Origin of the sequence: Photorhabdus sp. RW14-46 (assembly GCF_963887965.1) — a bacterium.
GTDB lineage: Bacteria > Pseudomonadota > Gammaproteobacteria > Enterobacterales > Enterobacteriaceae > Photorhabdus > Photorhabdus laumondii.
In genome coordinates this window covers 56,947-114,617 of record NZ_CAWPHH010000008.1, presented here as the reverse complement: position 1 = coordinate 114,617, position 57,671 = coordinate 56,947, and the positions used below count along the sequence as shown (strand labels likewise).

The window sequence follows — 57,671 nt, the reverse complement described above, 5'->3', positions numbered from 1 at the left end:
GCGGATCGCTTCCAGCGCGTTAACGCTCATCAGGCACAGGTACAGTTGCTTTTTCAGTCCACGCAGGCTAGCCGTGATAGTTTTACCGGCAATCTGATGTGTGCCTTCACCAAATAGCTGATAATGATTGGTCATCTCAATCAGATCATCGTAATAAGCGGAAATGTCTTTTGCCCGTTTCAGAATCTCTTCATTGGTGACAATATCATCAAACACAACCGCCGGATCATTAACGATATTCCGAATGATGTGAGTGTAAGAACGTGAATGAATCGTTTCAGAAAAAGACCAAGTTTCAACCCAGGTTTCCAGCTCAGGGATGGAGATCAAGGGCAGAAAAGCCACGTTCGGGCTGCGGCCCTGAATAGAGTCCAGCAGCGTTTGATATTTTAAGTTACTGATAAAAATATGCTTTTCATGGTCAGGCAGCGCATTGTAGTCAATGCGGTCGCGAGACACGTCAACTTCTTCTGGGCGCCAGAAGAAAGAGAGCTGTTTTTCGATCAATTTCTCGAAAATCGGATACTTTTGTTGGTCATAACGGGCTACATTTACTGGCTGACCAAAAAACATGGGTTCCTGTAACTGATCGTTTTTGACTTGTGAAAAAGTGGTATAGGCCATAACTTCCTCAAATTAAATCTTACACGCGCCGCCTTCACAATCGGAATCAGCAGATTCCACGACTTCTTCCAGGTCATCCTGAATGTCTTCCGCACCATCACGGGTATTGTGGTAATACAACGTCTTCACACCATATTTGTAAGCGAGCAATAAATCTTTCAGTAGCTGATTCATCGGCACTTTTCCACTTGGGAAATGTGTCGGATCGTAGTTGGTATTGGCAGAGATCGATTGATCGATAAATTTCTGCATGATACCAACCAACTGCAAATAGCCATCATTACCAGGCATTTGCCATAAGAGTTCATAAGCACCTTTCAGACGCTCATATTCCGGTACAACCTGGCGTAAAATGCCATCTTTTGATGCTTTGATGCTGACATAACCACGAGGCGGTTCAATGCCGTTGGTGGCGTTAGAGATCTGGGAAGAGGTCTCTGACGGCATCAAAGAAGATAATGTTGAATTGCGCAGACCATATTGTTTGATCTCGTTGCGCAATGCTTCCCAGTCATAGTGCAGCGGTTCATTGGTCAATGTGTCCAGCGCTTTTTTATAGGTATCGATAGGGAGGATACCTTTAGAATAGGTGGTTTCTTTAAACCACGGGCAAGCGCCTTGTTCTTTCGCCAGTTCATTAGAGGCTTTCAACAGGTAATACTGGATAGCTTCAAATGTTTTGTGGGTCAGGTTGTTAGCGCTGCCATCGGAGTAACGTACACCGTGTTTCGCCAGATAGTAAGCATAGTTGATGACACCAATGCCTAATGTACGGCGACCCATTGCCCCTTGTTTGGCGGCAAGGATAGGGTAGTCCTGATAATCGAGCAGGGCATCAAGGGCACGGACTGCCAGAGTAGCCAGTTCTTCCAGCTCATCAAGATTTTCAATTGCTCCCAGATTGAATGCGGACAAGGTACACAGCGCGATTTCACCATTTTTATCATTGATATCATTCAATGGCTTGGTTGGCAGTGCAATTTCCAGACACAGATTTGATTGGCGCACCGGGGCGACTAAAGGATCAAATGGGCTGTGGGTGTTGCAGTGATCTACGTTCTGAATATAGATACGGCCGGTAGAAGCACGCTCTTGCATCATCAGGGAGAAGAGATCAACCGCTTTCAGACGTTGCTGACGGATATTGCTGTCCTGCTCATATTTGGTGTACAAGCGCTCAAATTCATCCTGATCGGCAAAGAATGCCTCATATAGCCCTGGAACGTCGGATGGGCTGAACAGGGTAATCTCTTCACCTTTGATCAGGCGTTCGTACATCAGTTTGTTAAGTTGTACGCCATAGTCCATGTGACGAACACGGTTTCCTTCAACGCCACGGTTGTTTTTTAGTACCAGCAGGCTTTCAACTTCCAGATGCCATAATGGATAGAACAGGGTAGCGGCACCACCACGAACGCCCCCCTGAGAGCAGGATTTGACCGCGGTCTGGAAATGCTTATAAAAAGGAATACAGCCGGTATGGAAGGCTTCACCATTACGGATTGGGCTTCCCAGCGCACGAATGCGGCCTGCATTGATACCAATACCCGCACGTTGAGAAACATATTTTACAATCGCGCTGGAAGTCGCATTAATGGAATCCAGGCTATCATCACATTCAATCAATACGCATGAGCTAAATTGACGCGTCGGGGTGCGTACACCCGCCATGATCGGGGTAGGCAGAGAGATCTTAAATGTGGAAGCCGCGTCGTAAAAACGGCGAATATAGTCCAGACGTGTCTCTTTCGGATAACCGGAGAACAGGCAAGCTGCGACCAGAATATAAAGGAATTGGGCACTTTCATAAATTTCACCGGTAACGCGATTCTGAACTAGGTATTTACCTTCAAGCTGTTTGACCGCCGCGTAAGAAAAGTTCATATCACGCCAATGGTCAATAAACTCGTTCATTTGCTCGAATTCTTCTTTCGAGTAGTCTGCAAGCAAGTGCTTGTCATATTTGCCCATTTTCACCATACGGGATACATGGTCATAGAGCGAGGGTGGCTCGAATTGACCGTAAGCTTTTTTACGCAGGTTGAAAATTGCCAAGCGGGCGGCCAGATACTGATAGTCAGGTGCATCACCGGAGATAAGATCAGCGGAAGCTTTGATCATCGTCTCATGAATATCTGAGGTTTTGATGCCATCGTAAAATTGGATTTGGGAACGCAGTTCTACTTGTGATACCGAGACATTTTTCAGTCCATCGGCTGCCCAGTTAACAACCCGGTGGATTTTATCAAGGTCAATTCGTTCTTTGTGGCCATCACGCTTTGTTACTAGCAGACTATGGTTCATGGACAGGCATACCTTACATTTACTTTCAGATTCGCTCCCACCTGCTTTGTGTCTTTGACTTAGACCAAAACATAACCCCCTCAGTGGCGGAAAAACCAACGAGAGAGTAGTGGTAATGGAATGTTAAGGAACACAATATGTAGGGGGTACACTAAATAATGACAACAAGATAATGTTAAAAGCAGCTTTTATCAAGTGTACAAAAATACGGATTCTTGTGGATAACTTGAGGACTAAAATTTATTAAAAAGCCGGAAGCCTGCATCATTACTAGCGGTTGCTCTGACAAAAACACCGGCAAAAATGAGTAAAAAAATTCCTGAAAATGTGATTTATTTGCCGCTTTATTAGTCTGTCAGATGAATATGTCAGACATACTGGCTGTGTAACATATAATTGACGTCTACATTGTGACCAAGGCTAAATTTATCCGTTAGCGGGTTATAATGTAGGCCGATAATATGCTTTTCCCGCAAGGATGTTCTGTCAATCCAGCCTATCAACTCTGATGGCCGGATAAATTTCTTCGCATCATGGGTTCCCTTCGGTACCATTTTTAGGATGTATTCCGCGCCGATTACCGCCATAAGCCAGGCTTTTTTGTTGCGGTTAATGGTAGAGAAAAAGACGTGTCCGCCGGGTTTCACCAACTGAGCACAAGCGTGAACGACCGATTGTGGATCTGGGACATGTTCCAGCATTTCCATACAGGTGACGATATCATAAGCTTGTGGATATTTTTCGGCGTGGCTTTCTACTGTTTCCTGTACATAGGTCACGGGGATACCTGTTTCAAGGGCGTGCAGTCTGGCAACCTGAAGTGGTTCCGTACCCATATCCAGCCCGGTCACATCAGCCCCTTCACGGGCCATACTTTCTGACAAAATACCGCCACCACAGCCTACATCCAACACTTTTTTACCGAAAATACCGCCAGAACGCTGCAAAATATAATTCAGGCGTAGTGGGTTAATCCGGTGCAGTGGCTGAAATTCACCTTCCAAATCCCACCAGCGAGAAGCGATCGCTTCAAATTTTTCTATTTCCTGTTGATCAACATTGTTTGGGGTGGAAGGGGTTTTGATGTTCATCAGTGGTTATTGCTCCTTAAACTTTCTTTAAACAGGCGGATTCACTCAGTTCTGCCAAGGTTCATTCAGTTCTGAGTCAGTTTTGAATCAGTTTTGAATCAGTTTTGAAATAGTATACACGGCTTAATTTTTAAATACCCGTATCTGATTTTTATAAAACTGTTGGGTTGTGGTATAGTTCTAAACCTTTGAATTCGGAATGTATGAGGAATAGTGGGCTCCATGAGCGACATTGCCAGAGAAATCACCCCGGTCAATATCGAAGAAGAGCTGAAAAGCTCGTATTTGGATTATGCGATGTCTGTTATTGTTGGGCGCGCACTACCAGATGTTCGAGACGGACTAAAGCCGGTACACCGTCGCGTGCTTTATGCCATGAGTGTACTGGGAAATGATTGGAATAAACCCTACAAAAAGTCTGCCCGTGTTGTCGGGGACGTCATCGGTAAATACCACCCACATGGGGATAGTGCAGTCTACGACACGATTGTTCGTATGGCTCAGCCATTTTCCCTGCGCTATATGTTGGTTGATGGTCAGGGTAACTTTGGGTCAGTTGATGGTGACTCAGCCGCCGCTATGCGTTACACCGAAGTGCGTATGGCAAAAGTTGCCCATGAGCTGTTAGCGGATCTGGAAAAAGAGACTGTCGATTTTGTGCCAAACTATGATGGTACAGAACAGATCCCGGAAGTGATGCCAACGAAAGTACCAAACCTGCTGATCAACGGTTCTTCCGGTATCGCAGTGGGTATGGCAACTAACATTCCTCCTCATAACTTATCCGAAGTTATTGATGGTTGTCTGGCTTATATTGAAGATGAAAACATCAGCATTGAAGGGTTGATGCAGTATATTCCTGGCCCGGATTTCCCTACTGCTGCGATTATTAATGGTCGTCGCGGTATTCAGGAGGCTTATCGGACTGGTCGCGGTAAAATTTATATCCGTGCCCGTGCGGAAATTGAAGTGGATGAGAAGAATGGTCGTGAAACTATTTTAGTGCACGAGATTCCTTATCAGGTCAATAAAGCCCGTCTGATTGAAAAAATTGCCGAATTGGTGAAAGAAAAACGCATCGAAGGGGTTAGTGCACTTCGTGACGAATCTGATAAAGACGGCATGCGGATTGTGATTGAAGTGAAACGGGATGCGGTGGGAGAAGTGGTTCTGAATAACCTCTATTCTTTGACTCAACTCCAGGTTTCTTTTGGTATCAACATGGTGGCCCTGCATCAAGGGCAGCCGAAGCTGCTGAATCTGAAAGATATTATTTCGGCCTTCGTATGCCACCGCCGTGAGGTGGTCACCCGTCGTACTATCTTTGAATTACGTAAAGCCCGTGAACGAGCCCATATTCTTGAAGCATTGGCTGTGGCATTGGCGAATATCGATCCGATTATCGAACTTATCCGTTTTGCATCGACGCCAGCCGAGGCAAAAGCTGCATTAGTTGCTCAGCCGTGGGAATTAGGTAGTGTTGCCACCATGTTAGAACGTGCCGGCGATGATGCTGCCCGCCCTGAATGGCTGGAATCACAATATGGCGTGCATGAGGGTAAATATTATCTGACTGAACAACAGGCTCAGGCGATTCTGGATCTGCGTTTGCAGAAACTGACTGGTTTGGAGCATGAAAAACTGCTGGATGAATATCGTGAATTGCTGACATTAATCGGCGAATTGCTGTTCATTTTGGAAAATCCTGAGCGCTTGATGGAAGTGATCCGTGAAGAGTTGTTGGCAATTAAGGCGCAATACAGCGATGCCCGCCGTACTGAAATCACGGAAAATACGGCTGATATCAATATTGAAGATTTGATTAATCAGGAAGATGTTGTTGTTACGCTGTCACATCAAGGGTATGTCAAATATCAGCCGTTATCTGACTATGAAGCGCAGCGCCGTGGTGGTAAAGGTAAATCCGCAGCGCGTATTAAAGAAGAAGATTTTATTGACAAGTTGTTGGTTGCCAATACCCACGATACGATCCTCTGCTTCTCCAGCCGTGGCCGCTTGTACTGGATGAAGGTTTATCAATTACCGGAGGCTAGCCGTGGTGCCCGTGGTCGTCCGATTGTTAACCTGTTGCCGTTAGAGCAAAATGAGCGAATTACGGCGATTCTGCCGGTGCGTGAATATGAAGAAGGGTTATATGTCTTTATGGCTACCGCCAGTGGGACCGTGAAGAAAACCGCGTTGCAAGATTTCAGCCGTCCGCGCAGTGCGGGCATTCTCGCCGTTAATCTTAATGATGGTGATGAGCTGATCGGCGTTGACCTGACTGACGGTAGTAACGAAGTTATGTTGTTCTCCGCGGAAGGGAAGGTTGTTCGTTTTGCAGAGGAAGCGGTTCGTTCAATGGGGCGTACCGCTACCGGTGTACGTGGTATTAAACTAAATGGTGAAGATAAAGTTGTTTCTCTGATTATCCCGCGTGGAGAAGGAGAAATTCTGACGGTCACTGAAAACGGTTATGGCAAACGCACCGCTGAAAACGAATATCCGATCAAATCCCGTGCAACGCAGGGGGTTATCTCAATTAAAGTCAGTGAGCGTAATGGTAACGTGATCGGGGCAATTCAGGTTGAACCAACTGATCAAATAATGATGATTACGGATGCTGGCACATTAGTACGTACAAGGGTGTCGGAAGTCAGCGTTGTTGGCCGGAATACTCAAGGCGTAACACTTATTCGTACCGCTGAAGATGAGAAAGTTGTCGGCTTACAGCGGGTTGCTGAGCCCGAAGATGATGAAGACGATGAAGATGGGTTGGCAGCAGAAGGGGAAGAGGTGAAAAGTGATAGCACCGATTTACCTGATGCTAACAGCAGCGAGTCAGTTGATCCGGTTTAAGTGAAGATATTTTTTCACTTAATTTAAGAAACAGGTACTTCGGTGCCTGTTTTTTTACAGGGATTTTTATTAATATCGAAATATGCAACAGATGGGCCTTTTTAATCTTTAAACTCTGGTATATCTTGTCATTAATGACATTGAATAATGCTGGTTTTTATCAGGTAACCTTTTGAGATATCTTTCTTCTTTTCGTACATCGCTGAAAATATCCCGTTATCTTTTCCGGGTGCTTGGCTTAATGTTGTGGGCATTGGGCGCTTTATTAACAGCTTTTTACCTGGTTAATATCTTTAATGAAGTTAAATCAGATATTCGGCAAGAATACAATGCTAATTATGATTCCACGCTCTCTTATGTGCGTCATACAGCAAGTGTTCTGCGGGATATCCAATATATGACAGAGAAGCATTTACTGAATTCTAATGGAAAAAATGCTATTTTTGATTTTCCACATAATAACCCGGCGTTTTCTTATCATCCGTTGAACCAAAACGCTGATTGTCATACTTTTCGCAACAACACTCATAGTTATTTAAATTCATTAAATAATCTTATCTTCTATTGGAAGGATAATCTTGCTGCGCCTCAGGGGTTGAATCAGGTTTTTCTGGTGGGTACGCAAAGTATGTGTATGGTAAGTTTTTCTATCCGTAATACCACGACTGAACCCGATACGTTGAAAAAAATAGTTTATGAAAATTCACGTAGGCTTATCAGCCTGAAAGAGCAAGGTAAAGAACGAAATGTTTATTGGGTTATACCGGGTGCAAGATCTGATAGCGGCTATCTCTACGTGTTGGCTCCGGTATATGTCAATGGTCAGATGGTTGCCATGATAGGCATTGAACAATTCATCAGATTGGACTCTTTTATTCAGAGACAAGACCGCCCAATTTCAATAACGTTATTGAATAGCAGTAATCACCCGGTGTTGCATTATCCAGCAAATGATGACTATAAACTTCATTATGCTGATTATCAGTTGGAAGCGCCTTATTTTGGCTATGATGATAATTTTACTGATTTACTGCTAAAACGTCGGTTAATGCCATCTTCATTCAGTATCATTTATGCCCTGTCACTGAAAACTATTTTTGAAGGTTTTAAGCTACAGATTATTAGCAGTATTGTGCTTAATGCATTATCTGCCTTTGTCATCATTATCTTGGTGTATCTGTTTGAGCGGAAAATGTTTGTTCCGGCAGAAGAGAATGCCATCCGCTTGGAAGAGCATGAGCAATTTAATCATAAAATTGTGGCTTCAGCGCCGGTTGGGATCAGTATATTGCGGGTCAGTGATGGGAGTAATATTCTGAGTAATGAGTTGGCACATAATTATTTGAGAATGCTAACGCACGAAGATCGGGAACGGATTATTCATATTATTTGTGACAGAACCAGTAGTTATGTTGATGTTGTCACCAGTAATCATCATCATTTGCAAATCAGTTTTGTTCATTCCCGCTACAGGAATGAAGAGGTGGCAATTTGTGTCTTGGTTGATATTAGTGTCCGTGTGCGGATGGAAAAATCATTACAGGAAATGGCGTTAGCATCAGAGCAGGCTAACTATTCTAAATCTATGTTTTTAGCTACCGTCAGCCACGAGTTGAGAACGCCGCTTTACGGTATTATTGGCAACCTGGAGTTATTACAAGCACATTCATTGCCTGCTGAATCTGTCCGTTTGTTATCAACGATGAATAACTCCTCAGCGCTGTTGCTAAAAATTATCAGTGATATTCTCGACTTTTCAAAGATCGAATCTAAACAGCTTAAAATTGAATCTAGAGAATTTTCCTGTCAGGAAGTTATCTCTCATGTTATTTCTAACTATCTACCGTTAGTAGTGAAAAAGCCGTTGACCTTGTATTGCTATATTGAACCGGGTGTTCCAGATTATATTTGCAATGATCCGGTTCGATTACAACAAGTTATATCTAATCTGTTAAATAATGCGATTAAATTCACTGATACCGGATGTGTGATTATCCATGTGACAGTTGATAAAGATTACTTATACGTCAGAATAAAGGACACGGGTGTCGGTATCTCTGATAAAGCGCTTATTCAGTTGTTTGATCCCTTTTTCCAGATCATGCCAAATACGGAAAGCTCATCTCAGGGAACCGGGCTTGGTCTGGCGATTTGTGAAAAACTTATCAATCTGATGGATGGTGATATTGAAGTCATTTCCCAACCACAGATAGGGAGTATGTTTTCTATTCGGTTACCTTTATATGGTGCGAAATATAGGCCAAAAACTCAGCTAATAAATGAGTCTCAGCGGAAAATCATCTTGGCTATACGCAATCTTTATCTGGAAGAATTTTTACAGCGTTTTCTGGTTCATCATGGCTTACACACGGTTTTATACAGTGAGCAGAACACAGAGGGTAGTGAAATTATTATCAGCGATTTTCCTGATGCGGTTATTTCCCCTGTATATGCTTATATTGAATTATCGACGGACTATATTGGCTCACCGGAACAAATCAGAGAAAACTATTGGTTACATAACACTTACCATTTACATGATTTGTCGGTAATGATTGAGCGGCTGATTTCACCGAATCATCATGTGGTATTGAATACAGCCCCACCTGTTTTTCAGGCAAACACTCGGTTTAATACTATTGTGGTTCTGGTGGTAGATGATCATCCTATCAACCGCCGTTTATTGGCCGATCAGTTGAAATCCATTGGTTTTCAAACAGCGATGGCAAATGATGGATTAGATGCGTTGGAATATTTGAAGAGCGGGGGGATTGATATCATTCTGACGGATGTCAATATGCCCAATATGGATGGTTATGCGTTAACAATGTATTTACGGAATGATGGGTGTAAGCTGCCGATTATTGGTATTACGGCAAATGCACTGGCAGAAGAAAAACAACGCTGTATTGATGCAGGAATGGATGATTGTTTGTCGAAACCGGTTTCTCTGGTGACGCTCAGGCAGACACTGACGCAAATGATTTGAAACCCCGGTACAAAAAAATGCCCGGTACAAACAAATGGTTACCGGGCATCAGGACGACTTTCATATTAAAATAACGAACGGTATTTACTGAACGTGATTGCTCGTATTGATTGTGACAGAAGCAAGATAATTGAGTAATGCAATATCGTTATTTACCCCCAGTTTTACCATAGCCGATTTTTTCTGGCTGCTGATAGTCTTGACACTGCGTTTAAGTTTTTTGGCAATGTCTGTTACCAAAAAGCCTTGGGCAAATAGACGTATAACTTCACTCTCTTTTTGTGATAACGGTTTATCGCCATAGGGGGTTTTCGTCACTTTTTTCAACAGTTCAGAAACGCTGTCTGGCATAAATTTTTCCCCTTGATTCAGGGCCGTCAATACATCAGGTAAATCTGTTGGTGCTCCTTGTTTTAAGACAATGCCTTCAATATCAAGTTCGAGTACAGCACTTAAAATTGCTGGATTATTGTTCATGGTTAGAACAATGATGGATAGCTTGGGATAATGGCGTTTGATGTATTTAATCAAATTGATCCCATCGCCGTATATGTCCCCAGGCATGGACAGATCTGTGATCAGTACGTTTGCTTTAATACAGGACAGATTGTTGATCAATGTGGTCGAGTCTTCAGACTCAGCGACGACGTTGATCCATTCAAGCCGCTCAAGTGATTTGCGGATGCCAAACAGGACAATCGGATGGTCATCAGCAATAATGACGTTAAGGTTATTCATCTTATTAGTTACCCTGCTGCAATAGCCTTTTGGTGAAGGATTCAAGACGGCTAATGCTATTCTTAATCTCTATTTCGTTACTGTCTGTTATGTGTTGTTCCAGTGTTTCGCAAGAAAGTTTGAGGAGTTCTAGGTCTAACATAGCAAAGACGCCTTTCAGGCGATGTGCTGTTTGCGAAAGCGATATCAGATCATATTGTTCTATATCAGTATACAGCTTATTAATATCTATCGGTACTGTCTCGACAAATAATTGTCGGTAATCGCTATCAGTTAGCTGTTTTTGATAACTATTTATAACATTGTCAAAATCGTAATCGCTGCTTTCATCGTTAAATGCTGACATTTCTAAATTTGCCGTGAATTCGTTAAAACTGAAACTTCTCTCAATTAATAACGAAATGGCATTGATAACCGCTTCACCCAGATTGTAGTTACATCGAATATAGTCAGGTTTTATCTGCTCAAAGCCGGCCAGATTATCAACCAGTAATATAGCCGATTTTGCCGAATCGTAGGGTTTATCCGTCAACATGATATCGTATTCTCGATTCATATTTTCTGGCTTTTTATCGAAGTAAACCGCGCCATAATGATGCAGATGATTTTGTACAATCTTACGGATCTTCGTATTGCTGATATCCAACAAGGCAGTAATGTCTTCCAGTAGCGGCGGGCATTGGTCTTGGCCGATTATTAAGGGCAGACTGATAGCATAGTGCGTACCCAGGTTGGGTTTGCTGTTTATAGTAAAATGACCATTTAATTTTCTACATAATTGGTTACACAGATAAAAGGTCAGCCCTGAATTGGATTGATATTTATCGCCTGTGGCTTTGCTTAAAAATGGATAATTCAAGTTTGTTAAATCTGTTGAATTAAGTCCGGCGCCTGTATCTATAATGTCGATTTGAATGTGTTCTTTGTATTCCTGAGAATAGTTAACGATGAGAGATATTTTGCCATAAGATGTAAGCGTGATTGCATAATTGACTAACATCAGGACGATCTTACTGATGGCAGTACTATCGCCAATAAATAGTGATTCAGGATTAATATTACAATGATAATAATAATTCAATCCTTTGTTATTCATTTTAGGAAACACTTTTTTAATAATATCCTCTAAAATGACTGATAATGAAAACGATTCATTTTTTGCTTGCCATTCACCTGATTCTAATTCATTGAGTAATGAAATATTCTCAATCCAGTCGGATATATATTCAGATTTAGTCAATAAATTATCGACGATACGAACACTATTTTCTTCTATAAGAATTTGTTTCAGTTGGTAAGCGAGATGATCTAATTCTTTTATTGGTTGTTTTAATTCAGAACGAATGTTGGTCAACATAAAACGCCGAGCTTGTACACTCTTATCGTGTTCCAAATGGGCAAGTTGTAGACGCCGGCTAATTAATGCTTCCTGATCTTTATCTTGCAGTAAAAACAGATAAGTTTCTGGCAACAGGCGAAGGTTGTACATGTTAATTTCATAGACTGAATCCTCAATTGAGGTTTGGATGACACCATGATGTTGCTTGGCCATCATCTTAATTTTATTTAAATCGACATTCGGCAACAGATGGTCGGCGATGTTATTGCACATAATTATCTGATTGACTGAGAAATCATAAATCAATAAGCCAATGGGGATATTGGAGATAATATCGTGACTTAACGCATCCTTGACTTGTAGTTCGTGGCTCATCAGGGCATTTGGCGCGATATATTTTCTACGAATGTAAATAAGCCCACCTAAGGACAGGATAATAAAGACTGAATCAGCCAGTAACAACCAGATGTTTCTGTATAACAAATCGATTAGCAAATCTTTGAGTGATATCCGATACAACAGTTTGTATTGCGTACCTTTAAGTGATTGAGAAAATTCGAGCCAGAAACCATTTTGTGAAATATTGACTTTATTGATTTCATTAGGGGGTTGCTCGTCATCCGACAATAGACTGAAGTTGGCCGCTGCCATATCCATAGGAAGAAGGTGACAAATAGGCAAATCAAAAGCGATAACTGTTGCCAATTGACCCGGTGAATTGAACGTCGCCCGATAAGTATAAAAATAGATATTTTCGCCATTTAACTTATGGATTGAAGAAATATTTTCCCGTTCATCTAACGCGGTGGATTGCATCAGCATTTCTGAACGTTTTGATTCGGCAGTCAGTGTTAGATAACTTTCTTTAAATCTCAATTCTGGTTTAAGAATAGAGTGAGTGGTTATCAGAAACAGATTGTTATCTTTACCATTCAGATAGTACATGGAGTTGTATTCATTGCGGGTGCCCCACAAAATCTCCATATAATTGGAAAGGCGTTGTGCCAACTCTACACTTGCAGTGCTGTGGTGACCAAAAATAATCGTGTCGATAGTTTGATAACGATTCTCAAGCCAGTAAACATCAGGCCGTAGCTTCATTGGTGTGACGAGCTCTGGTGGTTTAAAAGATGCGCTATTGGCTTGTTTAAAGATAGAATTAGCGTGGTAACGATAATCTTCTATCTGTAATACTACTTTGGTTGCAACGCTATTTAGCGCATATTTTTTCCCCATTAGCCAGGCATTGAAGTAGTTATAGCTGTATAAAAACAGGGAAACAAAAAGCAGAATAATGAACAGACCGTAGTAACGGTTTATGGTTGATGAATTAATAGAAAATTGTTTGTTATACATTCGTTGAGTAAAAGCCTTAATAATTGCTTGGCTGTTTAGCGAGCTCGTTAAATTGGTGAATCTTATGATTCAATGTATTTAGGCTAATTTTAGCAGGATCAGGGCTGAAAAGGATATTGTAGATTGAGGATTGAGCGAATAGTAAAAAAATCACAGAATTTTTACGATAGAGACTAGACATATTATCATGTTAAGAGCATAATCCCGCGTCATGGAAGGATGGCCGAGCGGTCGAAGGCAGCGGTCTTGAAAACCGCCGATGGGAAACCATCCTAGAGTTCGAATCTCTATCCTTCCGCCAAATAGTGACCCTACGCATTTTCTGTGCGTAGGGTTTTTTTATTTCCATATGCCATTCAGATAATAATTAATCCATTTTCATAACGATAAGATGGTTATCGTCTATTGAGCGGTAAATGATGGGAATGAAAGCTCGCAGCCCGGTTGACCTGAAATCTATCAATTTCCAATGAGTAAAAGTGTGTGTAGTCGTTTCCGGGCGCGAGTTGTGTCTGTAATTTATGGTGTGTCCACGATTTATTGACAAGAATGGTTTTTCAGGACAGATTCTTGTTCAATAAAACCGTGGAAGGTGAGAAATTAAACTTTTTTAATTGGATTTGAACAGCATAGTTACAGCGGTTACGAACATAATAATAGCCGCGCCTTTAAATAAAATCCGTTGTGCCCGTTGGCTTGATAACAGATGTCGAATACTGAGAGCGCCGAGAATAAATACCGCTCCTACGCTGAATAAGACAAAAACTGTCAGTGGTACTAACATGAGCCCCCAGTTTTGCAACGAGATAGATTCCATGTTAATCACCAAAGGTAATAGTGCGAGATAGAAGGCGATCGTTTTAGGGTTACTTAATGTTAGAGTGAGACCAGATAACCAAGCCGCAGCCAACTCTTTTTTCTTAATGGGTTGGTCTTCACCAATGGGTTGATGATCGGCAAACCAGAACTGCCACGCCAGATAACCCAAATATAATGCGGCACCCCATCTCACCACAACAAATAAAGTGTCAAAACTGCTCGCGATAATGGACAAGCCAAAAACCGCAAAGGATAAATAAGTGAGATCACCAATAATCAGGCCAAACAACACACTAAATCCCGCTAATGCGCCACTACTCACACTTCTGGCAACCAATGCTGCCATTCCCGGGCCTGGTATCGCCGCAGCAACAGTCAATGCCGCTGTATAGGTTACTATTTGGGACACTTCTAGCATATCTTTCCTCTCAAAATAACACCTTGAAGTAACAGAACATAGAAATGTCACTTGCGAATGCAAGTGACAAATAACGGCTCTTTATAGACAATAACGACATTTTTCTAATGTTGAACGTCTTAAGTTTGGCCTATTTTCATCCAAAACAGTTAAGACATTTTTATTAGTTGTCGAATGACTTCCCGAGAAAATACCATATCTTGAACGGCCAAACCAACGGATTGAAAGATAGTCACACCCTGATCGCACAAATTGGAATGAGATTGAGAAACAGTACCAATTTCTATCCCAATGTCTGACCCGTTAATAATACCTTTCTCCCTTGCCTTAATAACAGATTGAGAGGCGGCAAGTACCGATTCATTGGAATCAGTAAATAGGGTTGTATTGCTATACATATCTTCGCTGAGTTCCTGAAATCCCAGTGCCGAAGCGCCAATGGCATTGACATGACATTTAACCGGTAGCGCTTTTCTATTGAGTATCGGGTCACGCGATGCCGTGGTTGTGCAAATGATGTCACTATTGAGTACCGCCTCAGCAGGTGAGGCTTTGATCGAAATGGGAAGATTGAGCGTTTTATCACACCATGCAGCAAATTCTCGGCATCTTTCTGCATTACGACCCCATAAAGTGATTTCTTTAATCGGGCGTACAGATAACATGGCTTGCAAATGTGCTTTTGCTTGTAAGCCCGTACCAAGTATCGCTAACCGGCTAGCATCCTTTGCGGCGAGAAGATGGGTTGCATAAGCAGAGGCGGCGGCGGTGCGGATTTCTGTAATAGCGCCGGCATCCACCGCGGCAATCCCGGAAACACCTGGCTCGTCGTAAACTAACACACTACCGATGTGTGAAGGTTTATCGCTATTGCTTTGAAATCTCACTACCACCGACTTTAACCCAAACCCTTTGTATGGCCCTTCCTTAATATAAATCGGCATAGTGCCCATTAAGCCGTCTTCACCTTTAACGATATTGCGCAAAGGTTGCTCTACTTTTCTTTCCGATTGCAATTTAAATGCTATTTCACTTAGCTTAAGACTAAGTTCCATCGTCAAATAACGTGCAACGGTTTCTTTATCGACATAAAGCATATTGATGCCTTTCAAGATCAGTTAAAGGTCGTCCAGTTTGAATTTATCATCAATCTCGGTTCCGGCAATACTATTGAGAATTGTCGACATATTCTTTTGAGAAACCCCTAACACAACATCCAGCATATTCTGTTTGCTGAAGCCACGACTTAGGAATAGATCAATAGCACTTCTTTTCAATTGTCCCCGGCAATAAATAACCTCGATGGTAAATTCACGTAGTGCCAATAATCGTGGGGAGAGATCGTCGGTTTTTTCAATCAATGCCTTAACTGTTTTTTTGTCCACACCATTATGAATTGCAATATAGCCGTGTGCCTGAACCGTGTAGTTACAACCATTTTCTACTCCGGTTGTAATCCACACCACCGCTTTTTCCTCTTCATTCAGTGAACTATCAATAAATAGGTCGTGTGCTCGTTGATAAGCGGCTAATAATGAAGGAGATTCTGACATATAACCACTTTGGTTAGGTATCCAGCCGAAATCATTAATAGAACTTTGAAGTAATTTTTTACTTTTTTCAGGTGTGGTAGCAATAGTGTGTAGCGTAAGTAAAGACATAATAACCTCTGTATATTGAAATTTTAAAAAGATCTATATATTTGCCTATTTTAAAGCAACATTAGCTTTTATGAGGCTGTAAATACTGACCAAAGCATTTGAATTGGTCGAATATGAGAAATAAATTTTAAATTGTGTAATTTTGCTGCTACTTCTGTCGTGAGTGCGGCATCCACCTCTGAATTAGCGACTGCTTTTGCGGCTGAACTGGTTGAGTCTTTAAAAATGATATCTGCAATTTTTAGATTATCGGGCAACAACTCTGGGATTAAAGCCTTTGGTGCCGGATGAGTTGCAATGACGATATTATCTGTAGTTAATTCATCACGAATAGCGATACCATAATTAGGTGTGTAATTTAAAAATGCGGATGACAAGTTAAACCTGTTATCCATATAAAACTCACTGATATTGTAATAAGCATTGGCTACCACCAATGCCTGACAGTTATTTAAAATAATTTGATTACTTGCTTCTTCATAAGTATTACACAAAACAATCTGGTAACTTCTGGCGACGTTATTTTTAATAGCAAATTCACCAAAACGAATAGCGGATTGCTCGCTACTTGTGCCTGACGGGCCTAAGGTAGCAATATTTAGAACATCAAATGTATCTTTGTAGAAACTAAAAAAAACACATTCCATGATGTCTCTCCTGGAATTACACTAATAAACCGGATTTAACCAATGTGAGAACTTATCTACTCTGCCTCTGATTATTTCTTGATAATCTTGGGCAATAACATTGGCTATAGAATCTTCTTTTTGTCTATATGACACATCGTCTATTTGTGAAACGATTGATATTTCAAGGCCAGTGCCTGTTAAAAAACAGCCATCTGCTTCATAGAGATCCTTTTGTTGAATTTCTGACTCAATACAAGGAATATTGCGGAATTGACAAATATCGAAAACAGATTGTCTGGTTATTCCATTAAGAATGCCAGCGCTAAGCGATGGTGTAATAACGCAATTATCTTTTACAATAAAAACATTTGATGTACTTGCTTCTGCGCACATGCCTTGTTCATTCAACATGATAGCATCATCAAATCCGTTTTCTTTGGCATCTTCATGAGCAAGTGCGGAATTAACATAAGTGCCGGTAATTTTGGCAGATGATGGAATTGCCGCATTTGATACACGTCGCCATTTTGAAATAAGACATGTAAACTCTGCTTTTTTGGCATAAGCGCCCATAGGTAAAGCGTTAATACAGAGGGTTGAATTTACACCACTTAGCTTAACGCCAAATTTCTCACCCGGCATTAACGACTTTTTAAGCACTAATGGCCTGATATAAATATCTTGCTTGAAACCATTTTTAATGATGATGTTTTTAGTAATATCGGTTAACTCCTGACTGGTATAGGGTAATTCAATTTTTAATGTTTTAGCTGATTGAATTAACCGTTCATAGTGCTCATGCACTCTAAATAGATTAAGTTGGTTATTGTCTTGATCCCAATAAGCCCGGATCCCCTCAAATGTACCGGTGCCATAATTTAAAGCTTGTGTATTGGCAAGAAAGGTCGCATTGCTAAAATTGAGATATTCCCCGTCTAGAAATACGATCCAATCTTTATTAACTGGGCTAACGATATTGTTTGTCATTTATTGGCCCTCTTGTTCATGATCTCTAAAGCCGAATTTCGCTCAATATTGTTGGTATCATCTCTCAGATCATGGATGCGTGCTGCTTTCCAACTTACCATTGCCGCGGTTCCAATCAGTCCACCGACATCTCCGACATGGATGTCGACATTCATATTGAATTTGGATTCCATTTTTTGCTTTATTTTACTCATGAGTGACGCATCATTTAATTCGTCACTCGGTTCTAAAGTGATCTTGAGCTTATCTGTACCGGCTGTGTTGTTGATTTCAATAAAGTATTCAAAACAATATTCGAGTTCTTCAAAGATGGCATTTTCAATATCAAAAGCATACACATTGGCATTGTTTAATACTAATACATCTTTTACCCGGCCGATGGGTTCTATTTCCCATTGATTTAAGCCTATTGCTTTGCATCGAACCATATCCCCTGTTTTGTATCGAATCAGAGGTTTGTTCCCTTTATATAAATGGGTAATCACTAATTCGCCCGCAACGTGATTATCGCCAACATTGAGTTTTTGCTGGGTAAAAGGGCAAATGAGTTCGTAATAATTGTTATATGGAATAGTAATAAGCTTATTGGTATTGTTACAAGCCGCCAGAATTGATGTTTCTTGTGAGGCATACATACAGTTGTAAATTTTAGCGCCCCAATTCCGAGATAAGTTTCTTAATCTATTTGGCGTAATAAGTTCGCCAAGCACTAAAATGATCTCGATACCTAATTCTTTTGCATCACATGCATTGTTCCGGCAATATTTTAACAACTCAGCGGCGACCGCAGGTGTGCAAACTAAAGCGGTTATTTTGAGGTCTTGTATCAGCCTGAGTACTCTGTGCATGCCAACAACGGGCGAACGAGGCCACATTTTGATAACGGTATGCCCTAAACTGCGAAATACATCTTCAAATGTATCGCCAGTGGAGTGCAATTCCGTTGGACCCATCACGCCAATAATGTGTTGTTTGCCTTCTTGATTGAAAATAGACTCATATTGCAGAGTCAGAAAACTATTATTGACTAAAGAGTCTATTTCATTGCGAGGACAAGGCGTTGATGGCCCAGTCGTCCCTGTGGTTTCATAATATATCCAAGCGTTACTTAGGCTATCTGAAGATATCGTGTTTCCCGCCTTACTTAGATCTGATTTTGTAGTAAAGGGAAGTTTTTCAATCAATGAGGATAAACTTTCATCATCATTTGGGTTTATTGCATCTAGACGATCTTGATAGAAAGCTGACCCATTTTTCGTATAATTTATCACTTCTTTTAATTTTTCGTATTGTATTTTTTCCAATGTGGAGATATTTATCTCGCCAGACAGGTATTTTTTTAGCTCGGTAAGGTATTTCATACCTAATTCATGAAGTTCATTTCTAAAAATGGAATACATATATATTACCTGGTTATTTATAAAGTGGTAAGTTGCCAGTGAGTTTATTGATATCTTTCTTTGGTCCAACTATGCCAATTCCAGATAACTTCAATTCATCCGAATGCTCAGCAGATAATTTTCCTTCGTATTCCTCATATGTTCTGCATGATTGCGCCAAACAGGAGAAAGGGCTCAATTTAAAATTATCGTTAGATTTTAATTCACTATGAATAGCATCCAGTACATCATGACTTGCTTTCAAAACAGGCAAAGGCGTTTTAATGACACCGGGATAACAAATGCTATCTTTACTAAAGACATCGTGTCCTACAATCCCGTCGATATTTCTACCTATTGAAACACTAATGACGCTCAGTGCATTCATGGCTAACCCAAGCGGCAGACTATCAGCGATAACGACGACACTTTTATGTAGGTTTTCGTCAAACTCCATACGACTTTCCTATTAACTGAGTGAAATTTATCAACTTATTTAGATCAATAATAATATCCGAGACTGTCCATGTACTTATTTCTTTCCATAGCACCACGCCTTTTATATGATCGGGATGATGCATGTATATGTCCAGGTCTTCGTAACTTTCAAAGTAACCAATTAAACTAAAGTCAACTGATTGCTTTCTGTCTACCGTACTGCGGCCACAAAACCATCCTTTTATTTCACTTATCTCATTTATATGATTTAAAGTCACCTTCTCGGCTAATATAGCCTTTTCACTATCCCAGCTTATTCCATCCTTGAAGGTAAATAAGACTTGATGTGCAATTAAGTTATTTTTGCCCAGCATAATTTGCCTCATAATTAATAATTTTGAGTTATAATAACCTATAGAAACGATCTGATTTATACCTAATATTAGCGCATGCCTGATTTAGTTTTTTTGATTTGCATCTAATTTAAATAGCACATTGCATTTATAGCAGTCAACTATTTCCCTGTGGTAATAATTTAAGGAAGAGTGGCAATATTGTGATTCTGGCAATGATAAGAAAGCTGTTATGGCTTGCCTTTGGCTTATAAAAAACAAGCTCAATTTGATTGCGTTTACGCCTTGAAAATATGTTTTGTCGCCTTGTGTTCTACCATATTTTGAGTATTTGCTTTTTAACATGTTAACCGATCCTCATATTGTTTGGAGACAGGTTATTTTGGATATTTTATCTTCCACTGTCGCCAGACAAACAGGCTAGTTTACGACCAGTGGCTATTTTTTATATAGGTAGCAAAGATGATAAAGCATTTCGTTGTTATTTCTGATTTGTCAGTAAATAGCCCGCTCATCGGCTGTATTTTGATAAGAAACTCCAGCAATTTAGAAGATTAGAGGCAGTAGTCTTGCGTTGGTGGGTTTTCAAGGTGGATCGCGGCGGCAAGGGAGCGAATCCCCGGGAGCATAGATAACGATGTGACCGGGGTGAGAGAGTGCAGCCAACAAAGAGGCAACTTGAAAGATGACGGGTAATTATTTCTGCTTGATTGTTTGCAATGGGTTGTAATATACTGCGCACGCTTTCGGGGGCTAGCCCTGAAACACGCCGGCTTAGCTCAGTTGGTAGAGCAACTGACTTGTAATCAGTAGGTCACCAGTTCGACTCCGGTAGCCGGCACCAAATCAAATAAGAAGCCGTTATCTTTTCAGAAGGTAACGGCTTTTTCTTGCTTGATAGTAGATAATACTATTTATATATCCAGTTAATTCTGCTATTTTCCAGTACAATTTCCCGCTAAAACGAGTTTCTGAATTCATTCATAACATGGTTAAATTTACGGTTAAGCTGATCGAAATAAAACCACGTAACTAGAAATATAGGGTAGCAAATTTTTAGATAACACGAATTTATTTTCGCTGGGAAAAACTAACAGAGAAAAATATTAGCGTTTGGGATATCTGTTTTCCAGGCATGAAAAAATATTTGCTATAGGTGTGTATCCATCCATTCGTCTGGCGAGAGCTGAAAATAAGATGGGATAGGGTGAGTAGGAAATAGCATAGGTTTAAAAATCTCATTGTTCAGCAGAGGGTATATCTGACAGTGTTAAAACTTTTCACGTAGATATTTACCTGATAATTGGTAATTTATCGTTAGCAACATTAATTCTGTGGATATCTTAAATGTTCTGCCTGATCTGCTGGCGATATTGCGAATAGGGCTGTTGCGATCTCACATTTGCACCCGTTTCGTTGTCCATCATCCAGTAAACAGACCGATTTCTGTGTCTTCGGCACAGGTGTGGACACCATTCTTAATCGGCATTTTATGACAGATTTCAAAGTTGATTAAAAATATTTTTTACACTCAAATATCCATGAGATAAAAAATCTGTGCTATTTTTTATTTAATGCATTTTTCATCTCATAATAAAAAGGGGGTGTTATGTTGCTTGAAAAAATTTGATAAATAATAAAGAGCATGCATGTTGCTTTAGGTGCTAAGCGTTTTAAAGGAAGGTACATTAGAGGATTAAATGAAGATTATAAATTTGTATAATAAATACGTAGATGAGGAAGAGAAACACGTTGTGGTCATCCGTATTAATAACGATATTTATGTGTTTTCCTCTGAAACTAAGCTTGGTCAAGAATAGGGGTTATTTACTACTTGTATTTAATAGACTAAGTAAATAGGTGTATTTAAATGATATAGTTACGTAACAGAGAAACACAAAAATAGAGAATGAAAAATTTGTTATAATGCCGAATGCATGGATGCATGAGACCATCATGAAAATAATTTTTACTACTATTTGTTACTAAAAGTTAAGGTCAAAATATATGCGCAATATTCAACAAGTTTTAGAGTGTTGGGGCGGTTGGGTTGATGATGCCACTGGTGTTAATTGGCCACCGATCGCTGCTGGATTTAAAGGTCTGATTGCGTCAACTCGTTCATTACGTCCTTCCTGCTGTGATAACGATGGCTTGATCATTGATGCTTGTATCGCAAAGTTGCAGACGGTGGATAAGTCTGAAGAAATTGAAGTTTTATTTATGTACTACGCTTTAAGGCTTTCCAAACGGTCCATCGCGCGTTTAATTAAAGTACCTGATATTGAAGTACGTTCCCGGTTGCAAAAGGGAGAAAGTTTTGTTCAGGGATGTCTGGCTATGCTCGATATTAAATTAGAAATGGATGATGAAATACAAAAACACAAAAAGCTTGCGCGTACGCAAAAAGCTATGGTAGTGTACTAATTAGTTAAAGTTGCGAATAAGCCCTGATAGAAATGAAATATGGAAATATCGGGGCTTTTTTCATTTGGATATTTGCAGGTAATGGGGAAAATAGGGCTTAACCCACATCAAATTCAGTTTAAAAAATTCATGCTATCCAATGAACTCTGTTTGGTACGAATGAATCTCAAGTTTCTTCTATTGTACTCTGATAAATAAGTGAAAATTTAAATCATAATTGTCGAAGGTCGCACTGTGTTGCGGCCTTTTTCGTATTTGCCGTCGCGAATCGCTTACGCATATTTTTTACCTTTTTCGCGATTGGTATCCCGATTAAATCAATCATAACTCGGTGTTGGGAGCTAAGCCTTCAGCAAAGCTTGGTTTACCCAAGCACAGGGTGAGTTATTGCTGTTTGATGGAGGTATTTTTGATGAGCAACGGTAGTGATAAAGCGGGTTGGTTAACACCTGTCACGCTTGGGCCTGAATACGATGATGAGCTGGAGCACATACTGAGTCGTTGGCTAGGCGGTGTTTCTGGTTTGCCTGACGATAAAGTGCGTTCTCGATGGACATCAGCACAACTACCCCAGTTACCGGCAGATGATGACGGGTGTGATTTTGTTATCACGGATTTTATTTCAGATGCCTCGCCGGCTTTTGAGAACCAGACTGACGAAGGAACCAAGTTATGGCGTCATGAGGAAATTGTGTGCTTGATCTCCTTTTATGGCCCGAACAGCCAGCGGTACGGTGCCTGTTTTCGTGATGGCGTGGCGGTCAGTCAGAACAATGATGAATTGGAACGTTTCGGTCTTTCAGTCGACAAACTCAGCCGGCTGACTTCTTTACCGGAACTTATCAATAACCAGAGGGGGCGTCGTTATGACATGACGATCACCTTGCGGCGAAAAGTGGTGCGTGAATACGGTGTTAAATCACTGGTGGAAGCGCCTGTCAAATTCTTAGGAGATTAAATTATGCAGGGTTTACCTGTTTCAAACATTATCAATGTCACGTTGAATATGGCTCCTCATGCGGCTCAATCCCGGAACTTTGGGGCGTTACTGATCATCGGTGCAAGTAACGTGATCAACCCTCATGAACGTTTACGCCGGTATTCGGATATCGATGGTGTCGGTGCTGATTTTGGACTGAGTTCACCAGAGTATCAGGCCGCGGCGCTTTATTATTCCCAGTCACCCCGTCCGGTTGATTTATATATTGGTCGGTGGGCTAAGGACAATGTGGTCTCCTCTTTACAAGGGGCGGTATTGACTAAACAGCAGCAAATGATGAGCAAATTTATTGCTGTCACCGATGGCTCTTTTAAATTGACGATTAACGGTAAAGAAACGGTATACAGCGGCGTCGATTTGAGTAAAGAGGCCAATCTTAATGGTGTGGCCCAACGGATAGCAGATAAGTTAAAAGATTGTTCAGTCGCATATGATAGTTCTTCTTCGCGTTTCGCTATTATGCCGAATTCTGTAGGTGCGGTTGGCTATGTTTCACCGGCAACGACGGGAACTTATATTGGTGATTTATTAAAGCTGGACGAAATATCGGGAGCTACCGCTATCGAATCTACCAAAGCAGAAACCATTGCTGAGGCGGTGGCGGCACTGGGATCGGTATCCAGTGGCTGGTATGGGTTGGTTATCGCTGATGACTCTCTGACGGATAAAGATATTCTCTCTGTTGCTGATTACATTGAATCCGCATCTGTTCCCCGCATCTATGGACATACAGCGCAAAAAGCGGATGTCTTGGATGCTGATGTTAAAACTGATATCGGCTCAAAATTAAAAGAGAGAAACTATCAACGCACACTTTGGCAATATTCAACCGGTAAATCCTACACGGTTGCTTCGCTGTTGGGCCGTATGTTTACCGTCAATTTCAACGGCAATAACACCACCATCACCTTGAAATTTAAACAGGAACCCGCGGTAACCGCAGAAAACCTCACCGCAACGCAAGCCAATGTGTTGAAAGGGATACATGGCAACGTTTTTGTTAAATACAGCAATGATACGGCCATTATTCAGGAAGGTGTCATGGTGAATGGGGATTTCATTGATGAGCGCCACGGTCTGGATTGGTTGCAGAACTACGTTCAGAACAATCTTTATAACCTGCTTTACACCAGTACCAGCAAGATCCCACAGACTGATGAAGGTGTCACACGATTAATCACCAATGTTGAACAGTCACTGGCGCAAGCGGCGACAAATGGATTAATCGCTCATGGTGTATGGGGTGGCGATCCGATTGGTGCGTTGGATACGGGCGCAACATTAACCAAAGGTTACTACGTTTACGCACCGCCAATTGCGACACAGGCACAGGCTGATAGAGAAGCACGAAAAGCACCGGTTATTCAGTGTGCAATCAAATTAGCCGGTGCTGTCCACTACGCTGATGTCATCATTAATGTAAACAGATAAGGGTTGAAAATGGCTACATATTCTTTTCTTGATGTTTCCGCTTCTATTACCGGAGTTGGCGGCTCTTTTGATCTTGGTAACGGTGCCGCGCTCTCTGATGAGGGAATTACCGTCACCATGTCGGAGAGTAAAAACACCATGACCACCGGTGCAGACGGAGAAGTCATGCATTCATTGCATGCAACCAAGTCTGGAACTATCACCGTTAATTTACTTAAGACGAGCCCGGTAAACGCTAAATTGAACGCGATGCTCAGCACACAATCGCTTTCATCGGCGGCATGGGGTAATAACGTGATTGTTATTCGCAATAAACAAAGTAATGACATTGCTGTTGCTCGCTCTGTCGCCTTTCAGAAACAACCGGATTTGCAGAATAACAAAGCAGGCGGTACCGTTTCTTGGGTATTTGATTGCGGAAAAATCGACATCATGTTAGGCACATTCTAACCAGCTTACTTCACAACCATTTAAATCACCTTTAAATTTGCCGCAGCATTTGTCTCTATTTTTACGTCGGACTTATGCTGCGGTAGTTTGAGCGAGCTTGAGGATAAGTGATCATGGAATTTGAAATTGATGGCAAAAAATATCGCAGTGGTAAATTGAACGCTTTTCAGCAACAAGATTTAGCGGTGGCTTTGGCTCCGGCTATTCCGGCACTTGGACCGCTGATGAAAAAGATTGTGACAGCTAAAAGTGATGATGGAGTGACGGGCTTTGAAGAAGTGCTCCCTTATTTGGTGGAATCCATCAATGCATTAGGAAAATCCAACCGACATGAAATTAATGATATTTGCTTATCAGTGGTTTCTCGTGAACAGAATGGTATCTGGAACCGGATTTATGAACCTGATGGACAGGTATTGATGTTCGATGACATCAACGGCTTCGAACTGTTGAAAATTGTCGGATTTATTATTCGAGACGCATTGGGAAATTTTTTTCCCGCCCCATTAGAGAGTGCAGTGTAATCTCAGGACAAGCCAATTTAAATTTTGAAACCCTCCCGAAAGGGCGTGATTATCTGTTACGCCCGGTCATTGCGGGCATGTGCCGTTATGAATCATTGAAAAACAGCGTTCTTGATCTAGCTGATATTGCATTGATGAATGATGCCCTTGATGTTAAATCGGAAAATGAGGCCATGATAGAGAGGTGGCGAAATGAGCAATGACGTTGAAACAACTAAAGATTTCCTGATATCGCTGAGGTTTGATGTTGATGAAGTGGAACAGCGTAAATTTATGGCTGTTATCACCGAAGTCACGTCTGGCATTCTCAAAATGAGGGCGGAAATTGAAAACGCAACATCAGTTGTGGCCAGTTTTATCACCCAAATAGCTGACGGATTGGATAAGTTATACGGTAAGTTGCAAGAAACAGACGCAGTGGTTGAAAAAATTAAATCTATCAATGAGGAAAGCGTCCGTCGAGCGGTGGGAGGTGTAGAGAGATTTCTGCCGAGCATTAATGCTCAATCCCATGATACAAATGGTCGCCATTTTAATACTGCCTCCTTGGTCGCATCAATGAATGAGCAGTTATTAAAAGCAACAACGGATTGTGCTAATCAAAATACCAGCATACTTGATAGTGATGACATATTTAATGCCATTGAGGAATTAGTTAAATGGTTAGATAAAGGAGAAATTTCTGCGAAAGGTTTATTGGCGACATTGAATGAATTATGGAAATTTACAGGAAGAAAAATTGTTCTGGGTGTATTATTTGATTTTAATAGTCGGTTAAATGCATTACAGGAAGAAGCAAAGAAAAATCACGAAACAGTGGCTGAAACGTTGTCACGGCGGAAAAGAGAGTATGATAAAAATAAAAAACCACTTATAACATATGATCAACTCGATAATTGGATGTCAACACATGGGATTTATCTTGCTTCTGACTTGACTCCATTTTTCAGTAAAGATAAATATGAAAAATACCAAGAACAAATTGATGGTAAGAAAACGATAATCCACAAACAATACAGCCAAAAAGTTGCTGATATTTCCAGTAAAGTATCAGAACGATCAAGTAAAACGAAAAAGAAGCGCAAGACTAAGCGATTAAATAAAGATCATCTTAAGGCTGGTATTGTTGAACATCACGATGCGCCTAAGGAATTAAATACTCCAGTTAATCAACCAACGAATATTTTTAATAGTGAGCTTACAGCAGCAAAGCTAAAAAAATTAAAATCTTCGCGAGGAGTACGGAATAACAATCCATTAAATATGAACTTTGTACATCAGACCGGGGCGGTGCTTGAAGATAACCCAAAGCCCAGATTTGCTCAGTATCCAGATGCTTATAGTGGATTAAGAGCTACTGCTCATCAGTTGACGCGTTATTTTCGTGGTAAAACCACAGGAAAAAAGCTACAGACTATTGCAAGTATTGTCCCGACATGGGCACCAAAGAAAGATCATAATAAAACCAAACAGTACATTGCCAATGTGTCTAAAATGATGGGAGTTTCTAAGGATACATTCCTTGATCTCACTGATCCTGATGTGATGCAACGGCTGATTGATAGCATGATGATAGAGGAAAGTGGTGGTAATCCCTATTCACCAGAATTTATCAGGAAGGCGATTATGGCAGAGCTACAGCCAGCGAATAAAGCGCCAAAGCAGGCTGGACATTTAAATCATGTAGCTCACTCTTTGCAGAATATTTCCATTGATCACCGAATGATCAACGGCGCGGTAACCAATATCAACGGTATGATGAATCATCAGGGATTGACTCCCTTTTTATTACATCGTGCGCCAATATTTGCCGGCAATAATATACCGGGAATAGGAGAGGTCAATTATCATATTGAAGTCAACGGTGTTGAATCCCCCAGAGAAGCGGCAAGATTGACCGGAGAAACGGTAGAACGTACTCACAGTATGCTGCTTCGAAATATGCAAACACAGGTGAAATAACAATGGATATATTATCAGTCATGTTTTCTCAGCAAAAGAGAAAAATAGGTGTTATTGTACCGAGTGTCGTTATTTCAGAAACCCATACCGATGTATCGAATATCACCGATCATCCGGTCCAGCAGGGGGTGACATTCAGTGATCATGCTTATGACAGCCCATCGGAAGTAAGAATGGATTTAGGTTTTGCCGGTGGAGGTTCGCTGCTTGATATTATTGATACGACAAAAGTATTTGATATTTCTACCGGGCTGAGCCTTGGAACCAGTCCGCGTGATATATATCAACAGTTACTTGACCTGAGGGCATCACATAAACCGTTTGATGTCGTAACGGGAAAGCGCTTATATAAAAATATGTTGATTAAAGATATCAGTGTCACAACAGATAGAACCAGTGAAAATGTTTTATCGGTGGCTTTAAACCTGCGTGAAATTGTTATTGTTGAAACATCACCGAATAAGGCCGCGCCGGCCGAAAATATGAAAAATCCTGAAGATACAGCACCTGTCATTAATATGGGAGCTAAAGTCACGGTGAAGCCATCAATGCCAAAAATTATTCTTGATTTTATTATAGAGCGAGGTAAGAAATGGCTAGGGTTGTAGAAATTCCTTTATCACCTCAAAATCAGCAATTCGATATTCAGCTCAATGGCATTAACTATAAAATGAGATTAATGTGGCGTGATATCGCGGGTTGGATTTTGGATATTATGACGCCGGACAGTGAATTTATCGTTACAGGTTTGCCGTTGGTTTTTGGGATTGACTTACTGGAACAATATCGCCATCTTGGTTTTAACGGCTCATTAATTTTTTATGGTGATATAAATCAGGAGAAACCTTTCAGGAATAATCTTGGTAAAGAGGACAGGTTATACTTTGTAATAAGTTAACTTGATGAGAGTAAGGGAAAATATTTTTAATAATTTATTACATACACTGCTTAATTGCGGTTCTTTTATTTCTATTAATTAGGTGAACTATGTCAAAACAATGGATAAGAGAATGCCACCTTATCGTTGTAGACAAAGATGGCGAAAAGGTCAATTTATCAGATCTGAAAATTACATTTAACATTAGCAGAACGGAATCTTCCAATCCTGCTACCGGTATTTTTACTCTATATAACCTCAATAACGAAACCAGTAATAAATTACGTAAAAATGAATTTAAAAAGATTAAATTTGTGGCGGGTTACAAGGAGAACTCAGGACAAATATTCTCAGGCCAAATTCAGTACACGTATGTAAAAAGGGACAACGCAACGGATACTTGTGTTGTGATTCATGCAGCAGACGGGGATGAAGCCCACAATTACGCGACCGTGAATACCACCATTGCGGCTGGATATTCGCAAGCAGATTTAGATCATTTGCTCATGCGTGATATTGCTAAATATGGCATTTCGGCCGGTCTACGCCCTGAATTCAGTAAATCAGCATCCCCTAGGGGAAAAGTACTTTTTGGCATGCACCGCAATGAAGTTTCTAATTTGGCAAAACAATGTGATGCTAATTGGCGCTATGAGGATAACAAACTACATATTGTACCTAAAAATAAATACTTAACTGAAGCCATTGTCCTGACTTCAAAGACAGGTCTTATTGGTATGCCTGAACAAACTATTGGTTCAGGTATTAACGTTACATGCTTAATTAACCCGAATATCCGCCCCGGGACATTAATCCGACTGGATAACCGTTCAATCAAACCGGTTGATCCGGCGACTAAACAAGCTGCTCAATCTGGTGATCATAAGAAGGATGCAAAAACCCAACTGGCAATGTTGGATGCAGATGGTGATTACATTGTCTTCAATGTGGACTATTCCGGTGATACCCGCGAAACAGAGTGGTACATGACAATAATGTGTATCGCCAAGAGCGATCACACTTTGCTGAATCAATCAACTCACCATAAGGATAAGGCAGAGAGCGAATGATAAATACTGACGAACGACTCAATAGGCCCGAAGCGGTCTTTTTTGCTATGCAAGAAGTCATTAGCGCCGGATTGTATGTCTCCTTGCCTTGCATTATTCAATCATTTAATGCTGATGCAGTAACCATCACCGCGCAACCGGCCATCAGATGGAAAATCAGACAAAAAGATGGGGAACTGGAATCGGTATCCTTGCCACTATTAGTGGATGTACCGGTTATATTCCCAAGGGGAGGTGGCGTGACGTTAACCTTTCCGATAAGAGCCGGTGATGAATGTTTAGTCGTATTTGCTGATCGTTGCATCGATTATTGGTGGCAATCTGGCGGTGTACAAGAGCCGGTAGATCCCAGGCAGCATAACCTGTCCGATGGATTTGCGCTTATTGGCCCACAATCTCAGCAACAAAAAATATCGAACATCAGCACTCACACCGCGCAACTGAGAAGTGATGATGGTGCGGCGTATATCGAACTCGATCCCAACAGCCATAACGTCACGATTATCACACCGGCAAAACTTACCGCTACAGCTAATGGCGGTACTGAAATCACTTCACCTGACATCATCCTAAACGGCAACGTCACCATTAACGGCAACTTATCACAGGGCATGGGCGCGGGTGGTGGCACCGCAACCCTGCAAGGTCCTGTCACGGTGAGTCATGATGTGACAGCGGAAGGGATTAGCCTTAAAAACCATGTACATAGTGGTGTGCAGTCAGGTAGCGGTAAGACGGGGAAACCTCAATGAGATACCGAAGAGAAATTGACAACGACTATGTATTTGGTCGTGGAGAGGCGGGTTTTCTTATCAACTCACCGGAAGCGGTCGCACAGGCAGTGAAAACTCGCCTGATGTTGCGCAGTGGCGAATGGTTTCTTGATAACCGAGAGGGGACAGATTACGACGACGTGTTGGGTAAAGGCACATCGGGTTTTTATGACCTGATTATTAGACAGCGAATACTGCAAACGCCGGGTGTAGAGAGCATTACCCAATACCGTAGTGAAAGAAACCCTGAAACAAGAAAAATCACCATTACCGCCACGATAGACACGATTTATGGACAGACAGGAGTAATTGCTGATGTATGAAAGTATTATCAACACCATGTTACCTGCTATTGATAAAAACGGGATCAATGCTCCTGATTATCAAACCATCTTGAATAGCTGGAAGACAATATTCAGGGATATTTATGGGGACGATATTTACATCGAATCTGACAGTAAAGACGGTGTTTTTTTATCGCTGATAGCCTACGTTATTCACGGTTGTAACAACGCAACCATTGCCTCCTATAACTCATTTAGCCCGGCAACCGCGGTGGGCGAAGGGCTTTCCCGTAATGTCAAGATCAACGGCATCACCAGAAAAAGCTCCAGTAACTCAACGGTGGATGTTTTGGTCACTGGTCGAGCGGGCACGGTTATCCGCAACGCTTCCGTCCGGGATGATGCGGGAAACGCTTGGTCACTACCGGATGAAGTGATTATAGATACACACGGGCAGGCTATTGTGACCGCGATTTGTCAAAAAGCGGGCGCGATCGGCGCATTGCCCCACACGGTTAATCAAATTGCTACGCCAACATTGGGTTGGCAAACCGTGACAAACCCGGTTGCGGCGACACTTGGTCGGGGAATTGAAACCGATGTAGAACTGCGAATACGGCAAGCGGTTTCCGTTGCGCTGCCTTCGAGAACCATTATGGATGGCCTGATGGGGGCCATTGCCAACCTGCATGGAGTTTCACGTTACCGGGGATATGACAACGACTCAGACAAAACGGATGAGAATGGCATACCTGCTCACAGCATTGCACTTGTCATTGATGGTGGAGACTCGAAAGAGATTGCCCGGACCATCTTGGTGAAAAAAACGCCGGGCATACCGACATTTGGCACCACCTCTGAAACGATTACTGATGATTATGGTAATAAAAAAACGATTAACTTCTATCGTCCTACACTGGTGCCAATTTACGTTGAAATACACATTAAACCCTTTATTGGATATACATCAGATATTGGCAATAATATTCGTAATGAAATATCTAACTATATAAAATCGCTTTATATTGGTGATGGAGTCTATGTTACTCGTTTATTTGTGCCGGCAAACTTATGCAATAAAAACGGTGGACAGACATATGAAGTATTATCTGTGATAGTGGGTAAATCAGCATCGACAACCGGAACGGCGAACATTGACATCGCATTTAATCAAGCGCCGACGTGCTCACCTGAAAATATTAAAATAGTAACGGTGCTCGAATGAACAAATATATGAAGCTAATTCCTGCATATCACATGGAGGGTAAAAAATATGTCAGGACGCTGGAAGCTGTGACTGATATTTTCAACCAGAATGCGCTGACCACAGATTTACTGATTAGCAGTTTTGACCTTGATAAAGCGGTGGGCAAACAGCTTGATATTATTGGAGAATGGGTAGGAAGAAATCGAATGATCCAAACTCCAATTGAATCCTATTACTTCTCCTTTGATATTACTGACTTGGGATTTGATAGTGGACAATGGAAAGGGCGGTTTGACAGTGATAAAAGTTATATCAAACTGGATGATGATAATTATCGGGTTGTCATTAAAGCGAAAATAGGCGCGAATAACTGGGATGGAACGGCTGGGTCATTTAATAACATCCTGAGTTTTATTCATTCAAATAATGGCCTATCGGTATCTTTTGAAGATAACTTGGATATGTCATTCACAGTAACGATTAAAGGAAAATCAATCAGTACAATTACTAAAGAAATCATCCATCAGGGTTATCTCTCGCTTAAACCTATGGGGATAACGGTTAATTACCATATAGTGGAGGGTTAGAAATGGCTAAAAATGATTTTAAAGCATTTGCCATTGGTGAAAACGCGAATACTTTATCACAACAAGAATATGAAAGTTCAGATTTTATTGAGGAGGGTTTTAAATCAGGAATAGCAAGGAGTGAGCGCTTAAATAAAGTTTGGCGCCAATCTTCGGTTATAGCCGCGGTGATAGGGAAATATATTGCGGAAAAAACCGGGGAAGACGTTATGGATGATGGTGACCTGGAGAAACTCGTAGCGCAATTGGATTTAGCATTAAAACATAAAATTACTACGGAAATCCCTGCTGCTTCACTGACGCAGAAAGGCATATCGCAACTCAACAGCGCGACAAATTCTGACAGAGAAGATCAAGCGGCGACGCCGAAAGCAGTTCACGATATTAGAAAAATCGCTGAGAGCAAATTGAGTGGTGTTTCTGATGCCTCATTGACTCAGAAGGGGATTGTACAACTGAGTAGTGCAACAAATAGCACAAATGAAACCTTAGCGGCGACGCCAAAGGCAATTAAGGAAGCATACGATTTTGCAAATACAGCAAACGTAGCAGCCAAAAATGCTCATGATGAAGCAAACAGGGCTACAGATAATGCTAATAGCAGATTGGCAAAAAACCAGAATGGCGCAGATATCCCTAATAAAAGTGAGTTTATAAAAAACCTTGGTTTAACAGAAACCGTGGAATTGGCAAAAAGTGCCGTGCCGAACAGTCGGAAAATTAATGGCAAGGCGTTGAGTGGGGATGTCAGTTTGAATGCCGGGGATGTGGGGGCTTTTCCGGGAGTACTCTTTGGTGTAACTGATAATGGCCGATTTTCGGACGCGTCCAAAAATGGTATCTATATTGTATATATTGCTAATCCTAATTCTGTAACTGATTTACCCGCTTATAACAACGTGAAAATCTACTCGTATGGATTTCTTGTTGTATTTAAAAATAATGATCAGCAAATTCATCAAACATATTATTCCCATCAAGGCGATATTGCGACGCGACAAACATGGGGTGGACCGGGGCAATATCTACCCTGGACTATTCAATATAGTACGAAAAATAAGCCTACTGCTGAGGATGTGGGGGCTTTATCAGGTAAACAATATATTAGTAGTCTGACGGTACAAACATCAGCTTGGGTAAAAATTGCTGAAGTAACAATGAAAGTGATGAGCACTATCAATATTAATATCGCTGGTGGTTCCGGGTATAACGTTGGGAATTTTGAGCAATGTGCTATCACTAATATAGTTTTAAGAACAGGGAATGGATACCCGAATGGAATCAATGCGGTGATGTATACAGTTAATACTAATGCACCTACTGACTTAGCAACTGTTAATACATCTGGTGATAACTATGATATTTACATATTCATTGGTCCTTTTGCTCAAAACATAATTTTAAATGCTTTTGTGTCAGATAATGCAACTGTTAATCAATTAATTAAGATGGCAAAGTTATCAGAAGTCCCTAATGGGGCAGTTAAAGGGAGAGTCTACTCTTATTTATTATCTGGAAGAGAAAGCGAAATTTATCCAGTTGGTGCTCCAATTCCATGGCCGTTACCGAATGTGCCTGCTGGTTATCTCGCATGCAACGGTCAATCATTTAATAAATCGCTATATCCGAAGTTAGCCGCCGCTTATCCATCAGGTGTGCTTCCTGATTTGCGCGGTGAATTTATCCGTGGTTGGGATGATGGGCGGGGTGTGGACAGTGGGCGTGGGATTCTGTCATGGCAACATTATGATATCCATAGCCATACACATGGTGGTGTTTTTACTGGAGCCCTTGAGCGAGAATCACATGGTAGAGGTGGATGGGGGGCTGTGGATACTAATGGAACGACAGAAGCAACAGGTGGAACAGAAACCCGCCCCCGTAATATTGCATTTAACTATATAGTGAGAGCAGCATAATGACAGAGCAAAAATATTCTTTAGAACCGGAAAAGGCAATCTTAGGTAAAGATGGATTAGCAGAAAAAGCAGGCTGGCTGACAATCTACCATGCAGCACCTCATTCAAGAGAGTTTATCGGCGCAACACCAGAATACCTGATGGTGGGGATAGGAATACCGGCAAGTTCCTATACAGATGCTCCGACACTTCCTGAATCCGATTCTCTGGCTGTCAGGCGCACAGCAGACGGAAATCACTGGGAAATTGCACCCGATTTCCGAGGGAAAACAGCTTACAACACACAAACTCGCTTACCACAAGAAATTACTGATCTGGGTGAATTACCCGAGATCCTGACATTCAAGCAGCCTACGACTCATTTTGATCGATGGGATGGCTCAAAGTGGGTGACTGACAAAGCAGCAATAAAGGATAGTGAGATTGAGCAGGCAGAACAACTGCGCGACACACTGTACATACAAGTTAATGAAACCATTACGTTGCTTCAATATGCCGTTGATACTGAATTAGCTTCGGAAGAAGAACAGGCTCTGTTACTTGAATGGAAAAAATATCTGGTATTGCTGAACCGTGTTGACACTTCATTGGTTCCTGATATTAAATGGCCTGAGATGCCAGAATGACAACAATAAGGGCTGCTTATGCAGCCCGATAACAATCGAAGGCAGAAATCTTACATGTCATTTGAATTGATAAAATTTCGGTGACGTATTTTTTATCAAAATATGAGGTTTATTTTAGATAGTTATTCTTATCTAGCTACACCATCAAAATCAGCTCACAATTTCACTTTACCACCGATTTTCACAGCACGCCGTCCCTTTAGTCATTAATTAACATGTTGATATTGTCAGTTTGCTAATTCTGAATATTTATGTGATATTTATTTAAGTTTTTATCTATATCATCTAGAATAACCCCCAAAATAACAACAAGGGCCGTTTTGACCTATCATTACTTCGGTACTTCCGGTCATTTAACATCAGGAACTTGTAAAGTGTCTACTCGACTCAGTAACGCTCTATATTTCTTCCACTTTAGCAAAGTTGCTTCTTCATCCGTCGTTGCAACTTCTAAATCAACCGAGTTTTATAACAATGAGAGTGTCTCATTTGTTTGTCGTAACTTTGCTCTAAATTCCTTCCTTCGCATCAGATAAAAATTTATTTACAATTCAGTTTGTTAGGTGTTATTATTGAGTTTTGGATAATTAGATTGGTGCCGTTCGAAACAACTCATAAATACAATTCATAACGTATTATAATATAATTATGTTAACTTAAATATTAAAGATGATATTATTTAAAGTTTAAAACTTAGGAGGTAGTTTAGCAATGAAAAAGATTATTGTTAACGGTGTTTCTAACCAAAAATTCATAAACGACTATGCTTATGATTTTGAGAAGATAATTAATCAAAAAATCAACTCTGACTTCATTCCGGATAGATTGTATCGTAAAGGTAAAGCTTGCTGGGTTTTTCAAACTTTAATTAATCTCAAATATTACTACGGTGATTATCTTGATATTACATTAACCAATCAAGTCCGTGCTGATGCAGTTAATATATTACACTACGATGATTTTAGCTTTAGAACTAGGCCGTGGGTAGGATACACTATTGTTTGTCAAGCTGATCGTCCTCCTGTTTATGGAGCTGATTGTATCGTTGTACAAAATCCACTACAAACAGGACCTAGAAAAATCTTTTTACCACACTGGCCACAACCGAATTTAAAATGCAGATCTAAAGATAGCAATGAAATAAAAACTATTGGTTTTTTTGGACACGTTGATGCTTTACCTGATTTTTTTACAGATAAAAATCTTATAAGCGAGTTAAACAAAAGAGGTATAGCACTTAGAATATCAACAGATGACTGGACTAATTATAGTGACATCGATATAGCTATAAGTTTTAGGAAAGAATGTGGTTCTGACCTTATGAGAAAACCAGCTAGCAAACTTATCAATGCGTGGAGTGCTGGTTGCCCTTTAATTTGTGATAATGAACCTTCTATGAGGGCTATACGAACAAGTGAATTAGATTATTTAATTGCCAAGACACCAGAACAATTTATAGAGGCGGTGGATCAACTACGAAATCGACCAGATTTGTATACATCAATGGTATCTAATGGGAAAAAAAGATTTGAACAATATGGTAGAGAGTCCACAGCAAAAAAATGGTTTTCTTTAATAGAAAAAATCCACAATATGAATGATACTCAAAGAGTAAAAACATTTTTCCGTTTCATTGCGTTTGCTCTTTATAAAGCAGGGTTTCACTAAATCTTGCTAGTTTCGTAATGGTTTCCTCCCTGTTTTAAAATGACAAAGAGGAATTAAACCATCAATTTAACTCATGTAGAACGATACCAACCCATTAACATTACATAGGCGTTAGCTACATTTATCACTGAACCACTACCTGTGTTTCCTGTTGTCCCACTTACTAAGTGGCTATGGACACCAATCTCTACAATGTGGTTATGATTGCCTGCTGAGTTAGTATCTGGATTTTGGAAAGTATAACTCCCGCCTGAGGTTGTAGATACTTTTGGACGTATATCTCCGGGCCTTCCCATACCATTTACAGTATGGTAATGGTTTCCTGCTGTGTTTGTTGTCTTTGTCCCATAATCAAATGAACTAGTTGTTGCACTAAATGAATGGTTATGTACAGGTAACTGCGTTGCTGAGAGCGTAACACTATCAGAACCGCCAGAACTCAGTACGTTTGAGCCACTCGTACTAGCTAAACGAATTGTTTTATTTTCACCAATATATTTCCATGTAGTACCTGGAAACAGTGTATTTGGGTTTTTATTTTGTGCAAACCAAACTACGATTCCGACAGGATAAATGGTGTTGATATTAGCTGCACTTTTTGCCAATTCCACGGTTTCCGTCAAACCAAGGCTTTCTGTAGTTCATTAACTGACGGCAATCTTTGTCAAAGCAGCTTTTAAAGGCATTCAATGGGACTCAATATGGTAAAAATTGGGCAGATCTGAGTGTCAATAAATAACCAAAATAATGATTGGGAAAGAAACATATTAACCGCGATGGAATTACGAACAATAATTGGGTGGAAAACATACAGAAAAATTAGCATCACTTTGCGTTTTAACGCAAGTTCATTTGAGATAAATAAATTTACTTTGTGTGTATGCGTGCATATGCTTATGTCAGGTTGAGAGGATATGAAATCAACCAACCTGATAAAAGAGCTGATTGCTGTTGGACGCGAACTTAGAAGGAGTTACCAATAACCGGAAAGACATACTCGGTTCCGCATCCCAAAAAAGATCTGCCTATCGGTATTGTCAAATCTATAAAGAAAATGGCGAGAGTTTAATCCCCGACGACTTTGGAGGTCATCATGTTTTTTTCAGTAGGTGTTGAGTTGCCGAAAAATGAAAATACAGCGCATGGTTTGGTCATTCCTGCGCTGTGTGCCGAAGATTATGGCTGTTTTTCTGCCGCGGATAATAAAGAAGACATTGCGATAATGGCGCGTGAGGCTATCTTGTTAACAGTAGAAGATATGGTCGCGAATAATAGCGCAGTTGAACACATTCAGGATGCTGGCTATCTGGTTTATGCAAAAAACACAGAATATCAATACATTGATAACTGGTTTGTTATCAACGTTGATTTATCTGAGTTTTCCGGAAAGCAGAGGAATATTAATAATCGTGACAAAGAAAGTTTGGCACAATACGATATTGAATAACAAAAGATCTTTAAAAAATGAGCTAAATAAAAACACTATTTTGCAAATCATAGTTATACAACTCTTAATTGTGTCTATAATCATAAAAAATTATGGCCTGACTTTCTTCACCCATGAACGAACAAATACACGCAAAAACATCAAACGCAAAGTTGTTAAAATTTTATGTTTTCTTTTTGTATATCTAGCTAGTTTACTGTTGAATGAACTTCATTTCCTATCGATGAGTTGCGGGAATGCTCAGTGAGATTTATAACGATAAATATTTTCATTATATTTTTATTCTGTGTAATTTTTACGGTAATCAATGTAAACATTATAATTACATTGTGTAATTAACTTTACATAGTGAAAAATAAATTTACTACGTAATTCCTATTGGTGAAAAATATACTGATTTTTTATACGGGAAATTTTTTCGTTCTACTGTAAATCTAGATTCTGATAGTTTTTTTAATTTTTCGACAATTACCAACCTATAAGAAATCACATTCTTAACTGTGTAAAACTAAGGCTAATTAGATATAACGGCAAAAACTCAGCTTAAAAGCTATAAAAAGATTCTGGAAGTGTGATAGTACAGGACTGATTCTATTAGTGAGCGAGTAATAATGTTACTAGGTAGAGAACATTTTTCACAGTAAATCTTCACCTTAGTCATTAATTGATACAATTAATGGGAGGAAAGCAGTATAATACCCCATATCAATCATATTGATAATCAATTAAATGTCTTTAAATTTGACAATTAGGAGCAGGAATACTGATGTTGGTTCAATTCACACATGTACTTATATCAGAATATATATTTAGTATTGAAAGCTCTTTATTGAATAATTCTAAAGGATTCCTGTAGGTAACTAGCGGATTGTACTATTATGAATAATGATGTATTAGTTTCAATTATCATCCCGGCCTTTAATGTCGAAGATATTATAGAAAATGCTATTAATAGTGTTCTTAATCAGACATATAAAAACACTGAGATCATCATTGTCAACGATGGATCAACTGATGGCACAATGGATGTTCTTAACCGGCTGTCTGAACAATACTTCAATATTGAGGTATTTTCTCAAGAAAACAGAGGGATTTCCGCAGCAAGAAACGTTGGCTTAAGTAAAGCCAAAGGGGATTATGTCACTTTCCTAGATAGTGATGACTCTTTTGAGCCTTCGTTTATTGAATCGGTGTTGCGAAAAAATAGTGAGACAAAGAGTGATATTACTTTTTGTTTGTTCAAGAATGTTTATACAGGCAAAGAGATTTGTTCTAAAGATTATCGAGATTTAAATAATCTGGCATTTAATTTTTTGAATTTTGATTATTTTGGCATTTGCTGTATGTTAATTAAACGTGATTTTTTGCTAGGAAATAAGATTTGGTTTGATGAAAACCTAATTGTAGGAGAAGATATTTTATTTATTTTGTTATGTATCTGTAAAGCAAAATTTTCTTACATCCCAGAATATCTTTATAATTATACTTACCGAAATGACTCCATCATGAATAAGAAGTGGGGTGTAAAGAATTATATAGATGAAATCCAAGCTTGGGACAAGATTTATCAAGATATGGACACGCAATACCATAACGAAGATCGTGAAATCTTTATGAGGAAAGTTAAATCAAAAGCTTTAAGCCTAAAAGGCCAGCTAATGTGGAAAATGCTAGCATCTAAAAGATTTGATGAGCTTTCTTCTTTTTTATCCGATTTTTCTTATCAAAGACAAGATGCTGAATTTGTTCGGAAGAGAAATAAGTTTTTATTTAGGCTAAAAATAATTAATTCTAAAAATAAAATAATTTGGTTGTTGGCTAATTTATTACTGACTAAAAGAAAAGATAGAATTTAATTTTTAGATAGTCATGAAAACAATCTAAATGGCCTGCATAAACAGGCCATTTTAGGCTGTTAATAAGCTTTATACTTTTCCATTAACAAATTATCATCGTATAAAATTCATTTAGGAATTTTATCTTCTTTCACTGGTCAATTGTGTGCATTTTATAATGCACTTTCATTTGGTGAGAAAAATGCTGAAATATAACAATTACGTCTTCTATTGAAAAGTGCACAATTTGAATTACAGGGGCACAGGCTCGGTTATAGCTCATTAATTCACATTGATCCTTGATAAGTCAGTTTTCCAAAATATTCAATAGGAATAAATACAGTAAAATTTAGCCACACATATATTTAATAACTGTTTTGTTTACTTTATCCTGTTACTATGATCTATTAACGTTTGGCATGTTATGTGTATTTTCCTATACTGGGGGTTATGATGATACTTCTGCGTTATGTGGTTTCTTTTATATTGCAAGTAAAGGATTTAGGTTTAAATCGTAACTAAAATTTATCTTATTCACATAACGCAAAATACATAGTATAGTATTATTAGAAAATTCGGATGGATGAAGAAATTGAATCTCCGTTTTTCTTGTTTTTCGAGAGCTAAACTACGTTTTACTATTACATGATGCCCTATTGATAGATAAATATGAAACTTACAAAAAACCACCTAATCAAACTATTACCCGTTGTTGCACTTTTCATCTTTTGCCTTTTAGCCCATATGGCTTTAGGTTATCGCTTAAAAATAGCGTATGTATTCGTTATATTCTTTATTTTTCTTTTGCTAAACAAAGTCACTGTGGTTTACAGGCCCCTGCTTATTGTTCTCGGTATAGCAACTCTCGTTTATGCCCCTATCGGGCTTACATATGGCTCACCAAACTTCAACTCAATTCTTTCGTTATTCTATACAAACGAACAAGAAGCCAGTGAGTTTATCTCTTCTATTCCAGTTGAATATTATCTCTTTAGTACATTTATCCTGATCTTTTGTTTGTTCTCTCTGAAAGTAAACATTAATTTACATAGAAATATTAATATTGTTCTATTCTCTTTTACATTAATTACGGTAATACACCACCCTTTAAAGGCTTTTATACAGGGTAAGGAATTCAATATCCTTGATTCTGGACTTCCTGAAATTAGAGCAGTCAAAGATGTCACTATCAACTTTATAAGGGTGAAAAGTGAATATAAAAAAATGCAACAAATACTAAGTGAGAAAGATACGTGGGGAACGGTATCGGCAAAGCCCAAATATAGCACCTACATTGTTGTGATTGGAGAAAGTGTACGTAGAGATTTTATGAATGCGTATGGATTTCCGATACATAATACACCTTTTATGAGCACTACCAATGGGACGCTTTTTACAAATTATATCTCAGCAGGTCCATCAACCCAGATATCATTGGCAAATTCACTAGCAACGGTCAAAGATGGTAAAAATATTTTAAGCAATAATATTGTTACATTAGCAAAAAAAGCGGGCTTTTATACCTACTGGATATCAAATCAAGGTTCTATAGGAATATTTGATACTCCGGTTGCCAGCATGGGAGCAAGGGCTGATGCTCCATTATTTATCAAAAAAGGTGAATATAGTTCTGGTCTTAACAGAAATATGCCTGACACAGATATAATACCCATTGTGAAAAAAGCCTTAGAAGATGAGAAAGAAAAAAAGCTAATTGTTATCTATTTAATGGGTTCTCACTCCGCCCCTTGTACCAGAACAAATTATGAATACAAGGTGTTTTTTAAGTCAGAGCAGGTTTCTTGCTATATACAGAGTATTGAAAACACTGATGACTTGCTATCAATAATTACTAATGAAGCACAGAAAAATGAGAAGAATTGGTCCTTGATGTATTTTGCTGATCATGGCGTTTCTTTCTTTGAGAAAGATAGTAAAAAGATGAGGCTTGCTCATAATGATAAATATAAGCAGAATTATCAGGTCCCTATGTTTATTACATCTTACGATGATACGTCACGTAATATTCTTAACGCTCAACGCAATTCAATGAATTTCTTAACGCTATTTTCAGAGTGGACAGGTATTAAAGAGTCGACAATACCTGAGAATTGTAAAATGTTGTCTAATGAAATATGTGAAAATCAAGATGATGTTCTGAACTTTAGTAATAAAGTCATGAAATATAGCTCATTACCGGAAGATAAAATTCCTGAATGAAGTTTTATATTGTGAACTATTTAATGGATAAAAAATTTAGATGAAAACATTACTATCACTGGTTGGATGGGAAGAAGCTAGCATTGACGATTATCGTGAATGTTACCATATGTACGGTGGAGGGCTGGCAACACATCCGATTGTTTTAGATTTCATTCACATGCGCTTTAAATGTGATGAAAAGTACTATGTACAGAGGGATTCTAACAGGTTATTGACTGCTGCTATATGCGTATGGGGAGGAAAGTTTCTTGCAAATGATCCTTGTACTCCATTATCGAAGTATATCCGTATAGCTATTCCTAATGACGAATTAATCATCCCCGCATCACTGGAAGCTAAATTTATATTGCCTATTAAATCAAAATTTATATCTCCTTTAAACAGGAAAAATTTAATTAATTCAACATATATATTTAATGCCAATAGAAGAGTGTGCATTGCTAAAGAATTAGGTAACGGTGGAATATCTATAAAATCCCAGAAAAAATATAAAGACCGATTGAAGCGATTTCTAAAAATTGGAGGAAAAGTCGTAGACTGTGAATCTTTTAGCCCAAGAGAAATAGCAGATATTTATTTTTCTCTTACTGAGAAAAGATGGGGGTCTTGTTGTGTAGATAGGGAACTAACGCAAGAATTATTTGAACTAATCCAACCTCTTATATGGGGTAATATATTATTTTACAATGATGAAGCTTGTGCATTCCATTTTATTACAAAGACATTTACTTCTGAACACACTATCTTCGAGTTTATCCAAGCAGGAATGGATACTTCAAATGAATTGCAAAAACACTCTATTGGCTCTTTACTAATTTGGAGCAATATAGAAAGAGCTCATTCTCAATATGAAAATGCTAGATATTCCTTCGGCTGTCCATCCAGAGAATACAAACTCAGATGGTGTAGCCTACAACCAATTGGCAGAATATTGAGTCTGTAAAATTGAAAATACTTTCAACCGATAAACCTTGGTTTAACAGAAACCGTGGCATTGGCAAAAAGTGCTTACCCAAAATCCGGTGGTGTTTTGGGTGGGTACTTGGATGCAACAGGGTCTATTTCCGGCAGAGGTGTGTATGAATACCCAAGTATTCGTGTTTATAGTGCTGTAAACAAACCGTCACCGGGCGAGCTAGGCGCATATACCACAGGTGAATGTGATGGGCGATATGGCAGCAAAAATATGGCCTTAAAGTCTACAAATGGTTGGTGGAAATGTGGCGATACTGGAGTGATTTATCAGTGGGGAGTAACTCGAGTTCTAGAGCCTCTAGAGATTATCACAGTTCAGCTACCAGTTAGGTTCTCTAATGCATGTGTGAATGTAATGTTAACAGTGAATCGACTAGGAGCCAGTGGTGGTATAGCTAATGGTTACGCCGCTGTTCTAAGTCCATCTTCATTCAAATTGACTAATGACTATGCTAATACTGGTATTAGTGTAGGTTATTATTGGTTAGCAGTGGGGTATTAATTATGTATTATTACAGTGCAACAACTAACGCATTTTATCCAGCCGAATGGAAACAAGACTATATCAATGCAGGTTCATTTCCAAATGATGCAGTGGAAGTTAATGAGGCTATTTTCATTGAGTTTGCTGGCAGTATTCCACCAGAGGGTAAATACCGAATAGCGGGTAAAAATGGTTTACCAGAATGGGCAGATATTCCTCCCCCCACAAAAGAAGAATTACAGCAACAGGCTAAATTTCAAAAACAGCAATTAATAGCTGAAGCAACAAACCAAATCGCACCATTACAAGATGCTATTGATCTAAATATGGCAAATGATGAGGAAAAAGCACAATTAGTAGCTTGGAAAAAATACCAAATATCACTAAGTCGTATTGATGTCACATTAGCACCGGACATTAACTGGCCTAAAAAACCATACTGATATGTATTTTTGTTATCGGGCTGCATAAGCAGCCCTTATTGTTGTCATTCTGGCATCTCAGGCCATTTAATATCAGGGACCAATGAAGTATCAACACGGTTCAGCAATACCAGATATTTTTTCCATTCAAGTAACAGCGTCTTTTCTTCTTCCGAAGCCAATCCAGTATCAACAGCATATTGGAGCAACGTAATGGTTTCATTAGCTTGTGTACACAGTGTGCCGCGTAGTTGTTCTGCCTGCTCAATTTCACTGTCCTTTATTGCTGCTTTGTCAGTCACCCACTTTGAGCCATCCCATTTATCAAAATGAGTGGTAGGTTGTTCGAATGTCAGGGTTTTGGGTAGTTCACCCAGATCAGTAATTTCTTGCGGTAAGCGAGTTTGTGTGTTGTAAGCTGTTTTTCCACGGTAATCGGGTACAATTTCCCAGTGATTTCCGTCTGCCGTGCGCCTGACAGCCATAAAATCGGATTCAGGAAGTGTCGGGGTATCTGTATAGGAGCTCGCCGGTATGCCTACTCCCTTCATTAGATATTCTGGTGTCGTGCCGATAAATTCCCTTGAATTAGGCGCTGCATGGTAGATTGTCAGCCAGCCCGCTTTTTCTGCTAATCCATCTTTACCTAATGTGGCAATCTCATATTCTAAAGAGTATTTTTGTGTATTCATTATGCTGCTCTCACTATGTAGTTAAATGCAATGTTGCGAGGTCTGTTCTCTGAAGCAACAGGGACAACTCGTGAAGCATCAAAGAGAACTTGTTTTTGCCAGACATCTGTATATTCATTTCCTGGAGCCTTTTCACCTGAAAGAGAAAAACATCCTCCATAACTATTATTTCCACGTAAAATTGTACCTGGGGTATAACCAGTAATATTACGAATTGCATCCCCCTGATGAGTTAAAACCCCACGACCACGATCCACACCGCGCCCATCATCCCAGCCACGAATAAATTCACCGCGCAAATCAGGCAGCACACCTGATGGATAAGCTATAGCTAATTGTGGATATAGTGATTTATTAAATGATTGACCGTTGCATGCGAGATAACCAGCAGGCACATTTGGTAACGGCCATGGGATGGGTGAGCCGACAGATATGTTGATATCATCAAGTGTTGCTAACGTGCCGGATTTTTCTGGTGTTGCTAAAGTATATTTGCGATTGCTGTTTTCATCATTAGCGTATATCGTCAAACGATTGCCAGCTGTTCCTTCAATACCGATAAAATGCTTGTTTGCTGCTCTGAATTCGATATTCGGCCAATTCGATCCATTGTTTATTCTTAAGGTGCCTGTTTGAGCGCTTAATGTACTCGAAATCGGTAAAGCCCCCACATCTCCGGCATTCAAACTGACATCCCCACTTAACGCTTTGCCATTAATTTTCCGGCTGTTCGGCACGGCACTTTTTGCCAATGCCACGGTTTCTGTTAAACCAAGGTTTTATAGAATTCATAAATTAACAATAAATCGTGTTGAAGCAGTGTGCTGGGGCATTAAATGGGGATTGAAAGGGTAAAAACTGGGTATATCTGTGTGTTAATAAATGACCAAAATGACGATTATGGGGAACAGAATTGCAAATGGTTTAATTGTGAACATCTATTGTACATAAAATAACCTAAAAATGGTCAAAGTAGAGCACATATATTGGCAAAATGCGTGCCTTTCCCAATCATGGTGGAAACAGATTGGCTATGATCTGTATCAGTCACTATCTTTTTCTGATTTGCGTATTCTGATTCTGGAGATTTGTTATAACGAAATCAACTGAGGGTTACCTGTAATCTTGTATGGGATTTGGTAACCATATCAAAACAGGTAACTCTCAATTTTAGATAAAGTTTCAACTAACACATCCAAATTTATTTAACGGAAAGCTCTATATTTACACTTCGATTTCTTACCCAAAAAGCTTGGCTGTTATAACAAATCTGGCCTCCGCAGATAGCATTTTCAACTATATCAGGACACCCTTTAATCAATGTATACCATTCAGGGCCAGATCCATCTGAATTTGCATGACCACGACCATGCCGAAATGTTAGTGTACAATTTTCTGTGTCGGTATTGGCAACATTAATATAACTAACACTCCAATCGACAGTTTTAGTTTCATTTGTACATCCATCTATCCAGTTATTATTATCCTGTAAATTTCCCAGATAGGTTTTACCTGCCTCTAAGCGTATTTTTTCATCTCCACTATCGTACATGCAATTAGATGATTGCGTAACAAGAGTAATACTCTTTGTCGCTGATGAGTTTTTAATTTGTAGTGCATATGTGGCTGATAAATTAGAAATTCTACTTTCTGAAACTTCTAATGTTGCCTCCTTATCGGTAATGTTTTCTTTTGTCTCAGCAGCTAAAGCTAATTGTGTTGACGAAGCTAGAATCACAATAGTTGTACCAATTAACGTTTTCAAAGTGATCATATTAATAAACTCCTTTGATGAAATTATTCGGAACCTCATTAGGTGATTTTTGTGAGTCAATTTTCACCCGTTAGATAGCTTCCATAAGATATTAATAACTCATCCCATTAAAATTATTTTATTTGTACTTAAGCAAGTGTTGTTGGACGTTATTGATATCGTAATTATAAGTATAATTCATATTTTTATCTGTTGAATTGTTTTTTTAAATGCACATCCTGATGAAATGTTTGTGAATGCATCTTTTACGGATGTGGTTTATTATGTAAATAATAACAAATTGGTTTTATCTAATTTCAAAATAATTCCATCAATTATAAAAACATCATCTGTATGTTTGTTGTATTAATATGATTATATACCCGTCATCTTTCAAGTTGCTTCTTTGTTGGCTGCACTCGCTCACCTTGGTCACATCGTTATCTATGCTCCCGGGGATTCGCTCCCTTGCCGTCGCCATGCATCTTGAAATCCATAGGGTATAGGTGATGTTTATCATATTAAACTTGAAAAAACTGAGACGTTTTAATTGAATTGATATTTGTCAGTAAAAATGAAAAAATCAGCAAACGCTCTGAAGAATCCGTCTTGAGTTTATTAGCCACGCTGAGTACGATAATCTTTTGGCTAGTGGTATACAATGCTGAAAATAAAGGGCTTCACCTGAGATATCAGGCAAATAGCCATAAATCGAAGCGAGTTATTTCTTATTTGATATTACGGAGAATGTCTTACGACATTCTCCGTCAGATTATTGACAAAGTGCTGGTTTTTTTATCCGGCGCTCTGTTTTAATTCAGCTCCGTTCACCAGACGGAGCTTGCCGCCATGTTAAGGTATTGGCGTAAACAGGGGAGTGAGACGAGTTAAATCTATTTCCTGTTTAACTTGTGCCAAGCTATACGCTTCCTGGAGTCTCAGCCACATTTCCGGCGTACTGCCGATCACGTTGGCTAAACGAACGGCCATTCCTGGCGTTACTGCCGCGCTACCTTCAACAACACGCCCAATAGTTGACGGTGAGACATCCAGTGCACGAGCAAGCGCTCTAAGACTAATATTTAAGTGCTCTATCTCGTCAGAGATATAGCGCCCCGGATGGGGTGGCATACGTTTAGTCATTAATGATAGTCCTCGTAGTTCAGTATATATACCCGTTATCTTTCAAGTTGCCTCTTTGTTGGCTGCACTCCCTCACCCCGGTCACATAGTTATCTATGCTCCCGGGGATTCGCTCCCTTGCCGTCGCGATGCATCTTGAAATCCATAGGGTATAGGTGATGTTTATCATATTAAACTTGAAAAAACTGAGACATTTTAATTGAATTGATATTTGTCAGTAAAAATGAAAAAATCAGCAAACGCTCTGAATAATCCGTCCTGAGCTTATTAGCTACGCTGAGTACGATAATCCTTTGGCTAATGGTATTCAATGCTGAAAATAAAGGGCCTTAACTTGAGATATCAGGCAAATAGCCTTAAGTCGAGACGAGTTATTTCTTATTTGATATTCTCCGTTGATTTTGCTAATGATAGCACTCGACAATGTATTAAATCATCTTGCCAAAATCTATCGAAATAAGGTTTTGATTTATTAATTCTGAGTTTGTGGGGATTCCCCTCAGCGTATTTGCGAGGTCGGTTTTTAACTTCGTCATTATTTAAAATTCAACTAATCCCATCGAACCTAATAAAGCGGCAATTACAGGAATTAAAAATACTAATGCTATTAACGTACATATAATTTTAATTATTGGGTTCTTGTATTTATACGCAGCATAGGAAGATATTAGCCCGATAGGGACAGTGAACCAACCGCATACGGGTTGCCTGTTCACTGTGTGCCTTTGATGTGATAGTAGTAAACTAAACTATTAGTACAATATTGCAAAGTGCTAATAGTACAATTTCTTTGTGTGATTTTGTTTTACTTATTTGATTTTTAATGAAATTATGGATATTGATGGAAGAAGGAGAAGAAAAACCACCCTAACCGGGTGGGTAATAGGTGATATATGTCTTTAGAAGACGAGCTTTGCAATACCAATTGCCAGACCAGTTATTCCTAACATTGTGGCGGCAATCCATTTGGTTTGAGTTGCAATAGATTGGTGAACCTCAATTCTCACAGATGCAATATCTTCCTTTGTTGCATAATTAGCTTTCATAATTGCGAGATCAGTCTTGATGAGGTTCAGATCATCTTCAAGTTTTTTTACTCTGATTTCAAGCATATCGTTGCTGCCTCCGTCACCACTATTGCCGCCTGTTTTAAATGGCAAATCACTTCTTATTGGAACCACGTTATCTCGTTTATTCATTGCTATCTTTCCCCATGATAGCAGGGTATTTCTGTTTTACCCACTCAAGAACTTGTGATGTATCTATCATCATTACATTCCCACATTTTTTACAAATAATTGAAATGTAATAATTGTCCGTATTTTTGTGGTATGTGCTTTCTGCTTTAAATACATTAACATATGGTCCTATATTCATACTACAAGATACAGAACCTGTCATCCCAACTTGGGGAACGGTAAAATGTACGTTATCACAAAGACTACAATGAGGGATAACTCCTTTTGAATCAAAATACTCACCCAATATTTCAGCGGTAATGAATTCAAAATTTTCATACATTGAAGACATTATTTCTCCTGCGATTAAATATAACATATTGATAATAAATAAATTTAAACGGGTTGTTCACCTTGGCTAATCTCGTCATCATCAATGTAACGCGTGTTTTTTATAATAGCCGATACATAATGGACCATTACTACATCATTCTTAGGAATTGTTATTGGTCGATGATCGCTATTTATACTTGAAAACCGATAATCGCCATTTCGTGTGATGTTCATGATTTTTATCATGTTATGTCCGTTACGTGTTCTAACAAAAACTTCATCACCAGGATACACTAGGGTATTCGGTTCAATAACAACAAATTCGCCGGACTGTATGCGTGGCCATATGCTGTCGCCTTTTACTTTTAATCCATATGCATCCCGATCGGAACTATAAATACGCAACCATCCGGAATAGAATTCAACCATGTCTACGGCACCGTCAATGCCAAGAATAGCTTCTCCTATTACTCTAACAAGTCCATCTTTTAGCTTTCCGGCATACTCTACTTTTCCTTGTTCATCTGTATTCTTTACTACTCCTAATTGAAGCCATACCAAATCAACTTGCAAATAATCAGCGATACCTTTCATTGCGGCTGGTTTGGGAAGTGATTCGGCGTTAAGCCATTTGCTTGCTGCTTTTGGTGTAACTCCTAAAGCTTTTGCAAGGACAACACCTCTCCCATGTTCATCTAAGCCGAATTTTTTACAGGCCAGTGCAAGCCTATCGGCGAACTCTTTTCGCACTTTTTCTGTTTGTACCATAGGTTCAATAATAAGCCACGTGCAAAAACTTTCAGTTCAATAATAATGTATACCAAGAGTACAAACAAGGGGCTAAAAAACAATGGACATCAACATAGCATAAAAAGACATAGGTGTTTCTCGTGTCGCCCCTGCGTGTGGTGTTACGAAAAAAGCGATTTACAAGTGGCTAGAAAAAGGCTCATTACCAAAAACCGAATTTTTTGAAAAAACAATTTACGCAATAATAAGGGTGGTTGCACTGCCGCAAAAGATATCAGGCAAATAGCCTTAAATCGAGACGAGTTATTTCTTATTTGATATTACGGAGAATATCTTACGATATTCTCCGCTAATTTTACTAGTGATAGCTCTCGACAATGTATTAAACCATTTTGCCAAAATCTATCGAAATAGGGCTTTGATTTATTAGCGCTGAGTTTGTGGGGATTTTTCAGCGCAAATGCAGGCCCATTTTAAAAATTTATTTTTGTTCTCCAAAGTCCTCAAAAAATATTGCACTTATGTTGCCTGCTTGATCTAAGCCATACATACAAAAGCGTATTGGAGAGTCTTTCTTTTTAATCGTAATCGGTACTCTTCTATAAGTAGAGTAATTTTTATAATCATCGCATTTTGTCGATTTTCTTGGGCCTGCTTTATAACGTATATCAACAACTTCCCAAGGTCTAAATCTGAGGTCGATAACCCAGCTATCATCTGTTTCAAAAAGTAATGTTGAATCCGGTCTTATTCCCGGAAGGGTGTTATCAATTTCACGTAATTTTATTGATGCGTTAGATGTACTCTGCCAGCGTTTATTTGCAGAATGTTGCCCAATGACACACATGGTATATATCCCTTCTTTGGAAGGAACGGTAAGTTTTTCCAGCGGTTGTGTCGTGACTGGAACAGGTTTGCTGTATCCTTTAGGATCGGTACAATCAACATTACTCGCAAGTCCTCTTTTATAGCGAATATTATCAAAACCTTTCTCTTCAAGGCGTAAATTCCAGGTGACAGGTTTGTTGTTAACGGTACCCTTTGTAATTAATGGGCCGCTGGCGTTAATAGTGATCCCTTTGCCATCATCAAATTTACTTAAATCCAGTTTTCCATCAGAAGTAAATGCACGTGCAATTTTATCAATAGGCATATAATAGCTGGCACCTGTACGTGAGAAACTGTGATCGATAATAAATTCACAAGGCCGGTTAAGACCGCAACCCCAGTAACTTCGATCGACGGTGGTATTTAATACACCAATTATCTTGGATTGATCTTTTAACATAACCGGTGAACCCGAAGTTCCTCCTGCAACACCGGCGCAATTAACCGCAGCGGCCGGAGACCAAGCCCATATGCCTTCATATACAAGCGAAGCTTTTCCAGTAATGTTGCAAGCCGAATAGCGCAGGTAACGTTTATCACTCTCTATGCCATTGACCGGAATATGAGCAAGTTCAATCTGCTGGCTGGTTAATTCTAATGCCGATGGTTCATGATCTTTTTGTAAGGTTACCGGCAGTATTCCGCGCTTTGCCAACTCACCATACGTTGCTTTAAGTCTGAAAACCGCAAGGTCGCCGCCTTTCATTGTTGCGTATAAAACTCTATCAACATCAACAGGTTGGTGTTCATTAATTAAGTCAATGAAGTAGTTTGGCGTGTATGTCCAACCTGGGCCTACAGGTTGATCAATGATGACTTCATTGGTATCTAATGAAGAATCAAAACAATGGCCCGCGGAAAGAATAAGTGCTTGTTGATTGGCATCAGGGGTTTCTGAACCGGCAATAAGTGTTGCGGTACATTGGCCGCGACCGCTCAGTTTTCCGACATGCTTAAATCGCTCAGCGCCCGGATCGGTAGATTTTAATAGTGGAGCTTCGTTGCTGGTATTGTCTTGCAGATCAGCAATATGCTCGCTGTTATTTTCGGGAAGTGCTTGTGCAAAAAAACTTGCTGATACAATCCCTGTAATAAGTGTAGCTAAAAAAATTTTCTTCATATTTTTACCTCGTGTTGTTTACATTGTTAATCTTTCCATGTAATGGAAACAGACATTCAATGAAATAAAGTTTATGGCTAAGTTTTTTTTAGAAATTTAATAAATCCTCTATATGAGTATTTAATGTTTACTAATTTATGAATTAATAGACAGTTTTTTTAGCGCATAAGATCATTCTATTGGCTGCCTGTTATCCATAGCCAATAATAAATAACATAAAAATCAGCTAAATAGTTTTATATACGGCAATAGAGCTATAACGTTCAATGGAACGAGGACGGGTTATAAAGATTTTTCTGGTATAAATTCGTTGTTATAAAGGATGAGTTGATTAAATGAGAGTTGAACTCAGGGAGAATGTATATTTATTAGTTGTTACTAAATTTATCACCCGGAGCATTTGTTGTGGAATAATAAAAGTGTTAGCAAAATAATTTTAGTCTTGCCGGAATGAGTTTTAATTCAGTTTGCAGTGTTTTTAAATAGTCAATAGCAATAGTGGCTAAAATGGGATAAAAATCATTTTCTAGTTTGGTTGTCTGCATCAATTCCAGATAATGGTAAGCCCAAGGCAGTAAGTGCTGTTCTAACAATGTACGTGCAGCGGGTTTATGTCCTTGTTCCAAAATGTAAACCAAAGCCAGCAGTATCAGACCGAATTGATCTTCGGGTTCCCGTTGTTCACTGGATATGACAATATTCTGTTTTGCCAGAAATTCCCGGTAAGCCAGCGTGCTTACACCTGATAACGCGTTTTCTCTGTCCAGATAAACCGATCCCCAAGGTGGGTTGGCATAACGCCTTGTCCTTCGAACAAGATAGAGTCGTCATATTGTAGAGATTCGGCTGAGAAGGTCGCGAGCTTTTTTGTCAGATTTTCTATTTTGCAGTTATTTGATCAGGGAAATAATTTATCAATATCGATAAGCAATGGAATTAGTGGGCGGACTTGTTCTGATTTCGGTGAGTAATAAAAACAGGCGCCAAGAATACGAGGTATGGAGGTATATAATAACATAGGTAGTCCTCATTGTGATTTGTGGTTATACAGATGATGTAAGGAACGATTTTATGATAAAAAACATCATAAGCTTATGTGATATGAATAGATAGTTGATTATGATCAATGATTAATCTGTTGCTATGTTGTTACCATCTTTATCACCAGATTGATGGTGATTTTTGTTATAAAGCGCATAAGTTTATCGCCGAAAATAATAAAATTAGCCGCTTTATTGGTGTGAGAAATATATATTTAATCTGCATTTAAATTCAATGAATTTAATAAGGTTATTATGGTAAAAATGAATATCATTAGTTATCTAATAATTAATAACTTGAAAAGTAGACCACGTTAAAAATAAATAAACCCTATGGATTTCAAGATGCGTCGCGGCGGCAAGGGAGCGAATCCCCGGGAGCATAGAAAACTATGTGACCGGGGTGAGAGAGTGCAGCCAACAAAGAGGCAACTTGAAAGATGACGGGTATAAACCGCCGTTAGGTTAATACCGCACCTTAATGGTGTGGTTGGGAAGGAGGTGAAAGTCCTCCGCAGCCCCCGCTGCTGTGATGCTGACAACTCCGCTGATGCCACTGGTCGGAAAGACTGGGAAGGTTGCGGGGAAGGGTGACGCTAAGCCAGAAGACCGACCTGACAGGCACGAGACATTAACTCCTTCGGTGGGAAGCGAGTTGTCATCCAAGTGGTGTGCGCGGTGTTGGCACGTCTTATTGGCGCTCCTTTTCCGATCGACATATCGGGAATTTTCTATGCAATGGTCAGGTAGGAAGGCATTTGTTATCGCGGGTACGGGTAGTGGTTGTGGTAAGACTACGGTTACCCTTGGCATTTTGCGAGCATTGATGTTGAGAGGGTTGACTGTCCAGCCGTTTAAAGTGGGGCCGGATTATCTGGATAGCGGCTGGCACAGCTCGGTGTGTGGCGTAGCATCTCGTAATCTTGATGCATTTATGCTGCCAACCGCGACGCTTAATGGTCTTTATAATCAGCACATGCGTCATGCTGATGTCGCGGTCATTGAAGGTGTGATGGGGTTGTATGATGGTTATGGTACCAACCCAAACTATTGCAGTAGCGCTGCAATGGCTAAGCAGTTGGGATGCCCGGTGATTTTGTTGGTGGACGGCAAGGCAGTATCGACCTCTGTTGCCGCCACTGTTCTGGGTTTTTGTCGTTTTGATCCCTCTCTAACGATTGCGGGCGTCATTGTTAACCGCGTCAATTCTGAAAATCATTTCGAACTTATTCGTCATGCGATTGAACATTATTGTGGTGTGCCGGTGCTGGGGCGTTTGCCCGTGATGAAGGATGTGTCATTACCGTCTCGTCATCTTGGCCTTATTCCTGCTCAAGAGCAGGCTGACAATGATGCTCGCTGGCAGCGGCTGGCTCAGCAGGTGGAGGCGCATATCAATCTTGATCGTCTGTTAGCGCTTTGTGACTGTCCTACTTTACCCGAGGGTGAGGCACCATCATTGCCTGATCCCGCATTGGCTGATGGCTTGACGCTAGCGTTAGCAGATGATGAAGCCTTTAATTTTTATTACCCAGATAATCTGGAGATGTTGGAACGGGTGGGGGTCCGTATTCACCGTTTTAGTCCACTGCATGATCGCCGTTTACCCGATTGTCAGATGATTTATCTCGGTGGGGGCTACCCGGAAATATATGCCGCTAAGTTGGCCGCCAATAGTGCCATGCGGGAAGCTTTACAGGATGCGCATTGTCGTCAAGTTCCCATTTATGCTGAATGCGGTGGCCTGATGTACCTTGGGAAATCGTTGACCGATGGAGAAGGGGCGAGTCACCAGATGGCCGGTATTCTGCCGGGGGAAAGCCATATGGGTACGCGGTTGATGCGCTTTGGTTACTGTCAGGCACAGGCCCGTTTTGACACTTTGCTGGCCGCAGAAGGTGAGATTTTACGGGGCCACGAGTTTCATTATTCTGATTTTATCAGCTCAGTGCCTTCAGTCTTTGACTGTACTAAATGGCGTGACGGGATGGCAATACAGCAATGGGCCGGAGGCTATCAGGTACAGCAGACACTGGCTAGTTATCTTCATATCCATTTTGCTCAGCGTCCTAGTCTGCTTGATCGCTGGTTGAGGTCTGCGAGGAGGTTATTGTGACACTTGCTGCCTGGTTTGCTGCTTTCTTGCTCGATAGCTGGTTAGGTGATCCGCCGCATTGGCCTCATCCGGTGCGTTGGATTGGTAAGCTGATCTCTTTGGTACAGCGGGCGGTTCGGCGCTGTTGTCACAGTGAACGAGCATTGAAAGTCGGTGGAGCAGGGCTATGGATAGTGGTTGTTGGGCTGACTTGGTTGGTGAGTTGGGGATGCTTGTGGCTGATGAACGCCATTCATCCTTGGGTCGGCTGGCTGGTCGAAGTGTGGATGATTTATACCCTGTTGGCTGGCCGTTGTCTGAGTGATACCGCGCTAGAGGTACATGGCGTATTACAACAGGGCTTATTGGATGAGAGTCGCCAGCAATTGTCATGGATTGTCGGGCGCGATACTTCTCAACTGGATGCACCGCAAATCACGCGCGCAGTCGTGGAGACGGTGGCGGAAAACAGCGTTGATGGGGTTATCGCGCCACTGTTTTTCCTGATGATTGGTGGTGCGCCGTTGGCAATGGCTTATAAAGCGATTAACACCCTTGATTCAATGGTGGGGTACAAAACTCAGGAATATCGCGCCATTGGGTATGTTTCTGCTCGCATGGATGATCTGGCGAATTGGTTACCGGCGCGGCTGAGTTGGCTGTTGTTAAGTGCTGCGGCTTGGTTCATTCGGCTTGATTTTCGTCAGGCACTGCGTATTGGCTGGCGTGATCGTTATCAGCATACCAGTCCTAACTGTGGCTGGTCGGAAGCGACGGTTGCGGGAGCGTTGGGTATCCGCCTTGGTGGTCCGAGTTGTTATTTTGGTGAACGAGTAGAAAAACCCTGGATGGGTGATGAACGCCGTAAAATTGCGCTGACGGATATCCCGCTCAGCATCTATTTGATGATGATAGCTTCGCAACTGGCCTTACTGTTGTTTGCGCTGTTGCGCTTACTGTTGGTCGGCATGGCTTAAAAAAGGGCAACAATATGAATTACCTCCAGAAACCTCAGCAAATTGAACAGAATAGCTTCGCAATCATTGGCGATATTATTGCCAGTGAGCGCCCCGATTATCGTTTTGTTGATGAGATGCAAGAAGCGGTGATTAAACGGGTGATCCACACCACCGCAGATTTTGACTGGTTGGATATTTTATGGTTCTCGCCGGGTGTGCTGTCCCGCATGACAGAGGCATTACGTCGGGGATGCACCTTGTATACCGATACGACGATGGCTCAGTCCGGTATCAACAAAGCACTGTTACATCAGATGGGGTGTGAATGCCGCTGCTATATCAGTGATCCGCGAGTGGTTGCGATGGCGAAAGCGCAGGGTATCACGCGCTCTATGGCCGCGGTAGACGTCGCACTGGCGGAAGAAGGGGACAAAATCTTCGTGTTCGGTAACGCGCCAACCGCCCTGTTCCGTCTGCTGGAAAGGAAGGCTTCACCATTGGCGGTGGTTGGGGTGCCTGTCGGTTTTGTCGGTGCGGCGGAATCGAAAGCCGCTTTGATGCAAAGTGAACTGCCTTGTATCGCCGCCGCAGGTCGTAAAGGGGGAAGTAATATCGCGGCAGCGATTATCAATGCCATTCTGTACCGATTGCAGGAGGCACAATGAGTGACACCATGCAACTAGACAGCATCTGGCATAACGGTAAGCAGTATCGCAAGGGTTATACCACGGGTTCCTGTGCTACCGCTGCCGCTAAGGTTGCCGCATTAATGGTGCTGCGTCAGCAAGTTATCGATCACGTTTCTATTGTTACCCCTTCGGGTGTGACATTACGCCTTAACGTTGAACAGCCGTTGATCGAAGGGCAGCAGGCGACCGCCGCTATCCGTAAAGACGGTGGCGATGATGTAGATGCCACTCATGGCATGTTGATTTTTGCTCGTGTCACCTTGTGCGATCACGGTGAGATCCATCTGCGGGGCGGGGAAGGTGTCGGCACGGTTACCCGTAAAGGTGTGGGATTACCGGTAGGCAGCTCTGCGATTAATCGTACACCGCGTCAGACCATTGAGGCCGCAGTACGGGAAGCTATCGGTCCTTTACGGGGCGCGGAGGTGGAAATTTTCGCGCCGGAAGGTGAAGAGCGGGCAAAGAAAACTTACAACGGGCGATTGGGGATACTGGGCGGCATTTCCATCATTGGTACTACTGGCATCGTCACGCCAATGTCGGAGGAGAGTTGGAAACGTTCGTTGGCGATAGAGCTGGAAATGAAACGTTCGGCGGGTGCAGAAAAGGTCATTCTGGTGCCGGGCAATCACGGTGAGCGTTTTGTGCGTGAACAATTAGGGCTTGATGGTCAGCTAGTGGTCACCATGAGTAACTTCGTGGGTTACATGTTGCAGGAAGCGGTGCGGCTTGGGTTCCGCCATATCATGTTGGTGGGACATCCCGGAAAACTGGTGAAAGTGGCCGCCGGCATTTTCCATACCCACAGTCATATTGCTGATGGCCGCATGGAAACGTTGATTGCTTATCTGGCACT

54 protein-coding genes, 2 tRNA genes, 8 pseudogenes and 1 riboswitch (2 of these 65 only partly in view) are annotated in these 57,671 nt (G+C 40.4%); of the genes and pseudogenes, 37 read left to right on the top strand and 27 right to left on the bottom strand.

The annotated features are described in order from the left end of the window. The 3 genes from nrdB to ubiG all read right to left on the bottom strand — a co-directional run. Window positions 1–624, bottom strand: the 5' portion of a protein-coding gene (nrdB, locus tag AACQ38_RS09430; RefSeq protein WP_011147270.1) for a class Ia ribonucleoside-diphosphate reductase subunit beta. The gene continues 507 nt to the left of window position 1, outside the view; 624 of the gene's 1,131 nt are visible here — the first part of the coding sequence; it begins with the start codon at window positions 622–624; the stop codon falls past the left edge of the window. Window positions 625–636: 12 nt separating this feature from the next. Further along, window positions 637–2,928: a class 1a ribonucleoside-diphosphate reductase subunit alpha gene (gene nrdA / locus AACQ38_RS09425; RefSeq protein ID WP_011147269.1), complete on the bottom strand. Its 2,292-nt coding sequence runs from the start codon at window positions 2,926–2,928 to the stop codon at window positions 637–639. Between the two features lie 368 nt (window positions 2,929–3,296). Then, window positions 3,297–4,019 carry a bifunctional 2-polyprenyl-6-hydroxyphenol methylase/3-demethylubiquinol 3-O-methyltransferase UbiG gene (gene ubiG, locus AACQ38_RS09420; RefSeq protein WP_011147268.1) on the bottom strand — a complete coding sequence of 241 codons (723 nt, stop codon included), beginning with the start codon at window positions 4,017–4,019 and terminating at the stop codon, window positions 3,297–3,299. A gap of 222 nt (window positions 4,020–4,241) precedes the next feature. Here ubiG and gyrA point away from each other — a divergent pair, with 222 nt between their 5' ends. Next, window positions 4,242–6,878, top strand: coding sequence for a DNA topoisomerase (ATP-hydrolyzing) subunit A (gene gyrA, locus AACQ38_RS09415; RefSeq protein WP_011147267.1), 2,637 nt, complete (start codon window positions 4,242–4,244; stop codon window positions 6,876–6,878). Between the two features lie 172 nt (window positions 6,879–7,050). Continuing rightward, complete coding sequence (gene rcsC, locus AACQ38_RS09410) at window positions 7,051–9,867, top strand: two-component system sensor histidine kinase RcsC (protein WP_165577969.1); 2,817 nt, start codon at window positions 7,051–7,053, stop codon at window positions 9,865–9,867. A gap of 84 nt (window positions 9,868–9,951) precedes the next feature. On the opposite strand, the gene rcsB is transcribed toward rcsC, so the two are convergent. Continuing rightward, window positions 9,952–10,605: a response regulator transcription factor RcsB gene (gene rcsB, locus AACQ38_RS09405; RefSeq protein WP_011147265.1), complete on the bottom strand. Its 654-nt coding sequence runs from the start codon at window positions 10,603–10,605 to the stop codon at window positions 9,952–9,954. 4 nt (window positions 10,606–10,609) lie between these two features. Further along, window positions 10,610–13,300 (bottom strand): phosphotransferase RcsD, encoded by a 2,691-nt coding sequence (rcsD, locus tag AACQ38_RS09400; RefSeq protein ID WP_165577968.1) that lies wholly within the window; start codon window positions 13,298–13,300, stop codon window positions 10,610–10,612. Window positions 13,301–13,513: 213 nt separating this feature from the next. On the opposite strand from rcsD, the gene AACQ38_RS09395 reads away from it, so the two are divergent. Beyond that, window positions 13,514–13,601, top strand: a tRNA-Ser gene (locus AACQ38_RS09395). Window positions 13,602–13,910: 309 nt separating this feature from the next. Here AACQ38_RS09395 and AACQ38_RS09390 read toward each other — a convergent pair. The 8 genes from AACQ38_RS09390 to AACQ38_RS09355 all read right to left on the bottom strand — a co-directional run bounded on the left by AACQ38_RS09390 (window position 13,911) and on the right by AACQ38_RS09355 (window position 20,005). Further along, complete coding sequence (locus AACQ38_RS09390) at window positions 13,911–14,537, bottom strand: LysE family translocator (RefSeq protein WP_109791688.1); 627 nt, start codon at window positions 14,535–14,537, stop codon at window positions 13,911–13,913. A 149-nt stretch (window positions 14,538–14,686) separates the two neighbouring features. Next, on the bottom strand, window positions 14,687–15,634 hold the full coding sequence (locus AACQ38_RS09385; protein ID WP_165577967.1) for an ornithine cyclodeaminase family protein: 948 nt from the start codon (window positions 15,632–15,634) through the stop codon (window positions 14,687–14,689). Window positions 15,635–15,655: 21 nt separating this feature from the next. Then, entirely contained in the window at window positions 15,656–16,198 is a 543-nt protein-coding gene (locus AACQ38_RS09380) for a carboxymuconolactone decarboxylase family protein (protein WP_165577966.1), read from the bottom strand. Window positions 16,199–16,266: 68 nt separating this feature from the next. After that, window positions 16,267–16,845, bottom strand: coding sequence for a prephenate decarboxylase (locus AACQ38_RS09375; protein ID WP_165577965.1), 579 nt, complete (start codon window positions 16,843–16,845; stop codon window positions 16,267–16,269). A gap of 21 nt (window positions 16,846–16,866) precedes the next feature. Then, a complete protein-coding gene (locus AACQ38_RS09370) occupies window positions 16,867–17,814 on the bottom strand; it encodes a branched-chain amino acid transaminase (protein ID WP_011147259.1) in 948 nt (315 codons plus the stop codon). Further along, window positions 17,811–19,214, bottom strand: a complete 1,404-nt coding sequence (locus tag AACQ38_RS09365; protein WP_011147258.1) for a phenylacetate--CoA ligase family protein — start codon at window positions 19,212–19,214, stop codon at window positions 17,811–17,813. Before AACQ38_RS09365 ends, AACQ38_RS09370 begins: the two co-directional genes overlap by 4 nt. Before the next feature lie 13 nt (window positions 19,215–19,227). Beyond that, entirely contained in the window at window positions 19,228–19,650 is a 423-nt protein-coding gene (locus AACQ38_RS09360) for a DUF2000 domain-containing protein (protein WP_011147257.1), read from the bottom strand. Beyond that, complete coding sequence (locus AACQ38_RS09355; protein WP_041380164.1) at window positions 19,640–20,005, bottom strand: Dabb family protein; 366 nt, start codon at window positions 20,003–20,005, stop codon at window positions 19,640–19,642. Before AACQ38_RS09355 ends, AACQ38_RS09360 begins: the two co-directional genes overlap by 11 nt. Before the next feature lie 747 nt (window positions 20,006–20,752). Here AACQ38_RS09355 and AACQ38_RS09350 point away from each other — a divergent pair. The 18 genes and pseudogenes from AACQ38_RS09350 (at window position 20,753) to AACQ38_RS09275 (ending at window position 35,121) form a co-directional block, all read left to right on the top strand. After that, a tRNA-Thr gene (locus AACQ38_RS09350) sits at window positions 20,753–20,828 on the top strand. A gap of 1,163 nt (window positions 20,829–21,991) precedes the next feature. Next, window positions 21,992–22,411 (top strand): antiterminator Q family protein, encoded by a 420-nt coding sequence (locus tag AACQ38_RS09345; RefSeq protein WP_011147255.1) that lies wholly within the window; start codon window positions 21,992–21,994, stop codon window positions 22,409–22,411. 409 nt (window positions 22,412–22,820) lie between these two features. Continuing rightward, a complete protein-coding gene (locus AACQ38_RS09340) occupies window positions 22,821–23,369 on the top strand; it encodes a phage neck terminator protein (RefSeq protein ID WP_445260618.1) in 549 nt (182 codons plus the stop codon). A gap of 3 nt (window positions 23,370–23,372) precedes the next feature. Then, window positions 23,373–24,842: a DUF3383 domain-containing protein gene (locus AACQ38_RS09335; protein ID WP_207631821.1), complete on the top strand. Its 1,470-nt coding sequence runs from the start codon at window positions 23,373–23,375 to the stop codon at window positions 24,840–24,842. Between the two features lie 9 nt (window positions 24,843–24,851). Beyond that, window positions 24,852–25,292, top strand: coding sequence for a DUF3277 family protein (locus AACQ38_RS09330; protein WP_011147252.1), 441 nt, complete (start codon window positions 24,852–24,854; stop codon window positions 25,290–25,292). Between the two features lie 113 nt (window positions 25,293–25,405). After that, window positions 25,406–25,816 (top strand): phage tail assembly chaperone, encoded by a 411-nt coding sequence (locus AACQ38_RS09325; RefSeq protein ID WP_165577963.1) that lies wholly within the window; start codon window positions 25,406–25,408, stop codon window positions 25,814–25,816. A gap of 77 nt (window positions 25,817–25,893) precedes the next feature. Continuing rightward, complete coding sequence (locus tag AACQ38_RS24055; protein ID WP_255417038.1) at window positions 25,894–26,019, top strand: DUF6889 family protein; 126 nt, start codon at window positions 25,894–25,896, stop codon at window positions 26,017–26,019. After that, window positions 26,009–27,778, top strand: a complete 1,770-nt coding sequence (locus AACQ38_RS09320; RefSeq protein ID WP_165577962.1) for a hypothetical protein — start codon at window positions 26,009–26,011, stop codon at window positions 27,776–27,778. Before AACQ38_RS24055 ends, AACQ38_RS09320 begins: the two co-directional genes overlap by 11 nt. 2 nt (window positions 27,779–27,780) lie before the next feature. Beyond that, a complete protein-coding gene (locus AACQ38_RS09315) occupies window positions 27,781–28,386 on the top strand; it encodes a phage baseplate protein (protein ID WP_165577961.1) in 606 nt (201 codons plus the stop codon). Next, window positions 28,371–28,676: a phage baseplate plug family protein gene (locus AACQ38_RS09310; protein ID WP_011147248.1), complete on the top strand. Its 306-nt coding sequence runs from the start codon at window positions 28,371–28,373 to the stop codon at window positions 28,674–28,676. The genes AACQ38_RS09315 and AACQ38_RS09310 overlap by 16 nt, the downstream gene beginning before the upstream one ends. Before the next feature lie 89 nt (window positions 28,677–28,765). Further along, the gene (locus tag AACQ38_RS09305) at window positions 28,766–29,725 is read left to right on the top strand and encodes a phage protein (RefSeq protein ID WP_165577960.1); all 960 of its coding nucleotides are present in this window, start codon (window positions 28,766–28,768) and stop codon (window positions 29,723–29,725) included. Then, window positions 29,722–30,477: a phage baseplate assembly protein V gene (locus AACQ38_RS09300; RefSeq protein ID WP_165577959.1), complete on the top strand. Its 756-nt coding sequence runs from the start codon at window positions 29,722–29,724 to the stop codon at window positions 30,475–30,477. The genes AACQ38_RS09305 and AACQ38_RS09300 overlap by 4 nt, the downstream gene beginning before the upstream one ends. Further along, window positions 30,474–30,821 (top strand): hypothetical protein, encoded by a 348-nt coding sequence (locus tag AACQ38_RS09295; RefSeq protein ID WP_109791679.1) that lies wholly within the window; start codon window positions 30,474–30,476, stop codon window positions 30,819–30,821. Before AACQ38_RS09300 ends, AACQ38_RS09295 begins: the two co-directional genes overlap by 4 nt. Further along, entirely contained in the window at window positions 30,814–32,007 is a 1,194-nt protein-coding gene (locus AACQ38_RS09290) for a baseplate J/gp47 family protein (protein WP_058589692.1), read from the top strand. The genes AACQ38_RS09295 and AACQ38_RS09290 overlap by 8 nt, the downstream gene beginning before the upstream one ends. Continuing rightward, window positions 32,004–32,576: a DUF2612 domain-containing protein gene (locus AACQ38_RS09285; protein WP_058589691.1), complete on the top strand. Its 573-nt coding sequence runs from the start codon at window positions 32,004–32,006 to the stop codon at window positions 32,574–32,576. Before AACQ38_RS09290 ends, AACQ38_RS09285 begins: the two co-directional genes overlap by 4 nt. Before the next feature lie 290 nt (window positions 32,577–32,866). Then, window positions 32,867–33,331: pseudogene (locus AACQ38_RS24050) on the top strand (tail fiber protein); the annotation flags it as partial. 402 nt (window positions 33,332–33,733) lie between these two features. Continuing rightward, a complete protein-coding gene (locus tag AACQ38_RS24045; RefSeq protein WP_165578005.1) occupies window positions 33,734–34,495 on the top strand; it encodes a phage tail protein in 762 nt (253 codons plus the stop codon). After that, complete coding sequence (locus AACQ38_RS09275; RefSeq protein WP_165577958.1) at window positions 34,495–35,121, top strand: tail fiber assembly protein; 627 nt, start codon at window positions 34,495–34,497, stop codon at window positions 35,119–35,121. The genes AACQ38_RS24045 and AACQ38_RS09275 overlap by 1 nt, the downstream gene beginning before the upstream one ends. 349 nt (window positions 35,122–35,470) lie before the next feature. Here AACQ38_RS09275 and AACQ38_RS09270 read toward each other — a convergent pair. Further along, a pseudogene (locus tag AACQ38_RS09270) lies at window positions 35,471–35,572 on the bottom strand (tail fiber assembly protein); the annotation flags it as partial. A 260-nt stretch (window positions 35,573–35,832) separates the two neighbouring features. Between AACQ38_RS09270 and AACQ38_RS09265 the strand changes: the two are divergent. Continuing rightward, complete coding sequence (locus AACQ38_RS09265) at window positions 35,833–36,789, top strand: glycosyltransferase (RefSeq protein WP_165577957.1); 957 nt, start codon at window positions 35,833–35,835, stop codon at window positions 36,787–36,789. Window positions 36,790–36,860: 71 nt separating this feature from the next. Here AACQ38_RS09265 and AACQ38_RS09260 read toward each other — a convergent pair whose 3' ends face one another. After that, a complete protein-coding gene (locus AACQ38_RS09260) occupies window positions 36,861–37,400 on the bottom strand; it encodes a phage baseplate protein (protein WP_165578004.1) in 540 nt (179 codons plus the stop codon). A 303-nt stretch (window positions 37,401–37,703) separates the two neighbouring features. Here AACQ38_RS09260 and AACQ38_RS09255 point away from each other — a divergent pair. The 7 genes and pseudogenes from AACQ38_RS09255 to AACQ38_RS09225 all read left to right on the top strand — a co-directional run bounded on the left by AACQ38_RS09255 (window position 37,704) and on the right by AACQ38_RS09225 (window position 44,196). Continuing rightward, window positions 37,704–37,858, top strand: a pseudogene (locus AACQ38_RS09255) (type II toxin-antitoxin system HicA family toxin). 24 nt (window positions 37,859–37,882) lie between these two features. Then, window positions 37,883–38,236 carry a type II toxin-antitoxin system HicB family antitoxin gene (locus AACQ38_RS09250; RefSeq protein WP_242685551.1) on the top strand — a complete coding sequence of 118 codons (354 nt, stop codon included), beginning with the start codon at window positions 37,883–37,885 and terminating at the stop codon, window positions 38,234–38,236. Between the two features lie 878 nt (window positions 38,237–39,114). Next, a complete protein-coding gene (locus tag AACQ38_RS09245) occupies window positions 39,115–40,092 on the top strand; it encodes a glycosyltransferase family 2 protein (protein WP_165577956.1) in 978 nt (325 codons plus the stop codon). Window positions 40,093–40,740: 648 nt separating this feature from the next. Next, window positions 40,741–42,291, top strand: coding sequence for a phosphoethanolamine transferase (locus tag AACQ38_RS09240; protein ID WP_165577955.1), 1,551 nt, complete (start codon window positions 40,741–40,743; stop codon window positions 42,289–42,291). Between the two features lie 40 nt (window positions 42,292–42,331). Then, the gene (locus AACQ38_RS09235) at window positions 42,332–43,237 is read left to right on the top strand and encodes a GNAT family N-acetyltransferase (protein WP_165577954.1); all 906 of its coding nucleotides are present in this window, start codon (window positions 42,332–42,334) and stop codon (window positions 43,235–43,237) included. Window positions 43,238–43,288: 51 nt separating this feature from the next. Beyond that, the gene (locus tag AACQ38_RS09230) at window positions 43,289–43,771 is read left to right on the top strand and encodes a gp53-like domain-containing protein (protein WP_125026241.1); all 483 of its coding nucleotides are present in this window, start codon (window positions 43,289–43,291) and stop codon (window positions 43,769–43,771) included. 2 nt (window positions 43,772–43,773) lie between these two features. After that, complete coding sequence (locus AACQ38_RS09225; RefSeq protein ID WP_011147240.1) at window positions 43,774–44,196, top strand: tail fiber assembly protein; 423 nt, start codon at window positions 43,774–43,776, stop codon at window positions 44,194–44,196. Window positions 44,197–44,240: 44 nt separating this feature from the next. Here the strand turns inward: AACQ38_RS09225 and AACQ38_RS09220 are convergent, their stop codons facing one another. The 4 genes from AACQ38_RS09220 to AACQ38_RS09205 all read right to left on the bottom strand — a co-directional run bounded on the left by AACQ38_RS09220 (window position 44,241) and on the right by AACQ38_RS09205 (window position 47,140). Beyond that, on the bottom strand, window positions 44,241–44,867 hold the full coding sequence (locus AACQ38_RS09220; RefSeq protein ID WP_165577953.1) for a tail fiber assembly protein: 627 nt from the start codon (window positions 44,865–44,867) through the stop codon (window positions 44,241–44,243). After that, on the bottom strand, window positions 44,867–45,625 hold the full coding sequence (locus AACQ38_RS09215; RefSeq protein WP_162107584.1) for a phage tail protein: 759 nt from the start codon (window positions 45,623–45,625) through the stop codon (window positions 44,867–44,869). The genes AACQ38_RS09220 and AACQ38_RS09215 overlap by 1 nt, the downstream gene beginning before the upstream one ends. A gap of 443 nt (window positions 45,626–46,068) precedes the next feature. Further along, window positions 46,069–46,641: a hypothetical protein gene (locus tag AACQ38_RS09210; RefSeq protein WP_165577952.1), complete on the bottom strand. Its 573-nt coding sequence runs from the start codon at window positions 46,639–46,641 to the stop codon at window positions 46,069–46,071. Window positions 46,642–46,966: 325 nt separating this feature from the next. Beyond that, complete coding sequence (locus AACQ38_RS09205) at window positions 46,967–47,140, bottom strand: hypothetical protein (RefSeq protein WP_165577951.1); 174 nt, start codon at window positions 47,138–47,140, stop codon at window positions 46,967–46,969. An 86-nt stretch (window positions 47,141–47,226) separates the two neighbouring features. On the opposite strand from AACQ38_RS09205, the pseudogene AACQ38_RS09200 reads away from it, so the two are divergent. Beyond that, a pseudogene (locus AACQ38_RS09200) lies at window positions 47,227–47,387 on the top strand (IS4 family transposase); the annotation flags it as partial. Window positions 47,388–47,472: 85 nt separating this feature from the next. Here the strand turns inward: AACQ38_RS09200 and AACQ38_RS09195 are convergent. Both AACQ38_RS09195 and AACQ38_RS09190 read right to left on the bottom strand, forming a co-directional pair. After that, on the bottom strand, window positions 47,473–47,763 hold the full coding sequence (locus tag AACQ38_RS09195; protein WP_011147221.1) for a HigA family addiction module antitoxin: 291 nt from the start codon (window positions 47,761–47,763) through the stop codon (window positions 47,473–47,475). Window positions 47,764–47,782: 19 nt separating this feature from the next. Continuing rightward, a complete protein-coding gene (locus tag AACQ38_RS09190) occupies window positions 47,783–47,932 on the bottom strand; it encodes a hypothetical protein (RefSeq protein ID WP_165577950.1) in 150 nt (49 codons plus the stop codon). Between the two features lie 86 nt (window positions 47,933–48,018). Between AACQ38_RS09190 and AACQ38_RS09185 the strand changes: the two are divergent. Next, a pseudogene (locus tag AACQ38_RS09185) lies at window positions 48,019–48,239 on the top strand (IS4 family transposase); the annotation flags it as partial. 423 nt (window positions 48,240–48,662) lie between these two features. On the opposite strand, the gene AACQ38_RS09180 reads toward AACQ38_RS09185, so the two are convergent. Genes AACQ38_RS09180 through AACQ38_RS09170 form a run of 3 tightly spaced genes read right to left on the bottom strand, consistent with a single transcriptional unit; the run spans window position 48,663 to window position 50,042 of the window. Continuing rightward, window positions 48,663–48,962, bottom strand: coding sequence for a hemolysin XhlA (locus tag AACQ38_RS09180; protein ID WP_112894097.1), 300 nt, complete (start codon window positions 48,960–48,962; stop codon window positions 48,663–48,665). After that, on the bottom strand, window positions 48,955–49,293 hold the full coding sequence (locus AACQ38_RS09175; protein WP_165577949.1) for a hypothetical protein: 339 nt from the start codon (window positions 49,291–49,293) through the stop codon (window positions 48,955–48,957). The genes AACQ38_RS09180 and AACQ38_RS09175 overlap by 8 nt, the downstream gene beginning before the upstream one ends. 44 nt (window positions 49,294–49,337) lie before the next feature. Continuing rightward, complete coding sequence (locus tag AACQ38_RS09170) at window positions 49,338–50,042, bottom strand: XRE family transcriptional regulator (RefSeq protein ID WP_165577948.1); 705 nt, start codon at window positions 50,040–50,042, stop codon at window positions 49,338–49,340. Window positions 50,043–50,151: 109 nt separating this feature from the next. Between AACQ38_RS09170 and AACQ38_RS24040 the strand changes: the two are divergent. Then, window positions 50,152–50,265: pseudogene (locus AACQ38_RS24040) on the top strand (DNA-binding protein); the annotation flags it as partial. Between the two features lie 28 nt (window positions 50,266–50,293). Next, window positions 50,294–50,454, top strand: a pseudogene (locus AACQ38_RS09165) (IS4 family transposase); the annotation flags it as partial. Between the two features lie 51 nt (window positions 50,455–50,505). Here AACQ38_RS09165 and AACQ38_RS09160 read toward each other — a convergent pair. The 3 genes and pseudogenes from AACQ38_RS09160 to AACQ38_RS09150 all read right to left on the bottom strand — a co-directional run bounded on the left by AACQ38_RS09160 (window position 50,506) and on the right by AACQ38_RS09150 (window position 53,791). After that, window positions 50,506–52,032 (bottom strand): trypsin, encoded by a 1,527-nt coding sequence (locus AACQ38_RS09160; RefSeq protein ID WP_165577947.1) that lies wholly within the window; start codon window positions 52,030–52,032, stop codon window positions 50,506–50,508. 422 nt (window positions 52,033–52,454) lie between these two features. Next, window positions 52,455–53,050, bottom strand: a pseudogene (locus tag AACQ38_RS09155) (molecular chaperone TorD family protein). A gap of 468 nt (window positions 53,051–53,518) precedes the next feature. Further along, window positions 53,519–53,704: riboswitch (cobalamin riboswitch) on the top strand. Beyond that, complete coding sequence (locus tag AACQ38_RS09150; RefSeq protein WP_255562387.1) at window positions 53,669–53,791, bottom strand: hypothetical protein; 123 nt, start codon at window positions 53,789–53,791, stop codon at window positions 53,669–53,671. It overlaps the preceding riboswitch by 36 nt. Before the next feature lie 14 nt (window positions 53,792–53,805). On the opposite strand from AACQ38_RS09150, the gene AACQ38_RS09145 reads away from it, so the two are divergent. The 4 genes in view from AACQ38_RS09145 to cbiD are tightly spaced (at most 14 nt apart) and all read left to right on the top strand, a layout consistent with a single transcriptional unit that may run on beyond the window. After that, entirely contained in the window at window positions 53,806–55,188 is a 1,383-nt protein-coding gene (locus tag AACQ38_RS09145) for a cobyrinate a,c-diamide synthase (protein ID WP_113026394.1), read from the top strand. Continuing rightward, a complete protein-coding gene (gene cbiB / locus AACQ38_RS09140; protein WP_113026393.1) occupies window positions 55,185–56,144 on the top strand; it encodes an adenosylcobinamide-phosphate synthase CbiB in 960 nt (319 codons plus the stop codon). The genes AACQ38_RS09145 and cbiB overlap by 4 nt, the downstream gene beginning before the upstream one ends. 14 nt (window positions 56,145–56,158) lie before the next feature. Next, window positions 56,159–56,791, top strand: a complete 633-nt coding sequence (locus AACQ38_RS09135; protein WP_011147216.1) for a cobalt-precorrin-8 methylmutase — start codon at window positions 56,159–56,161, stop codon at window positions 56,789–56,791. Further along, a protein-coding gene (gene cbiD, locus AACQ38_RS09130; protein WP_165577946.1) for a cobalt-precorrin-5B (C(1))-methyltransferase CbiD crosses the window boundary here: on the top strand, window positions 56,788–57,671 show its 5' portion. It continues 253 nt past the right edge of the window; only the first 884 of its 1,137 coding nucleotides appear in the window; the start codon lies at window positions 56,788–56,790; the stop codon falls past the right edge of the window. Before AACQ38_RS09135 ends, cbiD begins: the two co-directional genes overlap by 4 nt.

Bases quoted from the DNA above. Each gene is read 5' to 3' on its own strand.
- AACQ38_RS09175 (WP_165577949.1), bottom strand. From the start codon at position 49,293: ATGTCTTCAATGTATGAAAATTTTGAATTCATTACCGCTGAAATATTG.
- AACQ38_RS09320 (WP_165577962.1), top strand. From the start codon at position 26,009: ATGAGCAATGACGTTGAAACAACTAAAGATTTCCTGATATCGCTGAGG.
- AACQ38_RS09290 (WP_058589692.1), top strand. From the start codon at position 30,814: ATGTATGAAAGTATTATCAACACCATGTTACCTGCTATTGATAAAAAC.
- AACQ38_RS09265 (WP_165577957.1), top strand. From the start codon at position 35,833: ATGAAAAAGATTATTGTTAACGGTGTTTCTAACCAAAAATTCATAAAC.
- AACQ38_RS09300 (WP_165577959.1), top strand. From the start codon at position 29,722: ATGATAAATACTGACGAACGACTCAATAGGCCCGAAGCGGTCTTTTTT.
- nrdA (WP_011147269.1), bottom strand. From the start codon at position 2,928: ATGAACCATAGTCTGCTAGTAACAAAGCGTGATGGCCACAAAGAACGA.
- rcsD (WP_165577968.1), bottom strand. From the start codon at position 13,300: ATGTATAACAAACAATTTTCTATTAATTCATCAACCATAAACCGTTAC.
- AACQ38_RS09190 (WP_165577950.1), bottom strand. From the start codon at position 47,932: ATGATAAACATCACCTATACCCTATGGATTTCAAGATGCATCGCGACG.
- AACQ38_RS24045 (WP_165578005.1), top strand. From the start codon at position 33,734: ATGAAAGTGATGAGCACTATCAATATTAATATCGCTGGTGGTTCCGGG.
- AACQ38_RS09370 (WP_011147259.1), bottom strand. From the start codon at position 17,814: ATGACAAACAATATCGTTAGCCCAGTTAATAAAGATTGGATCGTATTT.
- gyrA (WP_011147267.1), top strand. From the start codon at position 4,242: ATGAGCGACATTGCCAGAGAAATCACCCCGGTCAATATCGAAGAAGAG.
- AACQ38_RS09240 (WP_165577955.1), top strand. From the start codon at position 40,741: ATGAAACTTACAAAAAACCACCTAATCAAACTATTACCCGTTGTTGCA.
- AACQ38_RS09325 (WP_165577963.1), top strand. From the start codon at position 25,406: ATGGAATTTGAAATTGATGGCAAAAAATATCGCAGTGGTAAATTGAAC.
- AACQ38_RS09360 (WP_011147257.1), bottom strand. From the start codon at position 19,650: ATGGAGTTTGACGAAAACCTACATAAAAGTGTCGTCGTTATCGCTGAT.
- AACQ38_RS09305 (WP_165577960.1), top strand. From the start codon at position 28,766: ATGTCAAAACAATGGATAAGAGAATGCCACCTTATCGTTGTAGACAAA.
- AACQ38_RS09345 (WP_011147255.1), top strand. From the start codon at position 21,992: ATGCGCAATATTCAACAAGTTTTAGAGTGTTGGGGCGGTTGGGTTGAT.
- AACQ38_RS09150 (WP_255562387.1), bottom strand. From the start codon at position 53,791: ATGTCGATCGGAAAAGGAGCGCCAATAAGACGTGCCAACACCGCGCAC.
- AACQ38_RS09285 (WP_058589691.1), top strand. From the start codon at position 32,004: ATGAACAAATATATGAAGCTAATTCCTGCATATCACATGGAGGGTAAA.
- AACQ38_RS09380 (WP_165577966.1), bottom strand. From the start codon at position 16,198: ATGTCTTTACTTACGCTACACACTATTGCTACCACACCTGAAAAAAGT.
- AACQ38_RS09310 (WP_011147248.1), top strand. From the start codon at position 28,371: ATGGCTAGGGTTGTAGAAATTCCTTTATCACCTCAAAATCAGCAATTC.
- AACQ38_RS09245 (WP_165577956.1), top strand. From the start codon at position 39,115: ATGAATAATGATGTATTAGTTTCAATTATCATCCCGGCCTTTAATGTC.
- AACQ38_RS09275 (WP_165577958.1), top strand. From the start codon at position 34,495: ATGACAGAGCAAAAATATTCTTTAGAACCGGAAAAGGCAATCTTAGGT.
- AACQ38_RS09355 (WP_041380164.1), bottom strand. From the start codon at position 20,005: ATGCTGGGCAAAAATAACTTAATTGCACATCAAGTCTTATTTACCTTC.
- AACQ38_RS09365 (WP_011147258.1), bottom strand. From the start codon at position 19,214: ATGTATTCCATTTTTAGAAATGAACTTCATGAATTAGGTATGAAATAC.
- AACQ38_RS09195 (WP_011147221.1), bottom strand. From the start codon at position 47,763: ATGACTAAACGTATGCCACCCCATCCGGGGCGCTATATCTCTGACGAG.
- AACQ38_RS09385 (WP_165577967.1), bottom strand. From the start codon at position 15,634: ATGCTTTATGTCGATAAAGAAACCGTTGCACGTTATTTGACGATGGAA.
- AACQ38_RS24055 (WP_255417038.1), top strand. From the start codon at position 25,894: ATGTGCCGTTATGAATCATTGAAAAACAGCGTTCTTGATCTAGCTGAT.
- AACQ38_RS09295 (WP_109791679.1), top strand. From the start codon at position 30,474: ATGAGATACCGAAGAGAAATTGACAACGACTATGTATTTGGTCGTGGA.
- AACQ38_RS09180 (WP_112894097.1), bottom strand. From the start codon at position 48,962: ATGAATAAACGAGATAACGTGGTTCCAATAAGAAGTGATTTGCCATTT.
- AACQ38_RS09375 (WP_165577965.1), bottom strand. From the start codon at position 16,845: ATGGAATGTGTTTTTTTTAGTTTCTACAAAGATACATTTGATGTTCTA.
- AACQ38_RS09330 (WP_011147252.1), top strand. From the start codon at position 24,852: ATGGCTACATATTCTTTTCTTGATGTTTCCGCTTCTATTACCGGAGTT.
- AACQ38_RS09135 (WP_011147216.1), top strand. From the start codon at position 56,159: ATGAATTACCTCCAGAAACCTCAGCAAATTGAACAGAATAGCTTCGCA.
- AACQ38_RS09160 (WP_165577947.1), bottom strand. From the start codon at position 52,032: ATGAAGAAAATTTTTTTAGCTACACTTATTACAGGGATTGTATCAGCA.
- AACQ38_RS09335 (WP_207631821.1), top strand. From the start codon at position 23,373: ATGCAGGGTTTACCTGTTTCAAACATTATCAATGTCACGTTGAATATG.
- AACQ38_RS09390 (WP_109791688.1), bottom strand. From the start codon at position 14,537: ATGCTAGAAGTGTCCCAAATAGTAACCTATACAGCGGCATTGACTGTT.
- AACQ38_RS09205 (WP_165577951.1), bottom strand. From the start codon at position 47,140: ATGATAAACATCACCTATACCCTATGGATTTCAAGATGCATGGCGACG.
- AACQ38_RS09220 (WP_165577953.1), bottom strand. From the start codon at position 44,867: ATGAATACACAAAAATACTCTTTAGAATATGAGATTGCCACATTAGGT.
- AACQ38_RS09250 (WP_242685551.1), top strand. From the start codon at position 37,883: ATGTTTTTTTCAGTAGGTGTTGAGTTGCCGAAAAATGAAAATACAGCG.
- AACQ38_RS09315 (WP_165577961.1), top strand. From the start codon at position 27,781: ATGGATATATTATCAGTCATGTTTTCTCAGCAAAAGAGAAAAATAGGT.
- AACQ38_RS09210 (WP_165577952.1), bottom strand. From the start codon at position 46,641: ATGATCACTTTGAAAACGTTAATTGGTACAACTATTGTGATTCTAGCT.
- AACQ38_RS09145 (WP_113026394.1), top strand. From the start codon at position 53,806: ATGCAATGGTCAGGTAGGAAGGCATTTGTTATCGCGGGTACGGGTAGT.
- AACQ38_RS09235 (WP_165577954.1), top strand. From the start codon at position 42,332: ATGAAAACATTACTATCACTGGTTGGATGGGAAGAAGCTAGCATTGAC.
- ubiG (WP_011147268.1), bottom strand. From the start codon at position 4,019: ATGAACATCAAAACCCCTTCCACCCCAAACAATGTTGATCAACAGGAA.
- rcsB (WP_011147265.1), bottom strand. From the start codon at position 10,605: ATGAATAACCTTAACGTCATTATTGCTGATGACCATCCGATTGTCCTG.
- AACQ38_RS09170 (WP_165577948.1), bottom strand. From the start codon at position 50,042: ATGGTACAAACAGAAAAAGTGCGAAAAGAGTTCGCCGATAGGCTTGCA.
- AACQ38_RS09225 (WP_011147240.1), top strand. From the start codon at position 43,774: ATGTATTATTACAGTGCAACAACTAACGCATTTTATCCAGCCGAATGG.